Source organism: Nocardioides sp. YIM 152588, from assembly GCF_040191335.1.
Classification (GTDB): domain Bacteria; phylum Actinomycetota; class Actinomycetes; order Propionibacteriales; family Nocardioidaceae; genus Nocardioides.
Window position 1 is genome coordinate 1 of sequence record NZ_JBEGDJ010000010.1, and the last position, 56,335, is coordinate 56,335.

The 56,335-nt window shown below is 73.6% G+C and carries 53 protein-coding genes (1 of these 53 cut by a window edge); 24 read left to right on the plus strand and 29 right to left on the minus strand.

Annotation, left to right across the window (positions count from 1 at the left end; all coding sequences use genetic code 11):
• Positions 1-100: 100 nt before the first annotated feature.
• Together ABLM29_RS07235 and ssd are read right to left on the minus strand one after the other, a co-directional pair.
• Complete coding sequence (locus tag ABLM29_RS07235; protein WP_349713357.1) at positions 101-1,312, minus strand: TadA family conjugal transfer-associated ATPase; 1,212 nt, start codon at positions 1,310-1,312, stop codon at positions 101-103.
• Positions 1,309-2,484: a septum site-determining protein Ssd gene (gene ssd, locus ABLM29_RS07240; protein WP_349713359.1), complete on the minus strand. Its 1,176-nt coding sequence runs from the start codon at positions 2,482-2,484 to the stop codon at positions 1,309-1,311. Before ssd ends, ABLM29_RS07235 begins: the two co-directional genes overlap by 4 nt.
• A 106-nt stretch (positions 2,485-2,590) precedes the next feature.
• On the opposite strand from ssd, the gene ABLM29_RS07245 reads away from it, so the two are divergent.
• On the plus strand, positions 2,591-3,400 hold the full coding sequence (locus ABLM29_RS07245) for an HAD family hydrolase (protein WP_349713360.1): 810 nt from the start codon (positions 2,591-2,593) through the stop codon (positions 3,398-3,400).
• Between the two features lie 465 nt (positions 3,401-3,865).
• Here ABLM29_RS07245 and ABLM29_RS07250 read toward each other — a convergent pair whose 3' ends face one another.
• Positions 3,866-4,594, minus strand: coding sequence for a Fic family protein (locus ABLM29_RS07250; RefSeq protein WP_349713361.1), 729 nt, complete (start codon positions 4,592-4,594; stop codon positions 3,866-3,868).
• A 108-nt stretch (positions 4,595-4,702) separates the two neighbouring features.
• Here ABLM29_RS07250 and ABLM29_RS07255 point away from each other — a divergent pair, with 108 nt between their 5' ends.
• From ABLM29_RS07255 to ABLM29_RS07290, 8 genes are all read left to right on the plus strand, one after another.
• Positions 4,703-5,683: a class I SAM-dependent methyltransferase gene (locus tag ABLM29_RS07255; RefSeq protein ID WP_349713363.1), complete on the plus strand. Its 981-nt coding sequence runs from the start codon at positions 4,703-4,705 to the stop codon at positions 5,681-5,683.
• A 16-nt stretch (positions 5,684-5,699) separates the two neighbouring features.
• Entirely contained in the window at positions 5,700-6,833 is a 1,134-nt protein-coding gene (locus ABLM29_RS07260) for a sensor histidine kinase (protein ID WP_349713364.1), read from the plus strand.
• Positions 6,830-7,600: a LytR/AlgR family response regulator transcription factor gene (locus ABLM29_RS07265; protein ID WP_349713366.1), complete on the plus strand. Its 771-nt coding sequence runs from the start codon at positions 6,830-6,832 to the stop codon at positions 7,598-7,600. The genes ABLM29_RS07260 and ABLM29_RS07265 overlap by 4 nt, the downstream gene beginning before the upstream one ends.
• A 50-nt stretch (positions 7,601-7,650) precedes the next feature.
• On the plus strand, positions 7,651-8,025 hold the full coding sequence (locus tag ABLM29_RS07270; protein WP_349713367.1) for a hypothetical protein: 375 nt from the start codon (positions 7,651-7,653) through the stop codon (positions 8,023-8,025).
• Positions 8,022-9,536: a sodium/solute symporter gene (locus ABLM29_RS07275; RefSeq protein ID WP_349713368.1), complete on the plus strand. Its 1,515-nt coding sequence runs from the start codon at positions 8,022-8,024 to the stop codon at positions 9,534-9,536. Before ABLM29_RS07270 ends, ABLM29_RS07275 begins: the two co-directional genes overlap by 4 nt.
• A gap of 427 nt (positions 9,537-9,963) precedes the next feature.
• Complete coding sequence (locus tag ABLM29_RS07280; RefSeq protein WP_349713370.1) at positions 9,964-11,820, plus strand: multicopper oxidase family protein; 1,857 nt, start codon at positions 9,964-9,966, stop codon at positions 11,818-11,820.
• Positions 11,817-13,100 (plus strand): oxygenase MpaB family protein, encoded by a 1,284-nt coding sequence (locus ABLM29_RS07285; RefSeq protein ID WP_349713371.1) that lies wholly within the window; start codon positions 11,817-11,819, stop codon positions 13,098-13,100. The genes ABLM29_RS07280 and ABLM29_RS07285 overlap by 4 nt, the downstream gene beginning before the upstream one ends.
• Before the next feature lie 27 nt (positions 13,101-13,127).
• On the plus strand, positions 13,128-14,243 hold the full coding sequence (locus ABLM29_RS07290) for a lipocalin-like domain-containing protein (protein WP_349713373.1): 1,116 nt from the start codon (positions 13,128-13,130) through the stop codon (positions 14,241-14,243).
• A 134-nt stretch (positions 14,244-14,377) separates the two neighbouring features.
• Here the strand turns inward: ABLM29_RS07290 and ABLM29_RS07295 are convergent, their stop codons facing one another.
• The 3 genes from ABLM29_RS07295 to ABLM29_RS07305 all read right to left on the minus strand — a co-directional run bounded on the left by ABLM29_RS07295 (position 14,378) and on the right by ABLM29_RS07305 (position 19,387).
• The gene (locus ABLM29_RS07295; protein WP_349713374.1) at positions 14,378-15,526 is read right to left on the minus strand and encodes a zinc-binding dehydrogenase; all 1,149 of its coding nucleotides are present in this window, start codon (positions 15,524-15,526) and stop codon (positions 14,378-14,380) included.
• A 200-nt stretch (positions 15,527-15,726) separates the two neighbouring features.
• The gene (locus ABLM29_RS07300) at positions 15,727-17,550 is read right to left on the minus strand and encodes a phosphoenolpyruvate carboxykinase (GTP) (RefSeq protein WP_349713375.1); all 1,824 of its coding nucleotides are present in this window, start codon (positions 17,548-17,550) and stop codon (positions 15,727-15,729) included.
• Positions 17,551-17,941: 391 nt separating this feature from the next.
• Positions 17,942-19,387 (minus strand): gamma-aminobutyraldehyde dehydrogenase, encoded by a 1,446-nt coding sequence (locus ABLM29_RS07305; protein ID WP_349713376.1) that lies wholly within the window; start codon positions 19,385-19,387, stop codon positions 17,942-17,944.
• 142 nt (positions 19,388-19,529) lie between these two features.
• Here ABLM29_RS07305 and ABLM29_RS07310 point away from each other — a divergent pair, with 142 nt between their 5' ends.
• The gene (locus ABLM29_RS07310) at positions 19,530-20,900 is read left to right on the plus strand and encodes an aspartate aminotransferase family protein (RefSeq protein WP_349713377.1); all 1,371 of its coding nucleotides are present in this window, start codon (positions 19,530-19,532) and stop codon (positions 20,898-20,900) included.
• A gap of 339 nt (positions 20,901-21,239) precedes the next feature.
• On the opposite strand, the gene ABLM29_RS07315 is transcribed toward ABLM29_RS07310, so the two are convergent.
• Positions 21,240-21,896 carry an SDR family oxidoreductase gene (locus ABLM29_RS07315; RefSeq protein WP_349713378.1) on the minus strand — a complete coding sequence of 219 codons (657 nt, stop codon included), beginning with the start codon at positions 21,894-21,896 and terminating at the stop codon, positions 21,240-21,242.
• 60 nt (positions 21,897-21,956) lie between these two features.
• Here ABLM29_RS07315 and ABLM29_RS07320 point away from each other — a divergent pair, with 60 nt between their 5' ends.
• The 3 genes from ABLM29_RS07320 to ABLM29_RS07330 all read left to right on the plus strand — a co-directional run bounded on the left by ABLM29_RS07320 (position 21,957) and on the right by ABLM29_RS07330 (position 24,374).
• Positions 21,957-22,958, plus strand: coding sequence for a patatin-like phospholipase family protein (locus ABLM29_RS07320; RefSeq protein WP_349713379.1), 1,002 nt, complete (start codon positions 21,957-21,959; stop codon positions 22,956-22,958).
• 400 nt (positions 22,959-23,358) lie between these two features.
• Complete coding sequence (locus ABLM29_RS07325) at positions 23,359-23,697, plus strand: Rdx family protein (protein ID WP_349713380.1); 339 nt, start codon at positions 23,359-23,361, stop codon at positions 23,695-23,697.
• Between the two features lie 131 nt (positions 23,698-23,828).
• Positions 23,829-24,374, plus strand: coding sequence for a gamma carbonic anhydrase family protein (locus tag ABLM29_RS07330; RefSeq protein ID WP_349713381.1), 546 nt, complete (start codon positions 23,829-23,831; stop codon positions 24,372-24,374).
• Between the two features lie 12 nt (positions 24,375-24,386).
• Here the strand turns inward: ABLM29_RS07330 and ABLM29_RS07335 are convergent, their stop codons facing one another.
• A complete protein-coding gene (locus tag ABLM29_RS07335; RefSeq protein ID WP_349713382.1) occupies positions 24,387-24,803 on the minus strand; it encodes a VOC family protein in 417 nt (138 codons plus the stop codon).
• Between the two features lie 73 nt (positions 24,804-24,876).
• Positions 24,877-26,103, minus strand: coding sequence for an NADH:flavin oxidoreductase (locus tag ABLM29_RS07340; RefSeq protein WP_349713383.1), 1,227 nt, complete (start codon positions 26,101-26,103; stop codon positions 24,877-24,879).
• Positions 26,104-26,326: 223 nt separating this feature from the next.
• Here ABLM29_RS07340 and ABLM29_RS07345 point away from each other — a divergent pair, with 223 nt between their 5' ends.
• On the plus strand, positions 26,327-27,967 hold the full coding sequence (locus tag ABLM29_RS07345) for an ABC transporter substrate-binding protein (protein WP_349713384.1): 1,641 nt from the start codon (positions 26,327-26,329) through the stop codon (positions 27,965-27,967).
• Between the two features lie 231 nt (positions 27,968-28,198).
• Here the strand turns inward: ABLM29_RS07345 and ABLM29_RS07350 are convergent, their stop codons facing one another.
• From ABLM29_RS07350 to ABLM29_RS07375, 6 genes are all read right to left on the minus strand, one after another.
• Positions 28,199-29,596 carry an amidase gene (locus ABLM29_RS07350; RefSeq protein WP_349713385.1) on the minus strand — a complete coding sequence of 466 codons (1,398 nt, stop codon included), beginning with the start codon at positions 29,594-29,596 and terminating at the stop codon, positions 28,199-28,201.
• The gene (locus ABLM29_RS07355) at positions 29,593-30,606 is read right to left on the minus strand and encodes an ABC transporter ATP-binding protein (RefSeq protein ID WP_349713386.1); all 1,014 of its coding nucleotides are present in this window, start codon (positions 30,604-30,606) and stop codon (positions 29,593-29,595) included. The genes ABLM29_RS07350 and ABLM29_RS07355 overlap by 4 nt, the downstream gene beginning before the upstream one ends.
• Complete coding sequence (locus ABLM29_RS07360) at positions 30,603-31,643, minus strand: ABC transporter ATP-binding protein (protein ID WP_349713387.1); 1,041 nt, start codon at positions 31,641-31,643, stop codon at positions 30,603-30,605. The genes ABLM29_RS07355 and ABLM29_RS07360 overlap by 4 nt, the downstream gene beginning before the upstream one ends.
• Entirely contained in the window at positions 31,640-32,686 is a 1,047-nt protein-coding gene (locus tag ABLM29_RS07365) for an ABC transporter permease (RefSeq protein ID WP_349713388.1), read from the minus strand. Before ABLM29_RS07365 ends, ABLM29_RS07360 begins: the two co-directional genes overlap by 4 nt.
• On the minus strand, positions 32,673-33,623 hold the full coding sequence (locus tag ABLM29_RS07370; protein WP_349713389.1) for an ABC transporter permease: 951 nt from the start codon (positions 33,621-33,623) through the stop codon (positions 32,673-32,675). The genes ABLM29_RS07365 and ABLM29_RS07370 overlap by 14 nt, the downstream gene beginning before the upstream one ends.
• Positions 33,624-33,868: 245 nt before the next feature.
• Positions 33,869-35,200 carry an MBL fold metallo-hydrolase gene (locus tag ABLM29_RS07375; RefSeq protein ID WP_349713391.1) on the minus strand — a complete coding sequence of 444 codons (1,332 nt, stop codon included), beginning with the start codon at positions 35,198-35,200 and terminating at the stop codon, positions 33,869-33,871.
• A gap of 68 nt (positions 35,201-35,268) precedes the next feature.
• Here ABLM29_RS07375 and ABLM29_RS07380 point away from each other — a divergent pair, with 68 nt between their 5' ends.
• Positions 35,269-35,946 (plus strand): TetR/AcrR family transcriptional regulator, encoded by a 678-nt coding sequence (locus ABLM29_RS07380; RefSeq protein ID WP_349713392.1) that lies wholly within the window; start codon positions 35,269-35,271, stop codon positions 35,944-35,946.
• A 112-nt stretch (positions 35,947-36,058) separates the two neighbouring features.
• On the opposite strand, the gene ABLM29_RS07385 is transcribed toward ABLM29_RS07380, so the two are convergent.
• The gene (locus tag ABLM29_RS07385; RefSeq protein ID WP_349713393.1) at positions 36,059-36,835 is read right to left on the minus strand and encodes an SDR family NAD(P)-dependent oxidoreductase; all 777 of its coding nucleotides are present in this window, start codon (positions 36,833-36,835) and stop codon (positions 36,059-36,061) included.
• Between the two features lie 206 nt (positions 36,836-37,041).
• Here ABLM29_RS07385 and casG point away from each other — a divergent pair, with 206 nt between their 5' ends.
• Positions 37,042-38,700, plus strand: coding sequence for a steroid-24-oyl-CoA synthetase (gene casG / locus ABLM29_RS07390; protein WP_349713395.1), 1,659 nt, complete (start codon positions 37,042-37,044; stop codon positions 38,698-38,700).
• Positions 38,701-38,823: 123 nt separating this feature from the next.
• Here the strand turns inward: casG and ABLM29_RS07395 are convergent, their stop codons facing one another.
• The 3 genes from ABLM29_RS07395 to ABLM29_RS07405 all read right to left on the minus strand — a co-directional run bounded on the left by ABLM29_RS07395 (position 38,824) and on the right by ABLM29_RS07405 (position 40,983).
• A complete protein-coding gene (locus tag ABLM29_RS07395; RefSeq protein ID WP_349713396.1) occupies positions 38,824-39,468 on the minus strand; it encodes a PaaI family thioesterase in 645 nt (214 codons plus the stop codon).
• 8 nt (positions 39,469-39,476) lie between these two features.
• Complete coding sequence (locus ABLM29_RS07400) at positions 39,477-40,256, minus strand: SDR family oxidoreductase (protein ID WP_349713397.1); 780 nt, start codon at positions 40,254-40,256, stop codon at positions 39,477-39,479.
• 109 nt (positions 40,257-40,365) lie between these two features.
• A complete protein-coding gene (locus ABLM29_RS07405; protein WP_349713398.1) occupies positions 40,366-40,983 on the minus strand; it encodes a TetR/AcrR family transcriptional regulator in 618 nt (205 codons plus the stop codon).
• 269 nt (positions 40,984-41,252) lie between these two features.
• Between ABLM29_RS07405 and ABLM29_RS07410 the strand changes: the two genes are divergently transcribed.
• From ABLM29_RS07410 to ABLM29_RS07420, 3 genes are read left to right on the plus strand one after another with little or no spacing between them, the layout of a single operon-like run.
• Positions 41,253-42,419 (plus strand): 3-ketosteroid-9-alpha-monooxygenase, oxygenase component, encoded by a 1,167-nt coding sequence (locus ABLM29_RS07410; protein WP_349713399.1) that lies wholly within the window; start codon positions 41,253-41,255, stop codon positions 42,417-42,419.
• 52 nt (positions 42,420-42,471) lie between these two features.
• Positions 42,472-42,744, plus strand: a complete 273-nt coding sequence (locus ABLM29_RS07415) for a hypothetical protein (RefSeq protein ID WP_349713400.1) — start codon at positions 42,472-42,474, stop codon at positions 42,742-42,744.
• A complete protein-coding gene (locus tag ABLM29_RS07420) occupies positions 42,741-43,580 on the plus strand; it encodes an SDR family NAD(P)-dependent oxidoreductase (protein WP_349713401.1) in 840 nt (279 codons plus the stop codon). Before ABLM29_RS07415 ends, ABLM29_RS07420 begins: the two co-directional genes overlap by 4 nt.
• A 103-nt stretch (positions 43,581-43,683) precedes the next feature.
• On the opposite strand, the gene ABLM29_RS07425 is transcribed toward ABLM29_RS07420, so the two are convergent.
• Positions 43,684-44,100, minus strand: a complete 417-nt coding sequence (locus tag ABLM29_RS07425) for a hypothetical protein (protein ID WP_349713402.1) — start codon at positions 44,098-44,100, stop codon at positions 43,684-43,686.
• Between the two features lie 117 nt (positions 44,101-44,217).
• Positions 44,218-45,084 (minus strand): IclR family transcriptional regulator, encoded by an 867-nt coding sequence (locus tag ABLM29_RS07430; RefSeq protein ID WP_349713404.1) that lies wholly within the window; start codon positions 45,082-45,084, stop codon positions 44,218-44,220.
• A gap of 152 nt (positions 45,085-45,236) precedes the next feature.
• On the opposite strand from ABLM29_RS07430, the gene ABLM29_RS07435 reads away from it, so the two are divergent.
• The 4 genes from ABLM29_RS07435 (at position 45,237) to ABLM29_RS07450 (ending at position 48,593) form a co-directional block, all read left to right on the plus strand.
• Positions 45,237-46,136 carry an LLM class F420-dependent oxidoreductase gene (locus ABLM29_RS07435; RefSeq protein WP_349713406.1) on the plus strand — a complete coding sequence of 300 codons (900 nt, stop codon included), beginning with the start codon at positions 45,237-45,239 and terminating at the stop codon, positions 46,134-46,136.
• Positions 46,137-46,180: 44 nt separating this feature from the next.
• Positions 46,181-46,696 (plus strand): gamma carbonic anhydrase family protein, encoded by a 516-nt coding sequence (locus tag ABLM29_RS07440; protein ID WP_349713407.1) that lies wholly within the window; start codon positions 46,181-46,183, stop codon positions 46,694-46,696.
• A 148-nt stretch (positions 46,697-46,844) separates the two neighbouring features.
• Entirely contained in the window at positions 46,845-48,233 is a 1,389-nt protein-coding gene (locus ABLM29_RS07445) for a pyridine nucleotide-disulfide oxidoreductase (protein WP_349713409.1), read from the plus strand.
• Positions 48,234-48,275: 42 nt separating this feature from the next.
• The gene (locus tag ABLM29_RS07450; protein WP_349713410.1) at positions 48,276-48,593 is read left to right on the plus strand and encodes a putative quinol monooxygenase; all 318 of its coding nucleotides are present in this window, start codon (positions 48,276-48,278) and stop codon (positions 48,591-48,593) included.
• 76 nt (positions 48,594-48,669) lie between these two features.
• Here the strand turns inward: ABLM29_RS07450 and ABLM29_RS07455 are convergent, their stop codons facing one another.
• The 3 genes from ABLM29_RS07455 to ABLM29_RS07465 all read right to left on the minus strand — a co-directional run bounded on the left by ABLM29_RS07455 (position 48,670) and on the right by ABLM29_RS07465 (position 50,555).
• Positions 48,670-49,452 carry an SDR family NAD(P)-dependent oxidoreductase gene (locus ABLM29_RS07455; protein ID WP_349713412.1) on the minus strand — a complete coding sequence of 261 codons (783 nt, stop codon included), beginning with the start codon at positions 49,450-49,452 and terminating at the stop codon, positions 48,670-48,672.
• 73 nt (positions 49,453-49,525) lie between these two features.
• Entirely contained in the window at positions 49,526-50,029 is a 504-nt protein-coding gene (locus ABLM29_RS07460) for a TspO/MBR family protein (RefSeq protein WP_349713414.1), read from the minus strand.
• A 46-nt stretch (positions 50,030-50,075) separates the two neighbouring features.
• Positions 50,076-50,555 carry a MarR family winged helix-turn-helix transcriptional regulator gene (locus ABLM29_RS07465; RefSeq protein ID WP_349713416.1) on the minus strand — a complete coding sequence of 160 codons (480 nt, stop codon included), beginning with the start codon at positions 50,553-50,555 and terminating at the stop codon, positions 50,076-50,078.
• Positions 50,556-50,615: 60 nt separating this feature from the next.
• Between ABLM29_RS07465 and ABLM29_RS07470 the strand changes: the two genes are divergently transcribed.
• Positions 50,616-52,100 carry an MFS transporter gene (locus ABLM29_RS07470; protein WP_349713417.1) on the plus strand — a complete coding sequence of 495 codons (1,485 nt, stop codon included), beginning with the start codon at positions 50,616-50,618 and terminating at the stop codon, positions 52,098-52,100.
• A gap of 249 nt (positions 52,101-52,349) precedes the next feature.
• Here the strand turns inward: ABLM29_RS07470 and ABLM29_RS07475 are convergent, their stop codons facing one another.
• The 5 genes in view from ABLM29_RS07475 to ABLM29_RS07495 are tightly spaced (at most 4 nt apart) and all read right to left on the minus strand, a layout consistent with a single transcriptional unit that may run on beyond the window.
• Positions 52,350-53,138 (minus strand): ABC transporter ATP-binding protein, encoded by a 789-nt coding sequence (locus ABLM29_RS07475; RefSeq protein ID WP_349713419.1) that lies wholly within the window; start codon positions 53,136-53,138, stop codon positions 52,350-52,352.
• The gene (locus tag ABLM29_RS07480; RefSeq protein WP_349713421.1) at positions 53,135-53,983 is read right to left on the minus strand and encodes an ATP-binding cassette domain-containing protein; all 849 of its coding nucleotides are present in this window, start codon (positions 53,981-53,983) and stop codon (positions 53,135-53,137) included. The genes ABLM29_RS07475 and ABLM29_RS07480 overlap by 4 nt, the downstream gene beginning before the upstream one ends.
• Positions 53,980-54,888, minus strand: coding sequence for an ABC transporter permease (locus ABLM29_RS07485; protein ID WP_349713423.1), 909 nt, complete (start codon positions 54,886-54,888; stop codon positions 53,980-53,982). Before ABLM29_RS07485 ends, ABLM29_RS07480 begins: the two co-directional genes overlap by 4 nt.
• On the minus strand, positions 54,885-55,901 hold the full coding sequence (locus ABLM29_RS07490) for an ABC transporter permease (RefSeq protein ID WP_349713424.1): 1,017 nt from the start codon (positions 55,899-55,901) through the stop codon (positions 54,885-54,887). Before ABLM29_RS07490 ends, ABLM29_RS07485 begins: the two co-directional genes overlap by 4 nt.
• A 4-nt stretch (positions 55,902-55,905) precedes the next feature.
• Positions 55,906-56,335, minus strand: partial view of an ABC transporter substrate-binding protein gene (locus ABLM29_RS07495; protein WP_349713425.1) — the 3' portion only. Its footprint extends 1,154 nt past the window's final position; only the last 430 of its 1,584 coding nucleotides appear in the window; its start codon lies off the right edge, out of view; it ends in the stop codon at positions 55,906-55,908.

Sequence of the window (56,335 nt, forward strand, 5' to 3'; positions counted from 1 at the left end):
GCGGCCGGCGCGACCCGGAGCCGCGGGGCCGGCGCCACCAACAGTCCGGCGGCGCCGGCGGCGGCCAGTACCGCGACCACGGCGAGCACCGCGGGCGCCCTCACCCCGCGCTCCCGGTGCCGCCAGGACTTCCGCCCACGCCGTCCGGCCCGCCGTCGAGCAGGCGCAGCAGCTCGTCGGCGCCGGGCCCGGCCGCGGAGGTCCCGTCCGGTGCGAACCGGACCGCAGTGACCGCCCGCGCCCACCCGTCCCGGTCGCGGCGCAGCAGCGCGACCTCCGCCAGCCGACGGCGCCCGGACCGGTCGCGCTCCAGGTGCAGCACCACCCGGACGGCCGCGGCGAGCTGGCTGTGCACGGCCGCGCGGTCCAGCCCGCCGCTCATCGCCAGGGCCTCCACGCGCGCCGGCACGTCCGCGGCGGAGTTGGCGTGCAGCGTGCCGCAGCCACCCTCGTGTCCGGTGTTCAGTGCGGCCAGCAGGTCGACCACCGAGGCGTCGCGGACCTCCCCCACCACGAGCCGGTCCGGCCGCATCCGCAGCGCCTGCCGCACGAGGTCCCGCAGCCCGACGGCGCCGGCCCCCTCCAGGTTCGGCGGCCGGGCCTCCAGCCCCACGACGCCCGGGTGCGCGGGACGCAGCTCTGCGGCGTCCTCGACCACCACGATCCGCTCGCCGGCGGGGATCCCGGCGAGCAGCGCGGCCAGCAGCGTGGTCTTGCCCGATCCGGTGCCGCCGCTGACCAGGAACGCGAGCCGGCGGGCGACCACGGCGCCCACCAGGTCCAGGCCGGCCGCGGTGAGCGCGCCGCGCCCGGCGAGCTCGGCCAGCGTGAAGCCGCCGCGACGCGGCACCCGCAGCGAGAGGGCGGTGCCGGGGCTGGCCAGCGGCGCCAGCACGGCGTGGCACCGGGTGCCGTCGGGCAGCCGTACGTCGGCCCAGGGGGCGGCGTCGTCGAGGCGGCGCCCGCCGGCGGCGACCAGGCGCTGCGCGAGCCGTCGTACCGCCTCCTCGTCGCGGAGCCGCACGTCGGTCTCCTCCAGCCCGCGCCCGCGGTCGACCAGCACGGGTCCGGGCCCGTTGACCAGCACGTCGGTGACGCCCGGCAGGCGCAGCAGCGGCTCCAGGGGCCCCGCCCCCAGCACGTCGCGGCGCAGCGCCTCGTACACGGCCAGCACCGTGGTGTCGCCGACGGGGCGTCCGGCGGCGCGCAGGGCGTCCGCGACCCGGTGGGGCGAGATCGGGCCCGGGGCGTCGGAGAGCCGGCGCCGCACCGCCTCGACGAGGTCGGTCGGCGCCTCTGCCGTGGCGCTCACCCGTGCACCGCCTCGAGGACGGTCGCCGCCGCGCGGGCGAGCGGGCCGCGGGCGTGGCGCAGCGGACCGAGGCCGAGGTCGAGGGCCTCGGCGAGGCCGGGCTGGTCGCGCATCTGGGCCAGCACCGGCAGCTTCACGACGCGGGCCACGTCGCGGGCCGGCAATTCCTCGCCGCGGACCACCAGCCGGGCGCCGGGGTGGTCGGCGAACCGGGCGCGCAGTCGCGCGGTGGAGGCGACCCCGGGCACGGTCGCCGGGGCCAGCAGCACCAGCAGGTCGCAGCGAGCGGCGACCTCGTCGATGAGGGGCCCGGCGGCGCGCGGCAGGTCGACGACCACGGTCCGGTGGCCGCGGCGGGCGGCGGAGAGCGCCTCGCGGACCGCGAACGCCTGGAGGCTCTGCGGCTCGGCGCCCGCGTACCAGGAGAGCACGCCGAGCCGGTCGCGCCGGGGCAGCGCCTCGCGCAGCGCGCGGGCCGAGAGGCGGCCGGTGGTGTGGCACAGGGCGTCCCAGCGGAAGCCCTCGCTGCGCTCGAGTCCGAGGATCCGGTCCAGCCCGGGGCCCTGCGGGTCGCAGTCGATGATGGCGGTCTCGCCCGGTCCGGTCCCGGCGGCGCCGGGCCGCTCGGCGGCGTACCGGGCCGCGTACTGCCCCAGCGCGCACGCCAGCGTGGTGGCGCCGGCGCCGCCCGCCCCGCCGATCACGCCGACCACCCGGCCGCGGCTGCGGTGGCCCTCGGTCAGGTCGGTCAGCAGCTCCACCAGCCAGCCCGCCGAGACCGGCAGCTCGACGACCTGGCGCGCGCCGATCGCGAGCGCGTGCCGGAACGCCTGGTCGGGCACCCGCGCGCGGCCGACGACGTGGACCTCGGGGCGCCCGTCGGGCGCGATCCGGGCGAGGTCGCCGGCGAGGTCGGTGCCGACCAGTACGACGGGGGCGCGCGTCCACAGGGCGAGGGCGTCCTCGACCGCGCGCACCACGGTCGGGGCGACGTCGGCCGCGGCCGCCAGCGGCAGCAGCTCGGCCAGCAGGCTGTCGTCGGCGGTGATCAGGAGCGGCGCGGTCGGGTCGAGCACCGCCGTCGCGTCGGTGGCGGGACCGGGCCGGAGGCGGGCGGCGGCGGTGGGGCGGGCACGGGTGTCGAGGTCGAGGTCCATGGGGATGTTCTCCACCCCGAACGACGGTTTCGGGCCGCGGTGGTCGAGACCTGTGGAGGACCTTTGGCCCGACTCTCGGCTGTGAGCGGGAACCGGCCCACCGCGTGGCTACCATGGCGGCATGCCTCCGGCGGCGGACCGTTCGGCCGCGTTCTTCGACCTCGACAAGACGATCATCGCCAAGTCGAGCGTGCTCGCCTTCAGCAAGCCCTTCCAGGCGGGCGGCCTGATCTCGCGGCGCGCCGTGCTGCGCTCGGCGTACGCGCAGTTCGTCTTCATGGTGGGTGGCGCCGACCACGACCAGGTCGAGCGGATGCGCCAGTTCATGTCGAGCCTGTGCGCCGGCTGGGACGTGGCGACGGTGCGCGAGATCGTCGCCGAGACGCTGCACAACGTCGTCGACCCGATCGTGTACGACGAGGCGGTCGAGCTGATCGCCGAGCACCGCGCCGCGGGGCGCGACGTCGTCATCGTCTCCACCTCCGGCAGCGAGGTCGTCGAGCCGATCGGCGCCCTCCTGGGCGCCAACGAGGTCGTCGCCACCCGGCTGGAGATCGAGGACGGGCGCTACACCGGCGGGATCGAGTACTACGCGTTCGCCGAGGAGAAGGCGACCGCGATCCGCGCGCTGGCGGAGCGGCGCGGGTACGACCTCGAGGCCAGCTACGGCTACAGCGACTCGGTGACCGACGTACCGATGCTCGAGGCCGTCGGGCACCCGCACGCGGTCAACCCGGACAAGGAGCTCCGCAAGGTCGCCGAGGGCAACGAGTGGCCGGTGCTCGACTTCAACAAGCCGGTCGCGCTGCGCAGTCGGGTGCCGCTCCCGCCGCCCAAGCCGACCCTGGCCGCGCTCGCGGTGGGCGGGGTGTTCGCGGTCGGCGCGGCCGTCTGGGCAGGCGTGCGCCGCAACCGCTCACTCGGCGCCTGACCTGCGCAAACGCGAGAAACGGGGGCCGTCGTGACGGCCGCCCGCAACCACTAAGACTCCGCTGCGGCGGCCGAAAAGACAAGTCTTGAAGGTGGCGGCCGGTCGGCGTAGAAAGGACGGGGAGAACTACAGAACAACACGCGGACACCGGTACCCACGCGGCGATCCACCCTTCTGAATTGGGCGCTGACCTTGCGGGAACCTCCCCGGGTAGCAATTGATGATGCACGCCTGGTAGCCGGCCGCTCCGCGTGTAGCGGTGGCATCCGAGCGGCACACGATCCTCGGGTGCCACCTGCATGTCCGGGTGGTTGCGCGGCGCCGGGCGGCTCGGTCGTGTACCTCACACGCCTCAGCCGTCCCACTTGACAGGGAGTTCAGTCGCTTGACGGCCATTGCAACGCCTGTCAAGCGCGGGAATCACCGGTCGACCGGTGATTCCGCCCCCTCACCGATTCCGCACCCTCACTCAGCCGCCCGCCGCAACGGACTCGCCTCGGCAGCCGCACTGAACGCCTCGGCGGCGTACAGCAGCCAGGCGTGCCGGCCCGCCTGCGACCCGCTCGCCCAGCCCCGCAGGTTCGACTCGTACTCGGCCCGCAGCGCCAGGTGGCCCGCCTCGGGGACCACCAGCGACTTCTCGTCGACCCCGCGGGCCGCCAGCAGCAGCCGCTCGGCGGCGCGGGCGACGATGCCGTTGTGGGAGCCGAAGGGCGCGGACGTGGCCAGGTCGGCGTGGACGATCGCGGCCACGGCCAGCGCGGGGGCGTCGGTGCGGGCGGTGACCAGGGCCGCCAGCGCCCGCAGCGTGGTCGCCGCCTCGGCGTCGCGGGGTCGGCCCAGCAGGTCGGCGGGCAGCGAGCCCTGGGCGGCCACCGCGTGCAGCCGGGCCAGCGCCTGGAGCGGCTGGGTGCGGATCACCGGCATCAGGGCGAGCAGCTCGGTGGAGACGCGGACCGCGTCGCGCGCGATCTCGTCCGCGGTCCCGTCCCGGACCTCGGCCAGCGAGGAGGCCGACCCCTCCAGCACCGCCGAGGCGTGGGCGCCGCGCAGCAGCGACTCCGCCGTCGTCTCCGGGGAGGTACGCCGCAGGCCCCGGTCGCGCAGCACCACGTCGATGCCGTCGCGGGCCGAGGCGAAGGCCGAGGGGACCCCCTCGAGCGAGAGCAGCCAGGCCAACGGGTCCGCGTTCACGGCCCCGACCCTACGACCGGGCCGCCGAGGGCACGAACGCGGACCGCGCGAACACGGCCCGCGCGCTACCCGGCAACCGCCCGGGGAGCGACTACGGTGGTTCCTACGATGTCCGACGCACCGCACGAGCCCGCCCCGCACGCCGACGCTGCCGACGCCCCCGACCCGGCCCGGTCCTTCGGTGGGGTCGTGGATGCCTACGAGCGGGCGCGCCCGGGCTACCCGGTGGACGCGGTGCGGTGGCTGACCGGCGACGAGCCGCTGACGATCCTCGAGCTCGGCGCCGGCACCGGCAAGCTCACCCAGGCGCTGGTCGACCTCGGCCACGACGTGCACGCCACCGACCCGGACCCGGCGATGCTGGACCGGCTGGCCCGCAGCGTCTCGGTGACCCGGCTCTCGCAGACCTCGGCGGAGGAGATCCCGGCCGCGGACGCCACCTACGACCTGGTGATCGCGGCGCAGGCCTACCACTGGTTCGACAAGGAGAAGGCCCTCCCGGAGATCGCCCGGGTGCTCAAGCGCGGCGGCCAGCTGGCGCTGGTCTGGAACGTCCGCGACGAGCGGATCCCGTGGGTGAAGCGCCTCGGCCGGCTGATCGGCCGCCAGGACGTCACCGGCTCCGGCCCCGACCAGGCGCTGGAGGACTCGCCGTACTTCGGCCCCGTCGAGGAGGCGACCTTCAAGCACTGGCAGGTCGTGGACCGGGTCAGCATCCAGGACCTGGTCCTCTCCCGCTCCAACGTCGCCGTGCTGCCCGCCGCGGAGCGGGACGCGCTGGTCGCCGAGGTGGTCGCGTTCTACGACGACTTCGGCCGGGGCATGGACGGGATGCAGCTGCCGTACCTGACCCGGTGCTACCGCGCCGTCGTCGGCATCCGGCCGCGGACGGCGAAGCCGGAGCCGGAGCTGACGCAGCCCCTCACGGGCCCCGCGGCCGAGCACGACGAGGGGTACGACGAGCGCGACGCGACCGCGGAGCGGTCCGCGGTCGAGGACACCGGGAGCCACGCGGCCACGCAGATCCCGGGGATCACCGAGCCGCCCACGGACGACGACTCCGGCATGCTCCTGATCGACTTCCGCTGAGCGCGGGCGGACGCCGGTGCGGTTCTGGGGTCGCAGGCGCGGCCACCTCGGCTCGGAGGCCGAACGCGCCGCGTTCCGGGCGCTGCACCAGGCCTCGCTCGCCTCGCCGGCGCTGCGCGCGGGGCTGACCGTCGACAGCGCGGAGCGCTCGATCAAGCACCTGCGCGCCCTGCTCGGTACGCCGGCGCTGGCCCTGACCGACACCGCCGGCGTTCTGGCGTGGGACGGCCAGGGCGCCTCGCGCCACAGCGCGCACGCCGCGGCGGCCGCGGTGACCGCCGCCGAGCGCGGCACCACCCGCACGCTGGACCGGACGCAGGTCGGCTGCGACCAGCCGGGCTGCCCGCTGCGCGCGGCGGTGGTCAGCCCGCTCGTGGTCGAGGACCGGGTGCTGGGCACCGTCCAGGCGTTCGCGCCGAGCACGTCGGCGGGCCTGCTGCGCGCCACCGAGGAGGTGGCGCAGTGGGTCTCGGGCCAGCTGGAGCTGGCCGAGCTCGACGCGCACCGGAACCGGATGATCGAGGCCGAGGTGCGCGCGCTGCGGGCGCAGATCAGCCCCCACTTCATCTACAACTCCCTCGGCGCGATCGCCAGCTTCGTGCGCACCGACCCGGACCGGGCCCGGGACCTGCTGCTGGAGTTCGCCGACTTCACCCGCTACTCCTTCCGCCGGCACGGCGAGTACACGACGCTGGCCGAGGAGCTGCGGTCGATCGAGCGCTACCTGCTGCTCGAGCAGGCCCGGTTCGGCGACCGCCTCGAGGTCACCCTCAACATCGCGCCGGAGGTGCTCACCGTGGTGGTGCCGTTCCTCTGCATCCAGCCGCTGGTGGAGAACGCCGTCCGGCACGGCCTGGAGCGCGCCGAGGGGGTGGGCCACCTGCGGATCGTGGCCCACGACCGCGGCCCGGAGGCGGTGCTGGAGGTGGAGGACGACGGCGCCGGCGAGGACCCGGAGAAGGTACGACGCGCGCTGGCCGGCGACGCCACGCTGGACTCGGTCGGGCTGGGCAACGTGGACGCTCGGCTGCGGGCGACCTTCGGTGACGAGTACGGTCTGGTCGTCGAGACGGCGCCGGGCGCCGGCACCAAGGTGATCGTGCGGGTGCCGAAGTTCGCGCCCGGGGTCAGCGTGGGAGGTGCGCGGTGAGCGAGCCGAGCCTGAGCACGTCGGCCGTGGGCGCGGGCGGCCCGCGTCTGCGGGTCCTGGTCGTCGACGACGAGCGCCCCGCGCTGGACGAGCTGACCTACCTGCTGGAGAACGACCCGCGGGTGGCCGCGGTGGCCGGCTTCGGCTCGGCCACCGAGGGCCTGCGCTACCTGCGCGAGAGCGAGGTGGACTGCGTCTTCCTCGACATCCAGATGCCGGGGCTGTCGGGCCTGGAGCTGGCCGAGGTGCTGGGCCGGTTCAAGCAGCCGCCGCCGGTGGTCTTCGTGACCGCCCACGAGCAGCACGCGGTGGAGGCGTTCGACCTGCACGCGATCGACTACGTGCTCAAGCCGGTGCGTCCCGAGCGGCTGGCCGAGGCGGTCCGCCGGGTGCTGTCGGGCCGGGAGCGGCGACCCGCGCCGGAGGACACCCAGATCGCGGTGGAGCGGGGCGGGGTGACCCGGTTCGTGGAGCGCGGCGACATCACCCACGTCGAGGCGCAGGGCGACTACGCACGGCTGCACACCCGCGCCGGCGAGAGCCACCTGGTCCGCGTGCCCCTCTCCACGCTGGAGGAGGAGTGGGCGGCCGCCGGGTTCCTGCGGATCCACCGCTCGCTGCTGGTGGCGCTCGCGCACGTGGACGAGGTCCGCCAGGAGGCGGGCCGGTGCACGGTGCTGGTCGCCGGCGCCGAGCTGCCGGTGAGCCGGCGCCACACCCGCGCGCTGCGCGACGTCCTGGTCCGCCGGGCTGCGGGCGGGGCGTGAGCGAGGACCGCGCGCGGACACCCCCGCGGACCCCACCGGCACGGGTTCGCGTGACGGGGCCGCCCCGGCACGTCGTGGCACGCCCCCGCACGCGGCTGGGCGAGGTCCACGACCAGACGCCGCTGGGCGACCTCTACCTGCGCTCGCTGCTGCGGGAGCAGTTCGGCCTCGCCGCCCGCACGCTCGCGGCCGTCGCGCTGGCGCTGGGCACCCTGCCGCTGCTGTTCCTGCTGGCGCCCGACCTCGCCGAGCGGGAGATCGCCGGGATCGGGCTCGCCTGGATCCTGCTCGGCGGCGTCGCCTACCCGTTCCTGCTCCTGCTCGGCTGGCGGTACGTGCGCCGGGTGGAGCGCAACGAGCGGGTCTTCGTCGACCTGGTGCTCTCGGGGCGCGGCGAGCGCCAGGACCCGGAGGACGAGGGGTGAGCGGCGCCCAGGTGTCGGCCCTGGCGGTCGTCCTGGTCTCCCTGGTGACGCTCGGGATCGGCACCTGGGGGCTCCGCTTCTCCCGCACCACCAGCGACTTCTTCGTCGCCTCCCGGACGGTGCGCCCCCGGCTCAACGCCTCCGCGATCGGCGGGGAGTACCTCTCGGCCGCCTCGTTCCTCGGCATCGCCGGGCTGCTGCTGGTCGGCGGCGCGGAGATGCTCTGGTACCCGGTCGGCTGGACCGCCGGCTACCTGGTGCTGCTGGTCCTGGTCGCGGCACCGCTGCGCCGCTCCGGCGCCTACACGCTGCCCGACTTCGCCGAGGTCCGCCTCGGCTCCCGCGGCGTCCGAGCGGCGTGCTCGCTGCTGGTGGTCGCGGTCGGCTGGCTCTACCTGCTGCCGCAGTTCGAGGGCGCCGGCCTCACCCTGGCCGCCGCGATCGGCGCGCCCCAGTGGGTGGGGCCGCTGGTGGTCGGCGCGGTGGTGCTGGCCAACGTCTCCTCCGGCGGGATGCGGTCGATCACCTTCGTCCAGGCCTTCCAGTACTGGCTGAAGCTGACCGCGATCCTGCTCCCCGCGGTGGTGCTGGTGATCGTCTGGTGGGGCGACGGCCACCCGAGCCCGGGCACGGCGGTCCCCGGCGGCTGGTCGTCGCCGGTCGCCGACGGCGGCGGGATCGGCCTCTACACGACGTACTCCCTCATCATGGCCCTGTTCCTCGGCACGATGGGGCTGCCGCACGTGGTGGTCCGCTTCTACACCAACCCCGACGGCCGCGCGGCCCGGCGGACCACGGTCGTGGTGCTCGCGCTGCTCGGCCTCTTCTACCTCTGGCCCCCGGTGTACGCCGGCCTGGGTCGCGTCTACGGCGACCGGCTCGTGGCGGAGGGCCGGTCGAACGTCCTGGTGCTGGAGCTGCCGCGGGTGATGATGGACGGCCTGCCGGGCGAGCTGCTGACCGCGCTGGTCACCGCGGGCGCGTTCGCCGCGTTCCTGTCCACCTCCTCGGGGCTCGCGATCGCGGTGTCGGGAGTGATCACCCAGGACGTCACCGGTCGCCTGGTCGGCGAGCGGCGGCGCGGCGGGGTGACGGCGTTCCGGCTGGCCGCGGTGGTGGCGGTCGCGGTGCCGCTGCTGGCGGCGCTGGCGCTGGAGAACGTCGGCATCGCCCGGTCGGTCGGGCTGGCCTTCGCGGTGGCGGCCTCGACGTTCTGCCCGCTGCTGGTGCTCGGCATCTGGTGGCGCGGCCTGACCACCCCCGGCGCGCTGGCCGGGTTGGCGGCGGGCGGCGCGGGCGCGGGCGGGGCGGCGGTGCTCGCGATCGCCGGCGTCGAGGGCAGCGGGTGGAGCGGCGCGCTCCTGGACCAGCCGGCGGCGTGGAGCGTGCCGCTGGCCTTCGCGACGATGGCGGTGGTCTCCCGGCTGACGGCGGACCGGGCGCCGGCGCACGCGCGCCGCTTCCTGGTCCGGCTGCACACCCCGGAGTCGCTGGAGCTCGACCTCTCCTGAGCCGCCGGTGGTCGAGGTGCGAGGCGCCCGGTGGTCGAGGTGCGATGCGCCCGGTGGTCGAGGTGCGAGGCGCCCGGTGGTCGAGGTGCGATGCGCCCGGTGGTCGAGGTGCGAGGCGCCCGGTGGTCGAGGTGCGAGGCGCCCGGTGGTCGAGGTGCGAGGCGCCCGGTGGTCGAGGTGCGAGGCGCCCGGTGGTTGAGGTGCGAGCGAAGCGAGCCTCGAAACCACCACCGCTGTCAGAGCTGGTGGTTTCGAGGCTCGGCGCTGGGGCGCCTCGCACCTCAACCACCGAGGTCAAACTGACAGGATGCCCTGTCAGAATGTGAGACCCCGGGCGGAAACCAAGCAACTGCTCGGCCGACGTGACTACGCTCACGCGGGACCAGCGCCGCTCATGGGGGCGGCGCGGGCTCTGTGAGGGGACGACATGGGGGTCTTCACCAGACGGGCCGCGCTGGCGGCCGGCGGCGCCGTGGGCGCCGCGTGGATGCTGAACGCGGCCGACGCCGCGCCCGCGCGCGGCCGGATCCGGTCGCCGCTGCTCTACTACTCTCCCGAGGCGGAGCCGTTCCGCGACCGGATGCCGGTGCCGCCGCTGATCGACAGCACCGACGTCACGCTGGCCGCGCGCACCACCAGCCACCGGTTCCACGCCGACTGGGACGAGTCGCCGGCGTTCGGCTACGGCGACCAGACCTACCTCGGTCCCACGCTCGTCAGCCACCGTGGCCAGCCGTGGCGGCTGCGGACCCGGAACCGGCTCGGGGAGCACCCGTTCGCCGCCGACGTCGACCACTCCCTGCACGGGGTGAGCGCCGACTTCGGCACCCGGCCGCGCACCACCACGCACCTGCACGGCGGGGTCACCCCGCCGCGCCACGACGGCCACCCGCTGGACTTCGCGGCGCCCGGGGAGGACCTCGCCTACCGGTACCCGACCCGGCAGGAGGCGACCCACCTCTGGTACCACGACCACTCCCTCGGCACCACGCGCCTCAACGTGTACGCCGGCCTGGCGGGGATGAACCTGGTCCGCGACCGCTTCGACACCGGCCGCGCCGACAACCCGCTCGGGCTGCCGGCCGGCGACTTCGAGATCCCGCTGATCCTGCAGGAGAAGACCTTCAGGGACGGCGGCGTGCAGAGCATGCGCTCCACGCCCGTGGTCCCCGAGGGCTCGTGGGAGGGCGGCGCCGTCGGCGACGTGGGGCTGGTCAACGGGAAGGTCTGGCCCGAGCTGCCGGTGGCCCGCGGCCTCTACCGGTTCCGCGTCATCAACGCCGCCTCGCTCAGCGTCTGGCGGCTCTTCTTCTCCGACTCGATGCGGTTCTGGGTGATCGGGAACGACGGCGGGCTGCTGGACGCACCGGTCCGGACCCGCAGCCTCACGCTGGGCCCGGCCGAGCGGGTGGACCTGCTCGTCGACTTCTCCGCGCTGGCCCCGGGCGAGACCGTCGAGCTGCGCAACGACCTGGCGCCGCCGCTCCAGGCGCAGGCCATCGGGTCGGTGGCGATGCCGCTGTTCTGCCGGTTCCGGGCCACCGCCGGCCGCGGCTTCCGCGGTCCGGTGCCCACCCGGCTGCGCGGGGGCGCCGGCCTCCCGCGGCGGCTGCCCCGCGTGGAGCGCCCCCGCCGTACCCGCACCCTGACGATCATCCAGGACGTCGAGGCGCGGCTGCCTCCCGCGCTGATGAGCCTCAACAACCTGGGCTTCACGACCTCGGACGTCGAGAAGCCGGTGGAGGGCTCCACCGAGGTCTGGGACCTGGTCAACGTCACCCTGGACCCGCACAACATCCACCTGCACCTGATCCACTTCCGGGTGCTCGAGCGCCAGCCGCTCGACCTCTCCCGCTACCTGACCGCGCACCCCAAGCCGCCGAACGGCACGCGCTGGACGCCCCGGGCCGGGCGGTTCACCGACGGGCCGGCGGTGCCGCGGGCGGCGTGGGAGTCCGGGCCCAAGGACACCGTCCGCGCCGACGGCCTGTCGATCACCCGGATCCTGGTGCGCTGGCCGACCGCCGAGGAGCTCGGTTTCCAGCCGGACCGCCCCTACCTCCCCCAGACCCCGACCGCCCGGGCGGAGCTCGCCGCCGCGATGACCGGCGAGACGACCGGCGAGACGGATGGCGGGCACGGCGACGGTGCCGCGCACGCGATGGAGCCCGGCGGCGCCGCCACCCGCGGCGGCAAGGTCCGCGGGTACCTGTGGCACTGCCACATGATCGATCACGAGGACCACGACATGATGCTGCCGCTGCGGGTGGTGCGCCCGCGATGACCGCCACCGAACCCCTGACCGCGGTGCCCGGCGGCCCCGCCGCCGGTGCCTGCCCGACCCGGTTCAAGTACTGGGAGCGCAAGGACCTGCCCCACTGGCAGCGCCGCCGCCGCGCCTTCCGGCGGCTGACCGGCCACGACCTGTTCCCCACCGACGAGCAGGCCCGGATGCTGTGCGAGGACCAGTTCGCCGGCGACCCCGTCGCGGAGCGGTTCGTCGCCGACGTCTTCTTCGGCGAGATCGGCCACCGCCGCGGCCGGCAGCTGCTCGACCGGGCGCTGGACCACGGCGTCGACGCCGTGCCCGAGGCGCCGGAGTCGATGCGGGCGCTCTTCGCCGAGCTGGAGACCGTGCCGGACTGGGTCGACCGCGACCTGGTCGAGGCGGGCGCCGCGGTCTGGCGCCGCTGGGGCACGATGCTGTTCAGCGTCGCCGGCGCGATCACGCTGGAGATCTACACCGAGGGCGCCGTCGCGATGCCGCTCTCGCTGGCCGGCGGGTACGCCGGGGACAACGCGCTGCGGCGCTTCCTGGAGACCTCGAAGTTCTGGATCGACGTCTCCGAGCCGGGCCAGCTGTTCGAGCCCCGGTCGCAGGCGCGCAAGACCGCGATGCAGGTGCGGGTCATGCACGTGGCGGTCCGCAAGCGGGTCGGCGACCACCCCGAGTGGGACCACGACGCGTGGGGGCTGCCGATCAGCCAGACCTACGAGCAGATGACGCAGATCGGCGGCGCGGTGGCGCCCGCGCTGATGCTCTGGCTGGCCGGCGTGCAGACGACGCCCAAGGAGATGCGGGCGCTGATCCACTTCAACCGCTACATGGGCCACCTGCTCGGGGTGAAGCCGCGGTGGGCGCCGACCACGATCGTCGAGCAGCTCCAGGTGCTGGCGATGAGCACCGCCGCGCGCAGCTACGACTCCGGCCCGGCCGGCAAGGAGCTGATCGAGTCCTTCCCGGCGGCGTTCGCGCCGCGGGAGGGCCAGCGCGGGCTGAAGCGCCTGCGGGCGGCGTACAACCACCGGATCTACTCCGCCTACTGCGCGCTGTGGATGGCGCCGTCGACCCGGCGCCTGTACGACATGCCGCCGGCGTTCCCGTGGATCCTCATCATCGCCGCCCGCTGGCCGCTGATGACCGCCGTCGAGCTGGTCCGCCGCGTCCCCGGCCTCGGCGGCGTGCACGCCGCGGCGATGGATCGGCACCGGCGCGGCTGGCACGCCGCTCAGATGGACGGCCGCGAGGCCGAATTCGACGCCAGCAGCGCACTGCGGCGCTGACCACTCCCTCCGCTCCCGAGGAGACCCATGAGCATCGAGATCGTCGACGGCTGGAACGGCCCCGGCGCCAAGGACGGCAAGGCCACGCTGGTCCGCCCCGCGGACAACGCGCTGCACCCGTCCGAGGACCGCTGGGCGTTCGAGCACTGGTACTTCGACGCCCGCCTGGAGTCCGGCCACACCGTGGTCGCCTTCCTGCAGAAGCGCCGGCCCGAGGAGCCGCCGGGCAGCAGGCCCGTGGTGGAGGTCGTGGTCTACTTCCCCGACGGCACCCGCCGGCAGGTGATCCGGCACTACCCGCACATGGCGTTCGAGGCCGCCACCGACCGGTGCCGGGCCCGGGTCGCGCACAACACCGCCGAGCTGGTCTCGCCGGCGGCGGACGTCGACCGGCCGGGCGCGCTGCCGGTGCACCGGCTGCGGGTGAACGAGGGCGGCGTCGAGCTGGACCTCACGTTCACCGCGACCGTGCCGTCGTGGATGCCCGGCCAGGGCTGGACCCGGTACGGCGATCGCGACTTCTTCGGCTGGGTGGTCCCCGCGCCGCGGGCCACCGTCACCGGGGCGGTGACGATCGACGGCTGGCGGGTCGAGGCCCGCGGCACCGGCTACCACGACCACAACTGGGGCGTCGGCAACATGCCCCGGATCATCGAGCGGTGGCACTGGGGCCGCCTCTACACCGACGACCTCTCCCTGATCTACGCGACCGTGCGCACCCAGCGCCGGTTCGACCACCACGAGTCCCGCCCGCTGATGCTCGCCGTCGGCGACCGGGTCGTGCTCAGCACCGGCGAGGTCGCCCTGACCGAGGGACCGACGGCGTACGACGCCGACGCCCGCCGCGAGTACCCGACCTGGCTGCGGCTGGAGAGCGAGGCCAGCGGGGACGGCGTCACCGACGCGCGGGTCGACCTGCGCCTCGACGTACGGGAGGTGATCCACGGGCACGACCTGCTCGACGACGTCCCCGTCGTGGGGACGCGGGTCGGCGGCGCGCTGCTGAAGCCCCTGATCCACCGGCTGGTCGGACACCCCGGCTACTTCCGGTTCCTCTCGGACTTCGAGCTGCGGGTGACCATGAACGGGACGACCAGGGTGGAGACCGGCTCGACGTTGCACGAGCTGGTGGCGCTGGCGTGAGGACGTCGGAATCACCGGTCGACCGGTGATTCGGTCGCTTGACAGGCATTGCAACGCCCGTCAAGCGACCGAAGTGCCTGTCCGCTGTGACGCACGGGGCGGACGAGACCGGCGCGGCTTCGCCCCCGACCCACTCAGACGCGCGGGTCGACCAGGATCTTCGCGTGCCGCTCGGGGTCGGCGAGGTCGGCGAACGCCCCGGCCACGCCGTCGAGCCCGACGGTGCCGGTGACGAACGGGGAGACGTCGACCTTGCCCGAGGCGATCCAGCGCAGCGTCTGGTGGAACTCGCTGGGGTCGTAGGCGAAGGCGAACCGCAGCTCGATCTCCTTGTTGATCGCTATCGACGGGCGGAAGCTGTCCGCGCCCATGCAGACGCCGACCACGACCACGCGGCTGAGCAGCGGGGTCGAGGAGATGATGTGCTCGATCACGCCGGGCATCCCCACGCACTCGAAGACCACCGGGCCGCGCGGCGAGGCGCCGGCCTTCTCCGCCGCCCGGATCACGTGCCACCAGGGCAGCAGCGGGACCCGGCGCAGCTTCTCCAGCGCCTCCAGCCCGGTCTCCATCAGGGCGGCCGGGTCGGTCAGGTAGCGCGACTCCGCGAAGCCCGACCACGGTGACTCGGTGGCCGGGTCGACCACCACGTCCGCCCCGCACCGCTCGGCCAGCGCGCGGCGGCCCGGCGAGTAGTCGCTGGCGACGACGTGCCGCACGCCGCTGGCCTTGAGCATCGCGATCACCGCCAGCCCGATCGGCCCGCAGCCGATCACCACCGCGGTGTCCCGCGCCCCGACCTCGCCCTTCCGTACGGCGTGCAGCGCCACCGCCAGCGGCTCGGTCAGCGCCGCGGCGTCGGCGTCGAGCCCGTCCGGCACCGGCATCGTCATCGCCTCGGTGACCAGCACCCGCTCGGCGTACCCGCCGGGCGCCTTCTCGCTGAGCCCGGTGAGCTGGACGCCGTCCGACGCGGTCGCCAGCACCGGCAGCGAGACGACGCGGGCGCCGACCGGCCACGGCCTGCGCGAGCCGGGACCGTAGTCCAGCACGGTGCCGACGAACTCGTGCCCCATCACGACCCGCTGGTCGGAGCGCATGAAGTCGTCGTACCCGAGCTCGGCGACGTCCGCGGCGGTCTCGTCGCAGGAGGTGCGGGCGTGCAGGTCTGAGCCGCAGATGCCGCAGCGCTCGACCTCGACCAGGACCTGGCCCCGCTCCGGACCCCGGTCCGGGACGTCCTCGACGGTGAGCTCGGCCCGGTGACACACGACGGCGCGCATGCCTCGGACTCTAGGCATGCCGAGCCGGCAGGAACTGACGAACCGAGTGCCGAGTCGGCAGAAAGTTTCTGCCGACTCGCGCGAAAACGGCCGAGCCGGCAGGAGCTCCGTGGAGCAACTGCCGGCTCGGCCGTGCGCAAGTGCCGGTTCGACGGGGCCTGAGCCCCTGTTCGGTGGGGCCTGAGCCCCGGTTCGGCGGATCAGGCCTTGTTGAGGTCGTCCTCGACGCGGCGGTGGGCCTCCCAGATCGCCTCGGGCAGGCCGTCGAACTGGGCCAGGTGCTTCTCGCGGTGACCCATCTCCTGCTGCCAGCGCTCGACGTCGATGGTGAGCACCGTGTCGAGGTCGGCCAGGGCCTGCTCGTCCAGGCCCTCGAGGTTGAGCTCCTCGCGGGCCGGGATGACGCCGACGGGGGTCTCCACGCCGGTGACCTCGCCGTTCTTGTACTGCATCAGCCAGACCAGCGGGCGCAGGTTCTCGCGGTAGCCAGGCCACAGGAAGCGGCCGTCGTCGCCGCGCTGGAACCAGTTGACGTGGGCGAAGATCGGCTTGGTCGTGGCCCGGCCGATCACCTCCAGCCAGTGGGCGGCGTAGTCGGCCTCGGAGTAGGACATGAACGGCCGCATCGACATGGGGTCGTAACGGAGCACGCCCTCGAGGCCGTCGGCGGCCGCGGTCGCCTCCGCACCCAGGGTGAGGCCGTCGTACACGCCCTCGGCGACGTCGTTGATCGCGCGCACCAGCGGCTCGCGGTCGCGGGTGCGGCCACCGAAGATGATGCCGTGGATCTCGACGCCGGCCGGGTCCTCGAAGTCGTCGGCGACGTTCGGGACGTTGGCCAGGGTGGTGGTGAACCGGCTGTTCGGGTGGGCCCAGGGGGCGTCCACCTCGTCGCCGGTCCGGTCGGCGATGACGTCGCCCTTCCAGTCGGTCCAGCCGTCGAGGTCGGTCGGCTTGTCGCCGCGACCCTCCCACCAGACATCCTGGGTCTTGGTGTTGTAGGCGACGTTGGTGAAGATCGCGCCGGTGCCCGGGACGATCGAGTCGATCGCGGTCGGGTTGGTCTTCTCGTTGGTGTCCTTGGCGACACCGAAGACGCCGTACTCCGGGTTCATCCCGTAGAGCTTGCCGTCCTCGCCGACCCACAGCCACGCGATGTCGTCGCCGTAGAACTCGACGTAGTACCGGTCGCCGAGCGCGTCGGGGGCCAGCGTCATCGCGAGGTTGGTCTTGCCCGAGGCGCTCGGGAAGCCGCCGCAGATGTTGTACTTCGCGCCGGTCTCCTTGTCGGTGATGCCGAGCAGCATGAACTGCTCCACCAGGAAGCCGTTCTTCCAGCCGTCGTAGGCACCCTGGCGCAGACCGTGGGCGATCTTGCCGAGTAGCGCGTTGCCGCCGTAGGAGGAGCCGAAGTGCAGGATCGTGCGCTCGTCGGCGACGGTCACGAAGTAGCGCTTGTCGTCCGGGGTGCCCTGGCCGAGGTTCTCCAGGTCGCCGGTGACGTGCACGGCGCGGACGAACGAGTCGCCCAGGTCGTTGATGAACTCCACGCCGACCCGCGCCATGCGGATCATCTGGAGCACGACGTTGCGGTTGTCGGTCAGCTCGACACCGGCCGCGAACTTCTCCATCGGCGAGCCCTGCGGCGCCATCAGGTAGGGGATCACGTACATCGTCTTGCCCTCGGAGGCGCCGGTCATCAGCTCGACGAGCTTCGGCTTCATCTCCGCGGCGGGCTTCCAGTTGTTGTAGATGCCCTTGTCCGCCTCGTCGCTGGTCGCGACGATCGTGCGCTCCTCAGCGCGCGCCGTGTCCTTGTAGAAGGACCGCGAGTAGTAGCGACCCTCACCGGCCGGCAGCAGCTCGCCGTCGTCCAGGGCCTCCGCGATGAGGCGAGCGTCGTCGGCGGCCGATACGACCTCGACCCGCGCCGCTCCGGTCACCCCCGCCCAGTGCGCCACGTATTCCCGGACACTGGGGTTCGTCAGCCCCGACTCGTCCAGAACCCGCTCCAGATCCACCATGCCTGTCAGCCTTTCGATCAGTTCGGAGGTGGGGGCAAACTACCTCACGCCGGAGGTGTCGGCCGCCCGCGCCAGCACTCACGTCTGCACGTCGGACGCCGTCGTCCAGGGGGTTCACCATGGCACCCCCCGCGCGGCGTTGGCACATCCCCAGGGAACCGAAATGGGCCTATGTGACCCATGCCACAGTTGGATCGATCAAGTGCTCGGGAGTTCGGTTTTCGAGGTGCAAAACCCCCGTTCCCAAGGCACCGAACTCCCAGGTCAGAGGCCGTCCCACTCTCCGGACGCACGACCGCCCGGGGCCAGAACGGCCCCGGGCGGTCGGTGAGGGAAATGACTGCGAACAGTCGACGAACGGTCGGCGAACCGGCGTCCGCCGGCCCTCGGATCACTCCCCGATGTAGCTCATCACGTGCTTGATCCGGGTGTAGTCCTCCATGCCGTAGAGGGAGAGGTCCTTGCCGTAGCCGGAGTGCTTGAAGCCGCCGTGCGGCATCTCCGCGACGATCGGGATGTGGGTGTTGATCCACACCGCACCGAAGTTCAGGCGCTTGGACATCCGCATCGCCCGGCCGTGGTCCTTGGTCCACACGCTGGACGAGAGGCCGTACTTGACGTCGTTGGCCCAGCGCAGCGCCTCGGCCTCGTCGGAGAACCGCTGCACGGTGATCACCGGACCGAAGATCTCGTCCTGCACGTGCTCGTCGTCCTGGCGCAGGCCGGAGAGCACGGTCGGCTCGTAGAAGAAGCCGCCCTCGCCGCCGGCGACGACCGGCTTGGCGCCACCGGCCTCGACCCGCGCGTGGTCCGGCAGCCGGTCCACGAAGCCGGCCACCCGGGCCAGCTGGTCGGGGTTGTTGAGCGGGCCGTAGAGGACGTCCTCGTCGGCGGGCATGCCGGTGGAGACCTTGCGGGCCTCCTCCGCGAGCGCGGCCACGAAGTCGTCGTACACGCCCGGACCGGCGAGCACCCGGGTCGCGGCGGTGCAGTCCTGCCCGGCGTTGAAGTAGCCGGCGCCCGCGATGCCCTCGGCGGCCGCGGCGATGTCGGCGTCGTCGAAGACGATCACCGGCGCCTTGCCGCCGAGCTCGAGGTGGACCCGCTTGAGGTCGGGGGCCGCCGACGCGGCGACCTGGCTGCCGGCGCGCACCGAGCCGGTGATGGCGACCATCTGCGGCGTCGGGTGCTCGACCACGGCGCGGCCGGTGCCCCGGTCGCCGGTGACCACGTTGAGCACGCCCGGCGGCAGGAACTCCTGGCAGAGCTCGGCGAGCATCACCGAGGTCGCCGGGGTGGTGTCGCTCGGCTTGAGCACGATCGTGTTGCCGGCCGCGAGCGCCGGCGCGATCTTCCAGACCATCATCATCAGCGGGTAGTTCCAGGGGGTCACCTGGCCCACCACGCCCACCGGCTCGCGCCGGATCATCGACGTGTGGTCCTTCATGTACTCCCCGGCGGAGCGACCCTCGAGGACCCGGGCGGCGCCGGCGAAGAAGCGGATCTGGTCGATCGCGGGCGGCAGCTCGTCGGTGGTGGTGAAGCCGAGCGGCTTGCCGGTGTCGCGGGACTCGGCGACGACGAAGTCGGCCGCGCGCTCCTCGAGCTTGTCGGCGATCTTGAGCAACGCGAGCTGGCGCTCGGCCGGGGTCGTCTCGCCCCAGGTCTCGAACGCGGTCGAGGCGGCGGCGTACGCGCGCTCGACGTCCTCGGCGCCCGACATCTGCGCCCGGGCGTACACCTCCCCGGTGGAGGGGTCGAGGACGTCGTAGGTCTCGCCGCCGGCCGCGTCGACCAGCTCGCCGTTGATGACATTGCGGAAGGTTTGGTCAGACACAGCACGACACTAGCCCCCGTGCGATGGATTTGGGCGGGTTCATCGGCCTGTTACGTACTGATTCCGCACCAGAAACGTCCATCAGCGACTGATTTAGTCGATTGGGCTTGCTCTTGGTCGCCCGATCCCGCACCATGGGCGCATGTACGACGACGCCCGGCTGCAGCAGGCCGCCAAGGACCACCTGTGGATGCACTTCACCCGGCACGGCCAGTACGGCGCCGGGGCCGACGTACCGATCATGGTGCGCGGCGAGGGCGTCTACCTCTACGACAACCAGGGCCGGCGCTACCTCGACGCGCTCGCCGGCCTCTTCGTCTCCCAGCTCGGCCACGGCCGCACCGAGCTCGCCGAGACCGCCGCCAAGCAGGCCGAGCAGCTGGCCTTCATGCCGCTGTGGTCCTACGCCCACCCCTCGGCGATCGAGCTCGCCGACAAGGTGGCGTCCTACGCGCCGGGCGACCTGAACCGGGTCTTCTTCACCTCCGGCGGCGGCGAGGCCGTCGAGACCGCCTGGAAGCTGGCCAAGAACTACTTCAAGCTCGTCGGCAAGCCGATGAAGCACAAGGTGATCAGCCGGGCCATCGCCTACCACGGCACCACCCAGGGCGCGCTCTCCATCACCGGCCTGCCGGGCCTCAAGCAGCAGTTCGAGCCGCTCGTCCCCTCGACCTTCCGGGCCCCGAACACCAACATCTACCGCGCGCCGCTGTTCGGCGACGACCCGGTCGCCTTCGGCCGCTGGGCCGCCGACCAGATCGAGGTCGCGATCCTCAACGAGGGCGCCGACACCGTCGCCGCGGTCTTCCTCGAGCCGGTCCAGAACGCCGGCGGCTGCTTCCCGCCCCCGCCCGGCTACTTCGAGCGGGTCCGCGAGATCTGCGACCGCCACGACGTGCTGCTCGTCTCCGACGAGGTGATCTGCGCGTTCGGCCGCCTCGGCACGATGTTCGGCGCCGAGAAGTTCGGCTACCAGCCCGACATCATCACCTGCGCCAAGGGCATCACGTCGGGCTACGCCCCGCTCGGCGCGATGATCGCCTCCGACAAGCTGATGGAGCCGTTCCTCCAGGGCTCCAACATGTTCGCCCACGGCTACACGTTCGGCGGCCACCCGGTCTCCACCGCGGTCGGCCTGCGCAACCTCGAGCTCTTCGAGGAGGAGGGCGTGCTGGAGCACGTGCAGACCAACGCGCCGGCCTTCCGCGCCACGCTGGAGCGGCTGCTGGACCTGCCGATCGTCGGCGACGTCCGCGGCGAGGGCTTCTTCTACGGCATCGAGCTGGTCAAGGACAAGGCGACCAAGGAGAGCTTCAGCGACGAGGAGTGCGAGCGGATCCTCTACGGCTTCGTCTCCAAGGAGCTGTACAACGCCGGCCTCTACTGCCGCGCCGACGACCGCGGCGACCCGGTCATCCAGCTCTCCCCGCCGCTGGTCTCCACCCAGGAGCACTTCGACGAGATGGAGCAGATCCTGCGCGCCGTGCTGGAGAAGGCGTCCGCGCTGCTCTGACGGCCCCGCAGCAGTCACCCGGAGCGCCCCCGCGAGACCGTCGCGGGGGCGCTTCGGCGTTCCCGGGCCAGTCGCCGCGCGGTCCCGGAAAAAATCTTCGAGAGAATTCCCCGATTCTGATGACATGTCACCTGGCGCGTGGCAAAGTTCTTCTCAGCCGCCGCAGGTGACCCGAGACGCCTGCGGCGGCTCTTAGTTTTTTCGGAAGATTCTCCGGCCGTCGCCCCGTGACGCAGGATGAGTCTCCGGACACGGGTCGTGTGCCTGAGAGCCCTCCATGCGGGGGTGTGGGGCACACGACCGCCGGCCGTGCAGGCTCGCGCGGGCTCGCGCGGGGTCTCAGCCCGCGTAGTCGACGGCCGACTGCCAGGACTCCTCGTCCTGGTGCGCGGCGCCCCAGATCGCCTCGGCCACCCGGTCGGGCGTGAAGGGCCCCTCCGTGGCGAGCGCGCCCCGCACCGTCACCGAGACCGCCCGGATCCCCTCCGGCTTCAGGGTCCGGTCGAGGCTGCCCACCAGGTTGCGCAGGCCCGCCTTCTGGACGCCGAGGGAGGCGGCACGGTGCCACGGCTTGTCCGCGGCCATGCTGCCGGTCGCCGTCACCCGGCCGCCGGGCTGGAGGAACGGCCGCGCCGCCTGCACGGCCGTCAGCAGCGCGCCGACGCCGAGCGCCACGTCCTCGAGCAGCCCGGCGACGGTCAGCTCCAGCGGGTCCGCCTCGCGGAACGCGCTCGGGTTGAAGTGGACGACGTCGATCCGCCCCAGGCGCTGGCCGATCCGGGTGATCGCGCTCCGGGTCGCGGCCTCGTCGGTGATGTCGACCGCCGCCTGCACCGACGTCGCGCCGGTCTCCTCGACCTCGGCGGCCAGCGCCTGCAGCGGGTCGGGGTCCAGCCCGACCAGGCCGACGTCGTACCCCTCACGGGCGAAGCGGAGGGCGACGGAGCGGCTGACGCCGGGGCCGGCGCCCACGACGAGGATCACAGGACGGGTCACGGACCCAGATTAGGTCCCCGCTCCGCCTCCACCACGCGCCGCCGCCTGGATAATGGGGCCATGGCTCGGGTCGCGCTCGTCCTCGGCTCCGGCGGCGCCCGCGGCTACGCGCACCTGGGGGCGGTCGCGGAGCTCCGCGAGCGCGGGCACGAGGTGGTCGCCGTCTCCGGTACGTCGATGGGCGCCGTCGTCGGCGCGCTGATCGCGGCGGGCGTCGAGGAGCGGTTCGCCGAGTGGGCCCGCTCCCTCACCGGCCCCCGCGTGCTGCGGCTCGTCGACCCCACCCGCTCCCCCGGCGGCGCGGTCGGCGCCGACCGGGTGATGGGCGAGCTGGAGGAGCTGGTCGGCGACATCGACATCGAGGACCTGCCGATCCCGTTCACCGCCGTCGCCACCGACCTGCTGGCCCGGCGCGAGGTGTGGTTCCAGCGGGGACCGCTGATCCCCGCGATCCGGGCCTCGGTCGCGATCCCCGGGCTTTTCACGCCGTCCGTCATCGGCGGGCGGCTGCTCGTCGACGGCGGCCTGCTCAACCCGCTGCCGCTGGAGCCGACCGCGGCCGTGGCCGCGGACTTCACCCTCGCGGTCTCCCTGCAGGGCCCGCGCGCACCCGGCGAGCCCCTGGCGCCCGCCCGCAACTTCTCCGTCCGGCGCGCCGAGTGGGCCTCCGAGCTGCGGCGCCGTTTCCGGCGGGGCGACGGCGCCGACGACGGAGTGCCGGGCGACGGCGTCCAGGGCGACGGCGAGGCCGGCGACGGGTCGCGCCCCGGCGGCCCCCTCGCGGAGGCGGTCGAGGCCGCGGAGCTCACCGACGGCACCGGCGTACCGGCCGAGGTCGCCGCGCCGCGGCCCGGGGACGTGCGGACGGGCGAGGTGGTCGCGCTCTCCTTCGACGCGATGCAGAGCCTGATCGCGCGCTACCGGCTCGCCGCGCTACCGCCGGACGTGCTGGTCACGGTGCCGATCAGCGCGGCGCGCACCCTGGAGTTCCACCGGGCCGGCGAGCTGATCGACCTCGGACGCAGCCTCACCGCGGCCGCGCTGGACGACGCCGGCCGCTGAGCCTGCCGCGCCGCGTCACATGGATTCTGGTCACTCCTGACGCCCAGACCCGACCAGGTTCCATGTGACGCGGGGCGCTCAGAGTTGCGTCAGTGGGTGACGAGGCTCCGCGAGGCCGGCTGGCAGTCGCAGGTGTCGGAGCAGGCCAGGTAGGTGTGCATGGCGTGGCCACACACCGGGCACGGGCGGTCGTGGGAGAGGTGGCTTCCGGGAAGTTCGTCCACGGTGTCGTACATGGTGGTCCCTCGAACAGGAGAAGAGCGCCGGGTGTGCGCTGCCTCTACAGAATCGGCCGCCGGGACCCCCGAATTGAGCAGAATCGCCGGGGGTGATCAGAACGTGACAACCGCGGCCCCGCCGACCGGCCGCGCCGGGCGCCCGCGAGTGCGATGCTGCGGGCATGAGCGAGGCCACCCCGACCGCACCGGGCACCGGCCCGGTGGTGACGATCCGCTACTGCGTCGACTGCAAGTGGCTGCTGCGCGCGCAGTGGTACGCCGGCGAGCTGCTGCAGACCTTCTCCGCCGAGCTCGGCGGGGTGCTGCTCGTGCCCGCGCACGGCGCGATGTTCCGGATCGACGTCGACGCGCCCGCCGGCGACGACGCCGCGATCGGCGCGACGACGGTGTGGAACCGCAAGACCGACGGCGGGTTCCCCGAGATCGCCGACCTCAAGCGGCGGGTGCGCGACCTGGTCGCGCCGGGGCGGGCGCTGGGGCACGTCGACGCCAAGGGCTGACCCCGGTCGGTGGGGCGGCGGCCGGGTCGTGTGCCCGAGCCCCCTCCCCCGGTGGGTCTCAGGCACACGACCCACCACCGGCGCCTGAGCAGATGGGTCCGGAGCCTCGGCCGGCGCGCTAGCGTGCCCGGGTGTTCTGCTTCGAGTTCGAGGGCAAGCGGCCCCAGGTCCACCCGGAGGCGTTCGTCGCCCCGACCGCCACGCTGATCGGCGACGTGCGGGTCGAGCGCGGCGCCAGCGTCTGGTACGGCGCCGTGCTGCGCGCCGACATCTGCACGATCCTGGTCCGCGAGGGCGCGAACGTGCAGGACAACTCGGTGATCCACGGCGCCCCGGACGCGGTCGTCGAGATCGGGCCCGGCGCCACCGTCGCGCACCTGTGCGTCGTGCACGGGTCGACGCTGGGCGCCCAGGCGCTGCTCGGCAACTCCTCCACGATCCTGGACGACGCGCGCCTCGGCTCGGGGTCGATGGTCGCCGCGGGCTCGCTGGTCAGCCCCGGCACCGACCTGCCGGACGGCGTGCTCGCCGCCGGCACGCCCGCCCAGGTCAAGCGGCCGATCGAGGGCACCGGGGCACAGTTCTGGGTGGAGGCGAACCCGCCGTACTACGCCGAGCTGGCCCAGCGGCACCGCGCCGGCGTCGGCCCGGTGGAGCCGGACGAGCCCGGCGCCTGAGGGCGGCCGCCCTCACCCCTGGGGGCTGGCGATGTTGACCATCCAGCTGATGCCGAACCGGTCGACGAGCTGGCCGTAGACGTCGCCCCACACCTGCTTCTCCAGGGGCATGGTGACCTTCGCGCCGTCGGCGAGCCCGTCCCAGTAGCCGCGCAGCTCGGCCTCGTCGTCGCCCGAGAGGCTGACGGTGATCTGCGAGCCGGCGTCGAACTCGGTCATGCCGGGAGGGGCGTCGGCGGCCATCAGGGTGAAGCCCGCGGGCGTCTCCAGGCGGGCGTGCATGACCAGCTCGGCGAACGGGGCGTCGGCGTTGCCGAACTCGGCGAACGTGTGCACCTCCAGCTCGCCGCCGAGCACCTCGCGGTAGAACTCCATCGCGGGGCGGGCGGTGTCGCGGAAGCTGAGGTAGGGGTTGAGCTGGGAGGCCATCGCGGGCTCCTTCGGTCGGGGTCGGGGTCGATCCGGCCACGCTAGGACCGGCCACCGACACCCTCGGCCGCGCTCAGCCGACGTAGCTCTCCGGCTTTCCCCAGCCCTGGGTGCGGGTGGTGCTCCGGTCCACCAGGACACACCGGGTGCCGGTGAAGTTGGTCGGCATGCACTTGTTGCAGTGGATGCACAGCGACGGCGTCGCCGGCTCGTCGGCGATCCGGTTCACCAGGTCGGGCTCGCGCAGCAGCGCGCGACCCATCGCGACGTACTCGAAGCCCTCGCGCATCGCCAGGTCCATCGAGGCGCGGTCGGTGATGCCGCCGAGCAGGATCATCGGCATCCGCACCGCTGCGCGGATCTGGCGGGCGTCCTCGAGGAGGAAGGCGTCGCGGTACGGGTACTCGCGGATGAACCGCTTCCCGACCAGCTTCACCCCGGTCTTGATCGGCTGGGGCATCACAGCGGCGAACTCGTCGATCGGGGCGTCGCCCTTGAACAGGTACATCGGGTTGAGCAGCGACGAGCCGGCGGTCATCTCCAGGGCGTCGGCGGTGCCGTCCGCCTCGATCCACTGCGCCACCGGGATCGCCTCGTCGAGCCAGAAGCCGCCGGGGACGCCGTCGTCCATGTTCATCTTCACGACGATCGCGATCCGGTCGCCGACCGCGTCCCGGACGGCGCGCAGCGTGTCGCGCGCGAACCGGGCCCGGTTGGCCAGGCTGCCGCCGTACTCGTCCGTGCGCTTGTTGATCTTCGGGCTGAGGAACGAGCTGATCAGGTAGTTGTGCCCGAGGTGCACCTCGATCGCGTCGAAGCCGGTGTCGATCGCGCGGCGCGCGGCCTCGGCGTGGGCCTCGGCGACCCGGGCGATGCCGGCGTGGTCGATCTCCTGGGCGACGCTCATCGACTGCTTGTTGCGGTACCGGCTCGGCGACAGCGCCGGCGCCTTGTTGCCGCGCGGTTCGGCGACCGGGCCGCCGTGGCCGATCTGGGCCGAGATCGCCGCGCCCTCGGCGTGCACGGCCTCGGTCAGCGCCCGCATCCCCGGGAGCGACTCGTCGGTCCAGTGGAGCTGGTGCCGGTCGGTACGGCCCTCGCGGGAGACGGCGCAGTAGGCGACCGTGGTCATCCCCACCCCGCCCTTGGCGTAGCCGACGTGGAAGTCGACGAGGTCCTGGGTGACCCGCGCGCGGTGGCTCAGGCCCTCGTACGTCGCCGCCTTGATCACGCGGTTGCGCAGCGTCACGGGGCCGAGCCGGACCGGGCTCAGGGGGTCGGGGGCTGGGGAGGTCGTCACCCTGGCAACGTAGGAGCGCGGATCCGGTCGAGGATGGTCGCCTCCCGGTCAGCGGAAGCCGCCGGCGGCCCGACGCGTGGAGGGCTCCCCGCCCCGCCTCCCGGTGAGTGGGACGCGGGCGATGCCGAGCAGGCACTTCCACCCACTGTGACGGCGAACACATAGGCATCGGTGGTCAGGACTCGGCCGGCTCGGTGCCCTCACCCGCACCGTGGAGGAAGCAGTGAAGTCATCTCTCTCGCGCCGATCGCGGCTGACGGCGGCGCTCCTGGTGGGCTCGCTGGCGGTCGCCGGATGCGCCACCTCGTCGCCGTCGTCGGAGAAGAACGACGACGCCATCAAGGACAGCTCGGCCGGAGGCCTCAGCAAGACCGAGATCTACACCACCGGCCTCGTCGGCGACGACACCGGCGGGGAGCCTCAGGACGGCGGCACGCTGACCGTCGCCGAGTACGGCGAGGCCCGCAGCCTCGACCCGACGGTGACCTACGCCAACGGCGCCGTCGGCGGCAGCGCGATGGCGGCGGTCTACGACACCCTGATGCGCTACGACTTCGACTCGGGGGAGTACGTCCCGCAGCTGGCCGAGTCGCTGACCAGCGACGACAACGTCACCTGGACCCTCACGCTGCGCGACGGGGTGGAGTTCACCGACGGCACACCGCTCGACGCGGACGCCGTGGTCGGCAGCTGGGGCTACTACATGGCCAACTACGGCTACCAGGCCACGCTGCTGCTGATGAATGTGGCGGACGTCAAGAAGATCGACGACCTGACCGTCTCCTACGAGCTCCGGTTCCCGTGGACGACCTTCCCGAACATGCTGTCCGGTGGCCCCGGCATGGTGCTGGCCCCGGCCTCGTACCAGAACCCCGACAAGTTCGACCCGATCGGCGCCGGACCGTTCGTCTTCGACAAGTACGCCCCGGGCGAGGAGCTGGTCCTCACCGCCAACGAGGACTACTGGAACGGCGCGCCCCACCTCGACGCGCTGCGCTTCATCTGGCTCGGCGCCGCGGACGACCAGGTCAAGCTGGACGCGCTGGAGAGCGGCGACGCGGACACCGCGTACGTCCGCAACGCGAGGGTCGTCGAGGAGGCCCGGGACGCCGGGTTCGCCGGGATGATGAACGCCACCGGGCTCGGTGACACGCTCTTCATCAACAACCGGGAGGGCCGCCCCGGCGACGACGTCCGGGTCCGCCAGGCGATCAACTACGCCTTCGACCCGGTGGCCTACGCCGAGCGCGTCAAGGACGGCGCCGGCATGCCGGGCAAGGCCCTGTTCCCCGACTCCTCGCCGTGGTTCACCAACCTGGTGCCGCCGGCGTACGACACGGAGCGCGCCGAGAAGCTGCTCGCCGACGCGATGGCCGACGGGTACGACGGCAAGATCTCGTACTCGCACGCCGCCGACGCCGCCTCGCAGGCCGGTGCCGTGATGATCAAGGCCATGCTGGAGGCCGTCGGCTTCGAGGTGACGCTGGACCCGATCCGCTCCATCGCCGACCAGGTCCAGAAGCTCTACATCGACCACGACTACGACCTCGGCGTGGCCGCGATGAACATCCCGGACATGGACCCGTTCTCGCGCCTGGCGGGCAACCTGGGCAGCACCTCCCTGTCCAACACCACCGGCTACGCCAGCGAGCAGATGGACGGCCTGCTGCTGCGGCTCCAGGGAGCGACCGACCAGGCCGATGCCCTGAACGCGATCAAGGGGATCGAGTCGCTGTGGGACAAGGAGGTGCCCGGCGTGGGCATCGCCGCGGGCGGCACGTTCCAGGCGTGGAACGACGACGTGCACGGCATCACGCCGACCACCGAGACGATGTTCCTCTACGACCAGGCGTGGAAGGAGTGACCCGCTGAGCGGTCGCTCGCCTCGCTGAGCCGAACACACAGCCGCCCCGGGCCGAGAGGTCCGGGGCGGCTGTGTGTTTTCGCGAGTTGGGGGAAAACGACCTCCGAGTTGGGGGAAGGCGACGTGCGAGTTGGGGGAAGGCGACACCGGACGGTCGCGAACCCCCAACTCGCACGTCGCGAACCCCCAACTCGCACGTCGCGAACCCCCAACTCGCGGATGGGGGGTGGGTCAGCACCAGGGGCTGGCGGCCTCGATCTGCGCGGCCAGGGAGATCAGCAGCTCCTCGCGGCCGAGGTCGGCGGCGAACTGGACGCCGACCGGCATCCCGTCGGGGGCCTGGCCGAGCGGCAGGGAGATCGCCGGCATGCCGGTGACGTTGAGGACGCTGGTCCAGGCCGAGTAGGTGCTGCCGTGCTGCCACATCACCTCCGGGCGCGAGGTGTCGAGCAGACCCAGCGGCGGGGTCGGCGCGGTCAGGGTCGGGGTGAGCAGCACGTCGTACCGGCGCAGGTGCGCCCCGAGCCGCCAGCCGATGTCCTGGGCTGCGCGCAGCGCCCGGTGGACCTGGGTGCCGGTGAGCGTGGAGAAGTACCCGTAGAGCATCTCGGTGAAGGGCTCGACGTCGCCGGGCCCGAGGTTCTCGCGGCCCAGCTCGGCCAGGCGGTCCTCGATGATGACGACCAGGTCGGCGCCCATCAGCACGCTGGAGGAGGCGGCGACCTCGGCCGGGTCGAAACCGGCGGTCGTCTCCTCGACGTGGTGGCCCAGCGCCTCGCAGAGCTTCGCCGCGGCGAGGACCGCATCGCGGCACGCGGGGTCGACGTCGAAGCCGTTGACCTCCGTGGCGACGCCGACCCGGAGCCGCCCGGGCTCGCGGGAGGCGGCGTCCAGGAACGTGGTCAGCGGCGCCGGCGCGGAGAACGCCTCGCCGGGCAGCGGCCCGGCGATCACGTCGAGCAGGGCGGCGCTGTCGCGGACGCTGGTGGTCACCGCGTGCGGGACCGAGACCGGGCCGGCCAGGGTGCCCGTGTCGGGGTGGCCGGTGGTGCGGCCGCGGCTCGGCTTGAGCCCGACCAGGCCGCAGGCCGCCGCCGGGATCCGGATCGAGCCGCCGCCGTCGGTGGCGTGGGCGGCGGGCACCATCCCGGCCGCCACCGCCGCGGCGGAGCCGCCGCTGGAGCCGCCCGTCGACCGCGAGTGGTCGTGCGGGTTGCGGGCCGGGCCGTGGAGCAGCGGCTCGGTGCTCGCGTTGAGCCCGAACTCGGGGCTGTTCGTGGTGCCGAGCACCACCAGGCCCGCCGCCTTGTAGCGACGCACGATCTCGGAGTCCGCGGCCGGCACGTGGTCCGCGAACAACCGGCTGCCCGAGGTGCTGGGCACGCCCGCGACCTCGGTTCCGAGGTCCTTGACCAGGAACGGTACGCCGGACAGCGGCCCCGCGGGCAGGCCGGCGTCGACGTCGGCCAGCGCGGCGTCGTACCGCCTGCCGACCACGGCGTTGAGCTCGGGGTTGCGCTCCTCGATCCGCGCGATCGACTCCTCGACGACCTCCCGGGCGGTGACCTCCCCCGCGCGGATCGATGCGGCGATGGCCAGGGCGTCGGGCTGGGTCGACGGGTGCGTCACGGGTGGGGCTCCTCCGGGGTCGGTCTGGTGTCGGGCTCGACGTGGTGGCAGGCGAGGAAGTGGTCGGGCGCGATCTCGCGCAGCGGCGGCTCCTCGGCCGCGCAGCGGTCGGTGGCCAGCGGGCAGCGGGTGCGGAACCGGCAGCCGGACGGCGGGTTCAGGGGCGAGGGCAGCTCGGTGGTGGTCGGCACGATCGCGCCGGACTCCGGGGCGCCGCCCTCGGCGCCGGGCACCGAGGCCAGCAGCAGCCGGGTGTAGGGGTGCCGCGCCTCGACCTCGAGGCCGTCCGACGGCAGCACCTCGCAGGTCCTGCCCAGGTAGAGCACCATCACCCGGTCGCTGATGTTCTTCACCACGGCGACGTCGTGGGCGATGAAGACCATGCTCAGCCCGTAGCGCTCCTTGGTGCGCTCGAGGAGGTTGAGGATCTGGGCCTGGACGGAGACGTCGAGGCTGGAGACCGGCTCGTCGCAGATCAGCACGGTGGGGTCCATCAGCAGCGCCCGGGCGATGCAGACGCGCTGGCACTGCCCACCCGACAGCTCGTGCGGGCGGCGGTCCCAGACCACGTCCGGGTCCAGCCCGACGGCGCCCAGCGTCTCGCGCAGGAGGCCCTCGCGGTCGTCCCCGTCGTAGCCCCAGACCTCGAGGCCCTCGGCGACCAGGTCCTTGACCTTGCGCCGCGGGTTCAGCGACGAGATCGGGTCCTGCAGGATCATCTGCATCCGCGCCCGCGCCCGGCGCACCTCACGGGGCTTGAGCCCGGTCAGGTCGGTGCCGTCGAGCACCACGGAGCCGGAGGTCGGCGCCGGCAGCTGCATGATCGCCCGCCCGGCGCTGGACTTGCCGCAGCCGGACTCGCCGAGGATGCCCAGGGTCTCGCCGGCGCGCAGCTCGAGGCTGATCCCCGAGACCGCGTGCACCACCTGGCGACGCCCGACCGGGAACTCGACGACGAGGTCGCGGACGCTGAGCACGGAGTCGCGGGTGGGCTCCTGGACGGCGGTCATCGGGCGGCCTCCTGCACGGGTACGGCGGCGGGTCCGTCGACCGGGAAGTGGCAGGCGACGGTGCGGTCGATGGCGGTCTCGGCCAGCACCGGCGGCTCGGTGCGACACCGGTCCTCGGCCCGCCCGCAGCGGGGCGCGAAACGGCACCCGTCCGGCGGGTTCGCCATGTCCGGCGGCGTGCCGTCGATGGCACGGAGGACGGTGTGCGGCGCCGCGGACAGCGCCGGGACCGAGCCGATCAACGCCTCGGCGTACGGGTGGTGCGGCGCGGCGAAGAGGTCCTTGGTCGGCGCCTTCTCGACGATGCGGCCGGCGTACATGACCGCGACGCGGTCGGTGCGCCCCTCGACCGCGCCGAGGTCGTGGCTGATCAGGATCGTCGCCATCCGGCGCTCGGCGGCGATCCCGGCGAGCAGGTCGAGGATCTGCTTCTGCACGGTGACGTCGAGCGCGGTGGTCGGCTCGTCGGCGACCAGGACCGAGGGGTCGCAGCTGAGCGCGACGGCGATCATCACCCGCTGGCGCATGCCGCCGGAGAGCTCGTGCGGGTACTGGTCCAGGCGCCGCCTCGGCTCCGGGATCCCGACCCGGTCGAGCAGCTCCGCGGCACGCTCCCGGGCCTCGCGCCGGCCCAGCCCGAGGTGCAGCCGCAGCGGGTCGGTGAGGTGGACGCCGATCCTCCGGACCGGGTTGAGCGAGGTCATCGGGTCCTGGAAGACCATCGCGATCTCCGGGCCCCACAGGCGGCGCCGCTGCTTCGCCGTGAGCTCGTGGACGGCCTGCCCGCCGATCCGGACCGTGCCGGTGACCTCGGTGGTCGGCCCGCCGGCGATCAGGCCCATCAGGGTGCGCCCCAGGACGGACTTGCCCGACCCGGACTCGCCGACCAGGCCGAGGGTCTCGCCCGGCGCGAGGCTCAGGGAGACGCCGTCGACGGCGCGGACCACGCCGCGCGGGGTGGTGAAGCGGGTGTGCAGGTCCTCGACCTCGAGCACCGGGGCGCCGTCCCCGTCGAATCGGTCGCGTGCGGTCGTCACAGCTTGGCCCCCCTCGGGTCCCACCGCTGCTGGGCGCGCTCGCCGAGCAGGTTGAAGGAGAAGACGGTCAGGAAGAGCACCACTCCGGGCACCAGCAGGATGGACGGGTGCTGGGTCATGGTGTCGCCGGCCTCGGCCTCGAGGATCATGTTGCCCCAGGTCGGCTGCGGCGGCTGGATGCCGAGCCCCAGGAAGCTGAGCGAGGCCTCGGCGACGATCAGGCTGGAGATGACCACCACGGCCATCGACAGCATCGGCGGCACGACGTTGGGCACCAGCTCGCGCGCCATGACCCGCAGCCGGGTGGCGCCCAGCGCCCGCGCGGCCAGCACGAACTCGCGCTGGCTGTAGGCGATCGTGTTGGCCCGCGCCAGCCGGACCATGGTCGGGATGGTGAGCAGCGACAGCGCGATCGCCATGTTGCGGACCTTCGGGTCCAGCACGGTGGCGAGCACGATCAGCAGGATCAGCGGCGGGACCGCGAGCAGCGCGTTGGTGAGGATCCCGATCACCCCGTCGACGCGGCGGCGGTAGTAGCCGGCCACGACGCCGACGGCGCCGCCGACGACCAGCCCGATGCTGACCGCCATCAGCGAGATGGTGAGCGAGGCGCGGGCGCCGTAGATGACCCGCGCCAGCATGTCCAGGCCGTAGCCGTTGGTGCCGAGCGGGTGGTCGAGGTACTGGAACGGCGGGAGGTACGTCGGCTCCAGGATCGTCGACGCCACGTCCTCGTGCTCGCCCAGCGGCAGCACCGGCGCGAGCAGCGCGGCGGCCGCGAGCAGCACCAGCCAGCCGGCGGCGAGGCCGAGCAGCAGGTCGGTGCGACGGCGGCGCGCGGCCCAGATGAGGCGGTCGCTGCCGGCGTACAGGAGGACGAGGCCGGCGATCACCAGCACCGGGTTCACCACGGCGACCAGCAGGCCGGAGAGGCCGAGCGCGAGCAGCACCACGCCGGCGAGCGCCATCGCGGCGCCGCGGAGGGCGAGCGCGCGGCGGGTGAGCAGGGTGCCGCGGACGGCGCGGGGGTCAGAGAGCAACACGGCGGGTCCTCGGGTCCAGGTAGCCGTACACGGCGTCGATTCCGGTGTTGATGACCACGTAGAGGGCGGCGATCACCAGCGTCGCGCCCTGCACGATCGGGAAGTCGCCCTGGCTGGCCGCGGTCACGACCAGCGACCCCATGCCGGGCAGCGAGAAGAGGCTCTCGACGATCACCGTGCTGCCGATCAGCGTGCCGAGCGCGATGCCGAGGACGGTGACCAGCGAGAACGAGGAGGGGCGCAGCGCCTCGGTCACGAGCACCCGGGCCGGCGGCATCCCCTTGGCCTTGGCCGCCAGCACGAAGTCCTCGCGCAGGGTCCGCACCAGGTCGTTGCGCAGCACCCGGGTGAACAGCGCGGCCTCGGGGAGGGCGATCACGATGGCGGGGAGGATGGCGTGGCTCAGGTTGCCGGAGACGCTCTCCGAGAGGCGCACCCACTGCGCGCGGGGCAGCAGGCCGAGCTCGTCGACCAGCAGCATGATCAGCAGCAGGCCCATCAGGAACGACGGCACCGAGAGCACCGCGAAGACGCCGCCGCTGATCAGCCGGTCGGCCAGGCCGCCCTCACGGTAGGCGGAGACCAGCGCCAGCGGGATCGCGATCAGCAGGCCGATGCCGAGGCCGAGGACGGCCAGCTCGAGGCTGACCGGCAGCGCGGCGGTGATCCGGTCGAGGACGTCGGTGTAGGGCGGGACGGTCGAGGAGCCCAGGTCGCCGGTGAGGGCGCCGCCGAGCCAGTCGAGGTACCGCTGGACGAGCGGCTGGTCGAGGCCGAGCTCGGCGTGCAGCTTCGCGTACTCCTCCGGGGGGCGACCGGGGCCGAGGATGGCCGCTGCCGGGTCGCCGGGGAGCAGCGCGACCAGCGCGAAGACGCCGAAGCTGACCAGCGCCAGCACGGCGACCAGCTGGCCGAGACGACGGAGCACTGCGCGCACGTGAGGTCCTTCCTGGGCGGCCGGAGAGCGGCGCCAACGCTAGGTGGCGTGACGCCCGCCACATCCGGGCGTGTCCCGGTGAGCGGGAGGGTGGCGGGGGCGGTCGGCGGCGCTCCGCGCGGGGGTGGGCGGTGGGATGGGCGCGGGTCCGGTCGCCGGGGCGGGTCGTGTGCCTGAGACCCGCCTATGGGGAGGTCTCAGGCACACGACCGCGGGCCCGCGGCTGGCTAAGCCCGCTCGGCTCGCTAAGCCCGCTGAGCCCGCTCGGCTCGCTCGGCGTCGCGGACCCACTGGGCGCTGGTCCGCAGGTTCAGCTGCGCCATCAGCCCGAGCTGTCCGCGGGCCGCCTGCTCCAGCACGTCCCGGTACGCCGCCCGGGCGCCCGCGTCGCTGCGGTCGGCGAGGAACGCCCACTCCGCCAGGTGGCACGCGAGGCGCAGGTCCGCGGCGGTCCCGGTGCCCGCGGCGACGCCGGCGGCCAGCGCGCGGGCGCGCTCCACCAGCACGTCGACGCCGCCGGCGAGCTCGGCGACCTCGGCGGCCTGCACGTGCTGCGGCGCGGGCAGCAGGTGCGAGGGGTAGCCGTCCCACCAGCCGCCGTACCGGCGGATCACGTTGCGGCAGATGAACTCGGGCTGGTCGTAGAGGGGCGCGAGGCGCGGGTGCTCGCGCAGCTCCGTGGGGATCTCGAGGGTGTCCACGATCGTGTCGGGCAGCACGCCCGCGTTCAGGCCCGCGAGGGCGTGGTCGACGATGATCCGCAGGTAGCGCGACATCGCGCCGAGCTCGTCGAGGATGGCGTCGGCGTCGGTGACCGGGTCGCCGTGCCCGGGGATGACCACGGCCGGCCGGAGCTCGGCCATCTGGTCCGCGGCGTCGGCCCACTCCTCGGCGTACCGCTGCACCTTGCGGGGGTTGCCCGCGTTGGGCAGGTAGCCGGTGACGAGGTCGCCGGCGGCGATGACGCGTCGCTCGGGCGCCCAGACCCAGGCGGCGTCGTCGGTCTCGCCCTTGCCGTGGCGGACCACGAACCGCTCGCCGCCGATCTCGAGCTCGAGGGTGTCGCCGAAGAGCCGGGTCGGCCACACGACGGCGTCCTCGCTCTCGAACCAGCGGGTGCCGTCGGCGGCCGCGATCTGTCCGTTGATGCGGGCGTTGTAGCCCGGGGTGCGCAGGTAGCGGCGCAGGTGCGCGGGGAGGTTGGCGTGGGCGACCACCTCGGGCGTCTCGCCGGCCTCGACGAAGGACCAGAGCCCGAAGGCGTGGTCGCAGTGGGCGTGGGTGTAGACGACGGTGTGCAGCGGCTTGTCGCTGAGGCGGCGCACGGTGTCCAGCAGCGCGGGCCCGTCGCCCGCGCAGCCGCAGTCGACCAGCAGCAGGCCCTCGTCGGTCTCGAAGAGCGCGACGTTGACCATGCCGGGCTGGATCCACCAGGTCCGCGGCGCGACCTCGATGACGCCCGGCTCGTGGCCGGAGCCGACGGTGCGGTCGAAGATGCGCAGCGCCTGGTCGGGGCTGAAGCGGCCGAACGCGGCGGCGCCGCTGGCGCGCTGCTGCTCGGGGAAGGCGACGGTCATCGGGGTCTCCTCGTTTAAGACGACTGGCGTAGAACATGTTCTAAGTCAGATGGCTTAAACTGTCAACCGTGACCCTCACCCCTCGCACCGAGCGCACCCGCGCGGCCCTGATCGACCGGGCGGAGCGGATGATCGCCGAGCGCGGAACCGGCGTCTCCCTGCGCGAGATCAGCGCCGCGGCCGGTCAGCGCAACCACTCCGCTGCGCAGTACCACTTCGGCTCCCGCGAGGGGCTGATCGAGGCGGTCGTCGCCACTCGCTCGGCCGAGATCGACCGGCGCCGCGGCGCGCTGCTCGCCGATCTCGACGGCGCCGTCGGCGCCGCCGGCACCGTCGGCGCCACCGTCGGCGCCACCGTCGAGGAGCTGGTCGCGGCGCTGGTGGATCCGTGGGTCGAGCTGCTCGGCGCCGAGGAGCCGTCGTACTCGCTCCGGTTCCTGGCCCAGGTCCTCGACGACCCGGACCTGGAGCGCGCCCTCGCCGACTCCGACGACCCGCCCGCCGGGCTGCGCACGATCAACCGCGGGCTGGCCCGGCGCCTGCAGCACCTGGGGTCCGGCGACCTGACCCGCCGGCTGACCTGGACGCACGCCGTCGCGCTGCGCGTCCTGGCCCACGAGGAGCGCCTCGGGACGCGCCCCGGGCCCGGGCTGGCGGCGGTGCGCGACGACCTGGTCGGGATGCTCGCCGCGCTGCTGCGGGCGCCGGCGCCGGCGACGGGTCGTGTGCCCGAGACCCCCGCATAGGCGGGCCTGAGGCACACGACCCCGCCCGGGCTCCGCGAGTCGGCAGAAAGTTCCTGCCGACTCGCGGTGGTTTCGAGGCTCGCTTCGCTCGCACCTCAACCACCGGTACCGCTCAGCCGAAGAACGCCTGCCCGCCGTCGAGCGGGATGGTCGCACCGGTCAGGTACCGCATGTCCGAGCCGACCAGCGCCACCACGGCGCGGCCGATGTCGCCCTCGCAGTCGCCGATCCGGCGCATCGGGATGGAGGCGATGAACTCGTCGGCCTCCTCCGGGTTGTTCTCGGTCCACCACTTCAGGCCCGGCGAGAGCGCGTGCGGCGCGATCGAGTTCACCCGGATGCCGTCCGGCGCCCACTCGACGGCGGCGGTCCGGGTCAGGGAGCGGAGCGCGACCTTCGAGGCCGCGTAGGCGCCGTACGTCGTCGGGTCCCAGCGGACCATCGCCGAGGTGACCAGGTTGACGATCGAGCCGTCACCGGTCGCCTTGAGGTGCGGGTGCGCGGCCTTCATGAAGGCGAACGTGGCGAACGGGCCCGTCTCGAAACCCTTGCGGAACGCACGGTCGCTCAGGCTCAGCAGCGGGCCCATCGCGCCCGCCCACGCGTTGTTGACCAGGATGTCGAGGCGGCCGAACCGCCCGACGACGGCCTCCACCACGCCCGGCACGGCCTCGGTGTCGGCGACGTCGCAGGCGAACGGCTCCGCGTCGACGCCGCGCTCCTTCAGCAGCCGGCACGTCTCCTCGAGCTTGGTCACGGTCCGGCCGACGACCGCGACCGAGACCCCTTCGGAGGCCAGCGCGAGCGCGATCCCCTGCCCGACCCCCTGCCCCGCGCCGGTCACCAGCGCCACCCTGCCGGCCAGCCCCTCGGGCTGCACTGCACCCATCTCCACGTCTCCCTCTCCTCGACCACGGGCCCACGGCGTCGACCCGCTCGCCACCTTCGGACGACGCCGCTACCAGGTCGCACGGCAGTCCCGGTCAGCGGTACCCGCCCGCGGGGCCACTCCCCGGCCACGCGACACTTCCCCCGCAGGCGCGACGTGACCGCCGCCACACTTCGACCGAGACCCGACCCGAGCCGAGGAGCAGCATGACCACGACCGAGGACCAGGCCACCGACCCGCGAGCGGCGGCCGCCGCCCTGATCGGGGGGCTCGTCGGGCCCGGCGGCCCGTTCGCGATGGAGCCCGCGGAGGTGCTGGGCGCGACCATCCCGGTCTTCGCGAACCGGCGCCTCTCCCTGGGCGCCCTCCTCGCCGAGTCGCTGGCCCACGGCGACCGCACCTACCTCGCCACCGCCGAGCGCCGGATCTCCTACGCCGAGCACGCGGCGATGGTCGCCTCGCTGGCCGAGCGCCTCCGCACCGAGTACGGCGTCAGGCCCGGCGACCGGGTCGCGATCAACGCCGCCAACAGCGCGGAGTGGATCCTCACCTTCTGGGCGACCGTCTCCCTCGGCGCGATCTGCGTCGCGTTCAACGCCTGGTGGTCGCCGGCCGAGGTCGCCTACGGGCTGGAGCACTCCGAGCCGACGCTGCTCGTCGTGGACGCCAAGCGCGCCGCCGCGCTGCCCGCGGGCGTCGGCGTGCCGGTGCTGACCACCGAGGGCGACATCCCACGGCTCGCCGCCGCCGTACCGGACGCGGCGCTGCCGGAGGTCGCGGTCGCCGAGGACGACCCGGCGGTGATCATCTACACCTCCGGCACCTCCGGCCGCCCCAAGGGCGCGGTGCACAGCCACCGCAACGTGCTGGCGGTCGTCGAGTACCACCGGATGAACGACGCGATGGCGGCCGCCTTCGGCGACCCGACCGACCCGCGCGACAAGACGTACCTGATGGTGATGCCGCTCTTCCACGTCGGCAGCCTGCACAACCTGGTGGTGCCGCGCCTGGCCACCGGCTCGAAGGTCGTCATCCACGAGGGCGGCTTCGACGTCGACCGCCTGCTGGCGCTGGTCGAGCAGGAGCGGGTCACCCACTGGGCGGTCGTGCCGACGATGGCGCGACGCCTGCTCGAGCACCCCGACCTGGGCAGGTACGACACCTCGTCGCTGGTCGCGTTCTCGCTCGCCTCCGCGCCCTCCACCCCGGAGTTCCACGCCAAGCTGCGGGCGGGGCTGCCATTCGCCGCCGGCCTGGCCAACTCCTACGGGCTCACCGAGTCCTCGACCGCCGTCGCCGTCGCCACGCCGATGGACCTCGCCGAGAAGCCGGACACCCTGGGCCGCCCGATCATCGGCGTCCAGGTCGAGATCCGCGACGCGTCGGGTGCGCCGGTGCCGAACGGCACCGAGGGCGAGATCTGCGTGCGCAGCACCTACGCGATGGTCGGCTACTGGAACGACCCCGCCGCGACCGCGGGCGCGATCCGCGAGGGACGCTGGCTGCACACCGGCGACATCGGCATGCTCGACGAGCAGGGCCGGGTCTCGCTGAGCACCCGCCGCTCCGACCTCATCATCCGCGGCGGTGAGAACGTCTACCCCGCCGAGGTCGAGGGCGTGCTGATCGAGCACCCCGCCGTCGCCGAGGCGATGGTCCTGGGCGTCCCGGACGAGGACCTCGGCCAGGTGGTCGCCGCCGTCGTCGTGCCGCGCCCGGGTGCGTCCCTGGCCGAGGACGAGCTGGCGGCGTACGTCGCCGAGCGGCTCGCCTACTTCAAGGTGCCGAGCCGCTGGCGGTTCCAGGCCGAGCCGCTGCCGCGCAACGCCACCGGCAAGGTGAAGCGGGCCGAGGTCCGCGCCTGAGCGACCGTCTGACGAACCGCTGAGGGGGGTAGTCCCTGACGAAAAGCACCCGGAATCGCAAGATCCGGGTGCTTTTCGTCAGGGACTACCCCCCTCGCCGTCTACACGGACCGCCCCTCGGCGTCAGCGCGACCCCGACAGGTCAACGTCGATGAACAGCCCGTCGGCCTCGACGCACACCTCGCCGCCCGCGCTGATGGTCCCGACGGTGCGGATCTTGCGCCCGCTGAACGACTCCTGGCGCGCCGCGACGGTGAGCTCCTCGAAGAGCGGGGTGCGGCGCCGGTAGCGCAGGGTCAGGGTGCCGGTGACCCCGGTGGGGCCGTCGCCCCAGGCGTTCGCCGCCCCCAGCACGTGGTCGAGGATCAGCGCCGAGACGCCGCCGTGCACGCACCCCGGCGGGCCCTGGTACGGCAGGCCGAGCGTCACCTTCCCGGCGACCGACCCGTCGGGCAGGCCGTAGACGTGCAGCGGCGGGGCGATGGCGTTCTCCGGGCCCGTGACCGGGTCGTGCCGGGTCACGCCGCCGCCGGCCCACATGTCCACGAGCCGCTCGTCGCGGTCGGGGGCGTGGTCCTCGAGGTGCTCGGCGATCGCGTCCAGGCGCTCCGCGACGCCGTTCATCTCCGCGGCGCTGTTGCCGCCGGCGTGCAGCAGCGCCGCGATCACTCGCCGCGCTGCCGACACCGCGGCGTCGACGCCGTCGTTCTCCGGCGTCGCGGTGATCATCTCGCCGACGGCCGCCGGCTCCGCCCCCGCGTCGGTCACGACCCTGCTCAGATCCGCGACGCCGGTCGCAGCGTCGCCTCGGCCCCACCGTCGACGTACAGCACCTGGCCGGTGACGTGGGTGGTGGCGGCGTCGGCGAGGAAGCAGATCACGCGGGCGACGTCGTCGGCGGCGGCGTACCCGTGCAGCGGCATCGGCACCGCGGCGTCCATCAGCTCCTTCATCGCGACGTCCTCGAACAGCTCGGACGACATCGGCGTCAGCACGACGCCGGGGGCGACGACGTTGACCGGGATGCCGGCGTCGGCCCAGCCCTCGGCGACGGCGGTACGGCGGGCCCACTGCATGACGGCCGACTTCGAGGCCGGGTAGAGCTCGTAGCCGCGGTTCGCCGCGACCGCCTCGCCCGCGGCGGCCACGGCCGCGGCCTCGTCCCCGGCCAGGCAGGCCTCGATCACGGCGGCGTCGGCCGGGTGCGCGCCGCCCGCGATCGAGCCGATCAGGACGACCCTCGGCGCGGGCGCCGCGGCCAGCAGCGGCCGGAGACCCTCGACGAGCACGGTGGTGCCGAAGTAGTTGACCTTCACCGTGACCTCGCTCGGCGCCGAGAGTCCGGCACACGTGACCAGGCCGTCGAGCACCCCGTCGCAGGCCTCGGCGATCGCGGCGATCGCGCCGGAGCGCCCGGCGGGCGTGGCGAGGTCGGCCTCGATGTCGGCGCCGCGCAGGTCCACGCCGATCACCCGGTCACCCTGCTTGGTGAGGCGCTCGCGGACGGCCGCGCCGATCCCCGATCCGGCTCCGGTGACGACGATGGTGCGGGACATGGGGCCTCCTGGACGACGGGGTGGGGGCGGCGCCGGTCGGCGCCGTTGCGAGGCTAGGTCGCCGCCCCCGGGCCCGCCAGGGGCCTCCCGACCATCGGGAGGGTCGCCGTCAGCCCTCCGCGGACGTCCGACCGAGGTCGCCGAGCAGCAGCCGACAGGCGAGGCGGATGTCGCCCTCGGCCTCGGCCGCGGTGACGTGGCCGTTCAGCTCGGAGGTGAGCACGCCGTACCAGGTCTGCTCGATCAGCCGGACCAGGCGCAGGTCGTGCCGGCTCGGGCGGTCGATGCCCGCGGCCTTGAGGATCACGTCGCCGAACGCCGCGTCCACGGCCAGCGAGGGTGTGTCGCCCGCGACCGTCGCGTTGTTGGAGTGCAGCATCGCGTGCGCCAGCAGCGGGCGCTGCATCATCCGTCGGCCCGTCTCCACCAGCAGCGCGGCGATCGCCTCGGACGGCTCCCCGCCCGGCGCGACGGGGCGCACCGCGAGGTCCATCCGCTCGACGAGGCCCCGCAGCACCTGGGTGAACAGGATCGTCTTGGAGGGGAAGTAGCGGTACATCGTGGCGAGGGCGACCCCGGCGTCCTTGGCCACGTCGACCATCTGGATGCCGTCCAGGCCGTGCTCGGCCCCGTGCTCCGCGGCGGCGCGCAGGATCCGCTCGTACCGGTCCTTCTGCCCCTCCGAGCTCGGCAGCGCCGGTGCACGGCTCTCGGCGACTCGCGGCACGCTTCCTCCTACGGCTGACGGCTCACTGGACGGGTGTCCAGATTGTGGCGTGAGTCACGATCTTGCGCCAGGGGTCGGTACGACGGCGACGGCGCCGTCCGGTCAGCGGGACACCTCGATTCTCCACCACCGGCGGCTTCCGATGAGTGGGATCGCGCCGAGCCTCGTGCGGCGACCCCGCGCAGACTCGATCGCGACCCGGCGGAGGGCCGATCGGCACCGGCCCGGCCCTCGGCGGGAGCAGTCGCAGAGAAGACGAGGAGCCCACGATGAGCGCCGACCAGGTCCGGATGATCGAGGCTGACGCCGCACCCACCCGCTACGCCCGCGGCTGGCACTGCCTGGGCCTGGCCCGCGACTTCGCCGACGGGAAACCGCACCAGGTGATGGCGTTCGGCACCAAGCTGGTGGTCTGGTCCGACACCCAGGGCGACCTCAAGGTCCTGGACGGGTACTGCCGGCACATGGGCGGCGACCTGACCCAGGGCACCGTCAAGGGCGACCACATCGCGTGCCCGTTCCACGACTGGCGGTGGGGCGGCGACGGCCGCTGCAAGGAGATCCCGTACGCCCGGCGGGTGCCGCTGCGCGCCCGCACCGCGACGTGGCCGACGATGGTCCAGGACGGGATGCTCTTCGTCTGGAACGACCCCGAGGGCAACCGGCCGCCGGCCGACGTGACGATCCCCCGGATCGAGGCCTACGAGAGCGACCGGTACACCGACTGGCTCTGGTACACGACCGTCATCGAGGGCTCGAACTGCCGCGAGATCGTAGACAACGTCGTGGACATGGCGCACTTCTTCTACGTGCACTACTCGTTCCCGACGTACTTCAAGAACATCTTCGAGGGCCACACCGCCACCCAGATCATGAACGGCGAGGGCCGTGAGGACGTGCGCCCCACCAAGCCGGGCGCCGGTCCGGTCGCCCTCGGCCAGTCGTCGGTCGCGGCGTACCACGGCCCGTCGTTCATGATCGACGACCTCACGTACCACTACGAGGACGGCGACGTGCACACCATCCTCATCAACTGCCACTACCCGATCGACGCGAACTCGTTCGTGCTCCAGTACGGGATCATGGTCGAGAAGGCCGACCACCTCGAGGACCCGGACCTCACGGCACGCAAGCTGGGCGCGTTCACCAAGTTCGGCTTCGAGCAGGACGTGGCGATCTGGAAGAACAAGGCGACGATCGACAACCCGCTGCTGTGCGAGGAGGACGGGCCGGTCTACCAGCTGCGCCGGTGGTACCAGCAGTTCTACGTCGACGCCGCTGACGTGACGGACGAGATGACCGAGCGCTTCGAGTTCGAGATCGACACCACCAAGCCGAACGAGGCATGGCGGCGCGAGGTCGCGGAGATCATGGCGGCCCGGGCGGCGTACGCCGAGGCGAAGGCGGCCGGCGCCGCGTCCACCGCGGGCGCCTGACGTGGGCGCGCGGCCGGTCGTCCGACCCGACGTCCGTCTCGACGACGGACCGATGACCCCGGTCGACTGCACCACCTGCGGCGCGCGGGTCGAGGTCCGCAAGTCCAGCTGGGACCAGACGTCGATCCAGTGGGACGCCGCGTCGCGGGAGTCCTGCTTGGAGCGCCGGGCGGCCTCACCACGCCCGGGCCCCAACGGCGCCGCCTTCCGCGGGTGCGCCGCGCTGCGCGCCGCGGTGCGCGAGGCGGCCGTCGCCGGTGCGCTGCCGGTCCAGGACACCGACGACCTCCGGACGAACCCGGCCCCGCAGGAGGCGCACCCGTGACCGGCACCTCGACCGACACCTCGCTCGACACCTCGATCGGCACCTCGATTGACGCGGAGCGGTACGGCCCCTGGGCCGTCATCGCCGGCGGCTCCGAGGGGGTCGGCGCGTCGTTCGCCCACCGGCTCGCGGAGGCGGGGGTGAACCTGGTGCTGGTGGCCCGCAAGCCCGGGCCGCTCGAGTCGACGGCCGCGTCGGTCCGGGCGCTCGGGGTCGAGGTGCGCACGCTGTCGCTCGACCTCACCGACGCCGCGTCGGTCGACCGGCTGGCGGACGCCACCGCCGACCTCGAGGTCGGCCTGCTGATCTACAACGCCGGCGCCAACTCCTACGGGAAGCGGTTCCTGGACGGCGAGCTGGACGGCTTCCGGGGCGTCATCGACCTCAACGTGACCACGCCGCTGGCCCTGGTGCACCACTACGGCCGCCTGATGCGGACGCGCGGGCGCGGCGGGATCGTGCTGGTCGGCTCGCTGGCCGGCTACCTGGGCACGGCCCGCGAGGGCGTGTACGGCGCCGCCAAGGCGTTCGGCCGGATCTTCGCCGAGGGGCTGTGGCTGGAGCTGCGCGACCACGGCGTCGACGTGCTGGAGCTGGTGCTCGGCGTGACCCGCACGCCGGCCATGGAGCGGGCCGGGCTCGACTTCGACCTGCCCGGCCTCGTCGTCGGCGAGCCGGACGCGATCGCCCGCGAGGGGCTGGCCGAGCTCGGCGACGGCCCGGTGCACGTGATCTCCGGCAACGAGAGGATCGTCGCGCTGCGCAGCGACCTCGACCGCGCGAAGCTGGTGCTCGGCGCGCACGAGGCGATGAGGCGCCTCATGCCCGAGGACTGAGGCGCGGCGCGACCCGGCCGGACCGTGACCGGGTCGTGTGCCTGAGACCTACGCATGGGGAGGCGTCAGGCACACGACCCGGCCCTCGCGCCGGCACCCCGACTCAGACCCAGGCCCAGCGGACCTTCACGCTGCGGTCGTGGTTGACGTCCCGGATGCGGCGCACCGCGCGCAGGATGCTGCGGTACCGCTCCACCATCTCCTCGCCCGTGATCCGGTCGACGATCAGCACGGTCCACGGGATCAGGCCGAGGAAGCGCGCCGCGACGACCAGCACGGCGAGCGCCAGGAGCAGGGGCAGCTCGACGGAGAAGAGCGCGACGGCCAGCACGACCACGAGCAGGGGCGCCAGCACCAGCACGGCGATCCAGGCGGCCAGGCCGAACAGGATGCCGGCGAGGTCGTCCCCGTCGAGCGGTCCGGCCAGCGTGGCGTGCTCACGCAGCGTGTCCGGCTTCATCACGCGCGCCCGCGGGCGCCACGGCAGCGCGCGGACGTCCAGCATGGCGGTCTCGATCACGGTTCTCCCCCAGGCGGCACGGCGGCGGTACGGCGGCGCGCAGGCGCCGCCCGCGGAGACTAACCCGCGGGTGCGGCCGGTCCCGAGCCCGACGCGCTCAGGCGCGCTCGTGCGCGCTCAGACGCGGGCGAGCGCCTGCGGCGCGCGCGCCACGCGGCTGCGTCGCCCGCCGACCGGCTCGAAGGTCGGGAAGAGCGCGCGGGTGACCTGGCGGGCGGCGTCCAGCACGAGCGGCGCGATCCGCTCCAGCGGCGTGCCGGTGTCGCCGACCAGCGAGATCGCGGCGACCGGCCCGTCGGGGCCGCGGACGGCCGCGGCGGCGCAGGCGATGTCGCTGAAGCACTCGCCGCGCTCGAACGCGAGGCCGTGGCGGTCGCGGATCCGGATGAGCTCCCGGTGCAGGGTGGCGATGTCGCAGATCGTGCGGTCGGTCTTCGGGCCCAGCGCGGGCTGGATCTGCACGTCGACGTCCTCGGCCGGCAGCCAGGCGAGCATCGCCTTGCCGAGCGCGGTGGAGTGGGCGGGCGCCGTACCGCCCACGCGGGAGGGGATGCCGCCGGCGAACCGGCCGCCCATCTTGTCCAGGTACCGGATCTCGGAGCCCTCCAGCACCGCGAGGTGGACGACCAGGCCGGTCCGGACCAGCAGCTCGTGGAGCGGTGCGGCCGCGGCCTCGCGCAGCTCCAGGTGGTTGCCGCCGGTGCCGCCCAGGCCCAGCGACCGGGCTCCGAGGCCGTAGCCGACCGAGGAGTGCGAGAGCCAGTGCAGCCGGACCAGCTGGTCGAGGATCCGGTGCGCGGTGGACCGCGGCAGGTGGGTGGCCCGGGAGACCTGCTCGAGGGTCAGCCGGGTGCTCGGCGTGGCGAACGCGTCGAGGATCAGCGTCATCCGCTCCACCATCGACGGCGGCAGCGCCCGCTCGTCCCCGACCCGGGACGCCCCAGCACCCGTCGTCCGCTTACCCTCGACCGCCAGCACCGACATCGGAGGCCCTCCACTTCCCTAAAACTGAAATCGTTTCTGGTTTTGAAGTTACCACGGTCACACGTGGATCCGTCAACGAACTCCCCCGAAGTCGCCTCCCGACCACCGGGAGAGGGCCTCCACCCAGCGCCCGCGCCGGGTACGAAGGACGCATGAGGATCGGGATCGTCAGCCCCGTCACCACCCGGATCCCGGGCGTGGCCAACGCCTGGGAGGCGTCCGCCGGCATCGCCGACCTGGCCCGGATCGCCGCGCGGGCCGACCGGCTCGGCTTCGACCACCTGACGTGCAGCGAGCACGTCGCCGTGCCGACCGCCGTCGCAGAGACCCGCGGCGCGACGTACTGGGACCCGCTGGCCACGTTCGGCTACCTCGCCGCGCACACGACCCGGATCCGGCTCGCCACCCAGGTGCTGGTGCTCGGCTACCACCACCCGCTCGCGATCGCGAAGCGCTACGGCACCCTCGACGCGATCAGCGGCGGCCGGCTCGTGCTCGGCGTCGGCGTCGGGTCGCTGCGCGAGGAGTTCGACCTGCTGGGGGCCGCGTGGGACGGCCGGGGCGGGCGCGCCGACGACGCCATGCGGGCGCTGCGGGCGGCGCTCGGGCAGCGGACCCCGTCGTACGACGGCCCGCACTACGCCTTCGACGACCTGGTCGTCGAGCCGCACGCCGTACAGCCGTCGGTGCCGCTGTGGGTCGGCGGCCAGGGCGCGCGCTCGCTGCGTCGCGCGATCGAGCTGGGCGACGGCTGGGTGCCGTTCGGCCGGCTGGCCGACCTGGCCGCGCTGCTCGCCGACGAGGACCTGCCCGACGGGTTCGAGGTGGTGCTCGGCGCCGGCCGGCCGCTCGATCCGACCGGCGAGCCCGGCGCCACCCAGGAGCGCCTCGGCCGCGTGGCCGAGGCCGGCGCGACGGTCGTCAGCGTCACCGTGCGGGCCGCCTCGCCGGAGCACTACTGCGAGCAGCTCGCGGCGCTCGCCGGCCTGGCCGGGCTGGACCGGTCCACCGGCGCGGCCGGCCTCGCGGGGGCGGCGCCCTCGGCGCGGTGACCCCGGTCACCCGGAACGGGGCTCGGCGGCCGTAGGGTCGGCCCATGCTGCTCGCGCTCGGAGACCGCCGCCCCGCCATCGACCCGGCCGCCTGGATCGCCCCCAATGCGACCGTCGCCGGCGACGTCACGATCGCCGCCGAGGCCTCGCTCTGGTACGGCGTCGTGGCCCGCGCCGACATGGAGTCGATCGAGATCGGCGCCCGCAGCAACCTCCAGGACGGCTGCATGATGCACGCCGACCCGGGCTTCCCGCTGCGCGTCGGCGCCGGCGTCTCGGTCGGCCACGGCGCGATCCTGCACGGCGCGACCATCGAGGACGACGTGCTGATCGGGATGGGCGCGATCGTGATGAACGGCGCCGTGATCGGCGCCGGCAGCGTGGTCGGCGCCGGCGCGTGCGTCGCCGAGGGCACCGTGGTGCCGCCGCGCTCGCTGGTGGTCGGCGTGCCGGCCAAGGTGGTCAAGGAGACCAGCGACGAGCACGTGGCCGGCATCCGGCTCAACGCCGACGCCTACGTCGACCTCGCCGTGCAGCACCGGGGCGCCACGCCGGCCTGACGCCGCCCCGGGGGCGGGTCGTGTGCCTGAGACCCGCCCATGAGTCGTTCTCAGGCACACGACCCCTCCCCGGCGCGGTCACACCGGGCCGGACCGGGCGCCGCGGATCCCGTGGACGCCCGCCCGTGCGCGTGCTTGTCTGGTCGGCGTGAACGGGATCGTCGAGGCCGACTACCTCGTCGTCGGCGCGGGCGCCGCCGGGATGGCGTTCGTCGACGGCGTCCTCGCGCACGGCGACCGGGACGTCCGGGTCGCCCTCGTCGACCGCCGGCACGCCCCCGGCGGGCACTGGCTGGCGGCGTACCCGTTCGTCCGGCTGCACCAGGCCTCCGCCTTCTACGGCGTCGCATCCACCCTCCTCGGCGGCGGCCGGATCCAGCAGCACGGGCCGGAGAAGGGGCTCCACGAGCGCGCCGACCAGCCGACCATCTGCGCCTACTACGCCGACCTGCTGGACGGCTGGCGCGCCTCGGGCGAGGTCGAGTTCTTCGGCGGCAGCGAGTACCTGGGGGACCGCACGTTCCGGTCCCGGCTGACGGGGCGGGTGACCGGCGTTCCGGAGCACTGCCGCGTCGTCGACGCCACCTACCTGGCGCCCGACATCCCGTCCGAGGCGCCGAGCAGGTTCGCGTCCGCGGAGGGCGCCCGGGTGGTGCCGGTCAACGCCCTGGCCGGCGTCGAGGACGCGCCCAGCCAGTACGTGGTCGTCGGCTCGGGCAAGACCGCGACGGACGCCTGCGTGTGGCTGCTCGGCAACGGCGTCGACCCCGACGCGATCTGCTGGGTCCGCCCCCGCGACCCCTGGATGCTCAACCGCGCGGTGGTCCAGCCCGACCCGGCCGTCTTCCTCTCCATGGCCGCCACCACGATGGAGCGCGCCGGCGGGGCCGCCTCGGTCTCCGAGTTCTTCCTCAGCCTCGAGGGCGACGGCGTCCTCCACCGCATCGACCGCTCCGTCGACCCCACGATGGCGCGGGTGCCGACGCTGGCGGCGTGGGAGCTCGACCTGCTCCGCAGCATCGAGAACGTGGCCCGCCTCGGCCACATCACCACCGTGCACCGCGGCCGGCTCGAGCTCGAGGGCGGTTCGGTCGCGCTCGCCGACAACGCGCTGGTCGTCGACTGCGCCGCCGAGGGGCTGCGGATGCCGCCGATGGTCCCGATCTGGCAACCCGACGTGGTCACGCCCCAGCTGGTCCGCGCCGGGTTCCCGTGCTTCGGCGCGGCGCTGTGCGGGTACGTCGAGGCGACCCGCCCCGCGGGCCCCGACGGCGACGCGGAGAAGAATCGGGTGTGCCGGCCGTCGCCGTACGCGAGCAGCCGCGAGGAGTGGATCCGCGCCAACGTGATCGGCACCCGCAACGCGGCCGCGTTCGGCGCCGAGCCGGACATCGCCGAGTGGGCGGCCCGGGTCCCGCTCAACCCGGCCCGGATCGCGCCCGGCACCGAGCACACGCCCGCGCTCGACGACGCCCTGGAGCGGCTGGCGCGCTTCACCCCGACCGGGCTGGCCCGGCTCGCCGAGCTGATCGCCTGAAGCCACTCGCCTCCCGGGCGGCGCGCTGGCAGAGTCGGGCCCATGATCCTGATCTGCGTGAAGTGGAAGGTGAAGCCCGAGCACGCCGAGGCGTGGCCGGAGATCACCCGCGAGTTCACCGAGGCCACCCGGGCCGAGCCGGGCAACCGGTTCTTCGAGTGGTCGCGCAGCATCGACGACCCGACCGAGTACGTCCTGATCGAGGGGTTCGACGACGACGCGGCCGTCCCGCACGTCACCTCGGACCACTTCAAGAAGGCGACCGCGGAGCTGCCGCAGTACGTCGCGGAGACCCCGCTGATCCGCAACCTGCAGGGGCAGCCGGAGGAGTGGGACGAGCTCGCGGAGTTCAAGGCCTGACCGGCCCCCCACGGGCGCCTCGGTTTCGAGGCTCGGCGCCGGGGCGCCTCGCACCTCAACCAGCGGCGGTACGCCGTCAGGCGTGCGTGCCGCCGTCCACCCGCACCTCGGTGCCGGTCACGAACGCGGCGTCCGCGCTGGCCAGCATCGCCACCACCGACGCCACCGTCTCCGGCCCCGCGAACCCGCCGCCGATCGCCGGCAACAGCTTGCCGAACAGCCCGTAGTCGGCGTCGTCGGGCAGCCCGGGGCCGATGCTCTGGCCGCTGCGGCCGCTGCCGTCGGTCATCCCGGAGGAGATCGAGCCGGGCTGCACCGCGTTGAACCGGACGCCCCGGCCCGCGTACTCCACCGCCAGCGCGTGCGTCATCGCCTGCACGCCGCCCTTGCTGGCCGAGTACGCGGCCATGTACGGGTGCCCGAACGCGGCCGAGGTGGAGCTGAAGTTCACCACCGCCGGACCGTCGCCCTCGAGCAGCGCGGGGATCGCCTCGCGGACCACCAGGAACGTGCCGACCAGGTTGACCCGCAGCACCCGCTCGAAGTCGGCCAGCGACGTCTCGTGGGTGTGCGAGGAGCGCAGGATCCCCGCGGCGTTGACCAGCGCGTCCAGACCGCCGAGCGTCGCGACCGCCGACGCGACCCCGGTCACCACCGACGACTCGTCGGCCACGTCCAGCACCAGCGTCGTCAGCCGCTCGGTGTCGCCCGCCAGCTCCGCGGTGTGCGCCAGCCCGTCGCCGCTGACGTCGGCGGCCACGACGACGCCGCCCTCGGCCAGCAGGCGCAGCACCGTCGCCTGCCCGATCCCCGACCCGGCTCCGGTGACCAGCACCCGCCTGCCGTCGTACCGCTGCATCGTTGCCCCCTCGCTCGCGACCACGGCCATCCTGGACGTCATTGTGGCCGCGAGCCCGCCGGGGCGCAGCCGGTCAGTTGAGGACGACGATGCCGGCGTTGAGCGCGGTCGCGAAGCTGACCCAGGCCAGGTACGGCACCATCAGCCACCCGGCCACCCGGTCACGGCGCCAGAAGAGCACCAGCGTGACCGCCAGCGCGCACCAGAGGACGACGATCTCGGCCAGCGCCACGGCGTACCGGTCCGCGGAGAAGAAGAGCGGCGTCCACGCCAGGTTCAGCAGGAGCTGTACGCCGTAGGCGAGCTGCGCGCGGTCGAGGCCGGCGACCCGCCAGGTCCGCCACGCGGCAACGGCCATCAGCACGTACAGCACCGTCCAGGCGGGACCGAAGAGCCACGACGGCGGCGCGTAGGGCGGCAGGTCGAGCGCCGCGTAGGTGTCCTGCGCCGAGGACGCGGCGAGCCCGCCGAGCGCCGCGACGACCGCGACCGCGACGAGGTGGCCGAGCAGCACCAGCGCGCTGGCGCCCGACCCGGCCCGATGGGAGGTGTGACGGCTCTCGGCGTGCGTGGTCATGCCGTCCAGCCTTCCCCGACTCGGGGGCTCACAACCCCGACCGGTGTCAGGGGCGGGGCCAGGGGCGGCCGTCGCGCTCCTCGATGGAGGCGTTGAAGCGGCGCAGCAGGTCGGCGAGCTCCGCCACGTCGTCGGCCGGCCAGCCGCTCAGCACCTCGCTGAGGCCGGCCAGCTTCACCCGCCGGTCGTGGTCGAAGTGCTCGACCCCCAGCTCGGTCACCTCGAACTTCCGCGCCATCCCGCCATCCGGGTCGGGGATCCGGCGCAGGAGCCCGAGCTTCACCATCCGCGCGGTCTGCCGGTTGAGCGTGGAGGCATCCAGCCCGAACGCCTCGGAGAGCTGGCCGATCGACATCGGGCCCTCGAGCCGGAGCCGGCTCAGCAGCGTGTAGGCGGACTTGTCGAGGTGCAGGCCGTGGCCGCCGCCCATGGGTGAGAGGTGCCGGCCCAGGACCATGGCCTCGAACTCGATACCCCCGACGTCGCCGACGCGGGCGTCGCGCGTCGTTGCGTCCGTGCCGTTCATGGCCGGAACTGTAGCAACCACAAGTCGTGCATCGTGCAATCAATGTGTACGATGCACATCGTGACCCAGACCCTCCCCTCGAACGCAGAGCACACCGCTCCGAGCGTGTCCCCCGGGCGGATCGTCCTGGTGCTGGCGTTCGCTGGCATCACGGCCGCGATCACCCAGACGCTCGTGATCCCGATCGTCGGCGACCTCCCGCGCCTGCTCGACACCAGCGCCTCGAACGCGTCCTGGGTCGTCACCGCGACCCTGTTGACCGCCGCCGTCGCCACGCCCGTCAGCGGCCGGCTCGGCGACCTCTACGGGAAGCGCCGGATGATGCTCGTCTGCGCGCTGGTCCTGGTCGCCGGATCGGTGGTCGCCGCGACCGCCGGCGGCGTCACCGGGATGATCGTCGGCCGCGGCATGCAGGGCGTCGGCATGGGCCTGATCCCGCTCGGCATCAGCGCGATGCGCGACCTGATCCCCGCAGAGAGGCTGGGCACCTCGATCGCGCTGATGAGCGCCTCGATGGGCGTCGGCGGCGCGCTCGGCCTGCCGCTGGCGGCCACCATCGCCGAGCACGCCGACTGGCAGGCGCTGTTCTGGGTCGCCACCGCGATGGCCGCCATCGTCGCCGCCCTCATCTTCTTCCTGATCCCGGCCACGCCGGTCACCACCACGGGGCGCTTCGACCCGGTCGGCGCGATCGGCCTCGGCGCCGGTCTCGTCCTGCTGCTGCTCGGCGTCTCGAAGGGCGCCGACTGGGGCTGGACCAGCGGCGCGACGCTCGGCTGCCTGATCTCGGCCGTCGTCGTGCTCCTCGCCTGGGGCGCCTTCGAGCTGCGCATCGCCGACCCGCTGGTCGACCTGCGGGTGACGGCTCGCCCGGTCGTGCTGCTCACCAACGCGGCGTCGCTGGTGATCGGCTTCTCGATGTACGCCGCCGCCCTGATCGTCCCGCAGCTGATGCAGCTGCCCGCCGAGACCGGCTTCGGCCTCGGCCAGAGCATGGTCGAGATGGGCCTGTGGATGCTGCCCGGCGGCTTCATGATGATGTTCGTCGCCCCCTTCGGCGCGAGGATCTCCCACGCCCGCGGCCCCCGGGTCACCCTCGCGCTCGGCGCCACGGTGATCGCCATCGGCTACGCCAGCAGCGTCGCGCTGATGGGCACCGCCGGGGGCCTGCTGATCGCGGTCTGCGTGATCAACGGCGGCGTCGGCCTCGCCTACGGCGCCATGCCCGCCCTGATCATGGGCAGCGTGCCGCTCTCGGAGACGGCCTCGGCCAACAGCTTCAACACCCTGATGCGCTCGCTCGGCACCACCTTCGCCGGCGCCGTCGTGGGCGTCGTGCTCTCCCAGATGACGATGGAGCTGGGCCCCTACACGTTGCCGAGCGAGGCCGGCTTCCGCACCGGCCTGTGGATCGGCGCCGGCGTCGCGGTCGTCGCCGCGCTGATCGCGATCAGCATCCCCGCCTCCGCCAGCAGGAAGGCCGAGGAGAGCATCGAGCACGACCTCGACGAGGTCGAGGAGGTCGAGGCCCCCGGGCCGCACTGAGCGCGAACAGGGGCTCCGGGCAGGCCGAACAGGGGCTCAGGGCAGGCCGAACAGGGGCTCCGGGCGCGCCGAACCGGGGCTCCGGGCGCGCCGAACGGGGGCTCCGGGCGTACCCAACCGGGGCTCAGGGCAGCGTCCGACCAGGCCGGCGGCTCGCGCTGCCCCAAGCCCCGGCTCGCGCTGCCCCAAGCCCCGGCTCGCGCCGCCCCAAGCCCCGGCTCGCGCCGCCCCAAGTGCCTGTTCGCGCTGTCAGGGCAGCGGCTGCACCTCGGGGATGCCCCCGCCCAGCTCCGGCACCGCGGCGCGCAGCCGCCGCGTGTACGGGTGCTCGGGGCGGGTCAGCAGGTCGCGGGTGCGGCCCCGCTCGACGACGCGGCCGTCGTACATCACCAGGGACCGCTCGCAGAGCCGGTCCACCACCGCGAGGTCGTGGGTGATCAGCACCAGGGCCAGGCCGCGCTCGGCCCGGAGCCGGTCGAGCAGCTCGATGATCCGGGCCTGCACGGTCACGTCGAGGGCGCTGGTCGGCTCGTCGAGCACCAGCAGCCGGGGCTCGACGGCCAGCGCGCGGGCGATGCCGACCCGCTGCCGCTGACCGCCGGAGAGCTCGTGCGGGCGGCGCTGCGCGAGGCCCGGGTGGGACCGCGGGTCGAGGCCGACGTCGGCGAGCAGCTCGCGGACCCGGGCATCGCGGGCGGCGCGGCCACCGCGCAGCCCCTCGGCGATCGAGTCGCCGATGGTCATCCGCGGGTCCAGCGTCTCCACGCCGTCCTGGAAGACGGGCTGCACGCTGCGGCGGTACTCGCCCCGCTCGGCGCGGGACAGGCGGCCGAGCGGGGTGCCCGAGAAGCTCACCGTGCCGCCGCTGGGCGGGAGCAGGCCGAGGAGGGCGCGGGCCAGGGTGGACTTGCCCGAGCCGCTCTCCCCGACGATGCCGAGGGTGTCGCCGTCGCCGAGGGCGAGGTCGACGTCGTGCACGACCGTGGTCCGGCCGTAGGCCAGGGAGAGGCCGTCGGCCACCAGCCAGGGCTCGCTCATCGCGCCGCCTCCTCTTCCACGGGTCGCTCAGGCTCCGGATCGGCCGGGCGGATCACCGGCACCGCGTCGATCAGCTCACGCGTGTACGGCGACTCCGACTCGTGCAGCACGTGCTCGACGTCGCCCTCGTCGACGACCTCGCCGTCCTTCATCACCACGATCCGGTCCGCCACGGTGGAGACCAGCGCCAGGTCGTGGGAGACGAGTACGACGGCCAGCCCACGCTCCTCGCGCAGCCGCTGCAGCACGCCGATCACCTCGGCCTGGACGGTCACGTCGAGCGCGCTGGTCGGCTCGTCGGCGGCGATCACGGCGACCTCCAGCGCGACCGCGACGGCGATCGCGAACCGCTGCGCCTGGCCGCCGGAGACCTCGCTGGGGTAGCGGCGCAGGATCTCCTCGGGCAGCCGGACGCTGGCCAGGGCGCCGGCGATCCGCTCGCGCGCCTCGGCGCCGCGGACGCCGTGCCGCTTGAGCACGCGGCGGATCAGCGTGCCGAGCCGCATCGTCGGGTTGAGGGAGCCCTGCGGGCTCTGCATCACCAGCGCCACGCGGGAGCCGCGGATGTCGCGCAGCTCGCGCTCGTCGGCGAACAGCACGTCGCGGCCGTCGACGGTGACGCTGCCGGTGGTCACCGCCGGGGTGCCCGAGAGCAGCCCCAGCATGGCGCGCAGCAGCGTGGACTTGCCGGAGCCGGACTCACCGACGACGGCGACGCACTCGCCGGGTCGGACCTCGAGGCGCGGCATCGAGGAGACCTGGCGGCCGCCGTACCAGACGGTGAGGTCGCGGACCTCGACCAGCTCGGGGACCGACAGGTCGGGCAGCGGGGTGGTCGGCGTCATCGGTTGCCCCTCCTCGGGTCGAGCGCGTCGCGCAGCCCCTCGCCGAGCACGTTGAAGCAGAACGCGGTCACCAGGATCGCCAGGCCGGGGAAGGCGGCGACCCACCAGGCGGTGGAGAAGAGCGACTGGCCCTGCTGGACCATCAGGCCCCACTCGGCGGTCGGGTCCTGGGCGCCGAGGCCCAGGTAGGAGAGCGAGGCGGCGGTCAGGATCACGCCACCGGCGTCCAGCGAGAGCTGCACCAGCACCGGCGTCAGGGAGTTCGGCAGCACGTGCCGGGCCACGATCCGCCCGCGGGAGACCCCGAGGCAGCGGGCGGCGTCGACGTAGGCGCGGCCCCGGATCGTGGAGGCCATGGACGCCGACAGGCGGGTGTACCAGGGCCACCAGGTGGCCGCGATCGCGATGATCGCGGTGGTCACGCTGGGGCCGAGGATCAGCGCCAGCGCGGTGGAGAGCAGCAGCGCCGGGAAGGCGAGGAAGACGTCGGTGACGCGCATGATCACGTCGCGCAGCCAGCCGCCGGCGTACCCGGCGACGACGCCGAGGAAGACCCCGACCACCGCGGCGATCGCGAGCACCGCGGCGGCGATGGTGAGCGAGGTGCGGGCGCCGAAGAGGACCCGGCTGAGCACGTCGCGGCCGACCCGGTCGGTGCCGAACCAGTGCTCGGCGCTCGGGCCCTGGAGGGCCTCCAGCGAGTGGGTGGCGCTGCGCGCGTCGTCCGGGTACGGCGCCAGCCAGGGCGCGAGCACGGCGGCGGCGACGATCAGCAGCAGGACCACGGCGCCGACGGCGGCGAGGCGGTCGGCCCCGACGACGGCGACGACCCGGCGGGTCCAGCGGCCGCGGTAGGCCGGCTGCTCGACGTCGTGGGCGGGGTCGAGTGGGGGATGGACGCTCATGCGGCACGCACCCGGGGGTCGAGGGCGGTCTGGACGAGGTCGACGACCAGGTTGAGGAACACGTAGACCAGCGCGATCACCAGGGTGACGCCGGCGATCGCCGGGGCGTCGACGGAGCGGATCGCGTTCGCGGTGTAGGAGCCCAGCCCCGGCCAGTTGAAGATCGCCTCCACCAGGAAGCTGTTGACCAGGGAGTAGGCGAAGACCAGCGCGACCAGCGACAGCACCGGGCCGATCGCCGGGCGCAGCGAGAACCGGACCAGGACGGCGAGGCGGCCGAAGCCCATCGCCCGCTCCATCTCGGCGTGGTCCTGGTTGGACTCCTCCAGCAGCGCGGCCCGGGTCATCTGGGCCACGGCGCCGATCGGGTACGCCGCCAGCACGACCGCCGGGAGCACCAGGTGGTGCAGCGTGCTGACCAGGATCGGCCAGTTGCCGGTGATCAGCGCGTCCAGCGCGGTCAGGTTGGTGTAGACGGTCAGCGGGCTCGTCTGGTCCAGGGCCCGGTCGTACTCGCCCGCGGCGGGGAACCAGCCCAGCCGGGTGGCGAAGGTCAGCTGGATCGCCAGCGCCAGCAGGAAGACCGGCGCGGAGACCATCAGCATCGAGGAGAGCCGGACCGTGGTGTCGACCGGGCCGCGGCGGTAGCGGGCGGCGAGCACCCCGAGCGGGATGCCGACCACGACGGCGAGCAGCATCGCGGCGAGCACCAGCTCCAGGGACGCGGGCAGCGCCCGGCCGAGGTCGGAGGTGACCGCCTGCTGGGTGGTCAGGCTCTCGCCCAGGTCGCCCTGGGCGAGGGCCTGCAGGTAGTGCCAGAGCTGGACGGGGAGCGGCTGGTCCAGCCCCAGCCGCTCCCGGGCCTCGTCCAGCTGGGCCTGGCTGGCCCGCGCACCCTCCGCGGCGATCGCGGCGTCCCCGGGGACCTGACGTGCGATCAGGAAGGAGACGACGACCACGCCCAGGACCACGAGGACGGCCTGGCCGAGGCGGCGCAGAAGGTGGCGGGCCATCGGATCAGCCGGCGTTCGTCAGGTCGTGCACGAAGACGACGTTGGGGTAGGCCGGGTTGTCCACGTAGCCCTCGACCGAGTCGGCGAACGCGCGCTGGTAGTTCTGCACGAACAGCGGCTCGATCACGGCCTGCTCGGTGATCAGCTCGTCCTGCAGGTCGGCGTAGACCTGCGCGGCCTGCTCGGGGTCGGTGGCGGTGAGCACCGGCAGGCTGTCGATCTGCTCGTCGACCTGGGCGTCCTTCAGGTAGGTGAGGTTGAAGAACGGCTCGTCGGAGGAGCGGAAGATGTTCGCGAACCAGGAGTAGGCGTCGGCGTAGTCCGGGTACCAGTACATGACGAAGATGTCCTGGCGGTCGCCGGAGGTGGCCTGCTTCCACTGCGCGTTCCACTGCATCGGCTTCGCGTTGAGCTTGCCGCCGACCTCGGCCAGC

Excerpts from the sequence above, each read along its gene's own strand:
- ABLM29_RS07245 (WP_349713360.1), top strand. The coding sequence starts at position 2,591 with ATGCCTCCGGCGGCGGACCGTTCGGCCGCGTTCTTCGACCTCGACAAG.
- ABLM29_RS07255 (WP_349713363.1), top strand. The coding sequence starts at position 4,703 with ATGTCCGACGCACCGCACGAGCCCGCCCCGCACGCCGACGCTGCCGAC.
- ABLM29_RS07280 (WP_349713370.1), top strand. The coding sequence starts at position 9,964 with ATGGGGGTCTTCACCAGACGGGCCGCGCTGGCGGCCGGCGGCGCCGTG.
- ABLM29_RS07285 (WP_349713371.1), top strand. The coding sequence starts at position 11,817 with ATGACCGCCACCGAACCCCTGACCGCGGTGCCCGGCGGCCCCGCCGCC.
- ABLM29_RS07290 (WP_349713373.1), top strand. The coding sequence starts at position 13,128 with ATGAGCATCGAGATCGTCGACGGCTGGAACGGCCCCGGCGCCAAGGAC.
- ABLM29_RS07295 (WP_349713374.1), bottom strand. The coding sequence starts at position 15,526 with ATGCGCGCCGTCGTGTGTCACCGGGCCGAGCTCACCGTCGAGGACGTC.
- ABLM29_RS07300 (WP_349713375.1), bottom strand. The coding sequence starts at position 17,550 with ATGGTGGATCTGGAGCGGGTTCTGGACGAGTCGGGGCTGACGAACCCC.
- ABLM29_RS07310 (WP_349713377.1), top strand. The coding sequence starts at position 19,530 with ATGTACGACGACGCCCGGCTGCAGCAGGCCGCCAAGGACCACCTGTGG.
- ABLM29_RS07320 (WP_349713379.1), top strand. The coding sequence starts at position 21,957 with ATGGCTCGGGTCGCGCTCGTCCTCGGCTCCGGCGGCGCCCGCGGCTAC.
- ABLM29_RS07325 (WP_349713380.1), top strand. The coding sequence starts at position 23,359 with ATGAGCGAGGCCACCCCGACCGCACCGGGCACCGGCCCGGTGGTGACG.
- ABLM29_RS07335 (WP_349713382.1), bottom strand. The coding sequence starts at position 24,803 with ATGGCCTCCCAGCTCAACCCCTACCTCAGCTTCCGCGACACCGCCCGC.
- ABLM29_RS07355 (WP_349713386.1), bottom strand. The coding sequence starts at position 30,606 with ATGACCGCCGTCCAGGAGCCCACCCGCGACTCCGTGCTCAGCGTCCGC.
- ABLM29_RS07375 (WP_349713391.1), bottom strand. The coding sequence starts at position 35,200 with ATGACCGTCGCCTTCCCCGAGCAGCAGCGCGCCAGCGGCGCCGCCGCG.
- ABLM29_RS07385 (WP_349713393.1), bottom strand. The coding sequence starts at position 36,835 with ATGGGTGCAGTGCAGCCCGAGGGGCTGGCCGGCAGGGTGGCGCTGGTG.
- casG (WP_349713395.1), top strand. The coding sequence starts at position 37,042 with ATGACCACGACCGAGGACCAGGCCACCGACCCGCGAGCGGCGGCCGCC.
- ABLM29_RS07400 (WP_349713397.1), bottom strand. The coding sequence starts at position 40,256 with ATGTCCCGCACCATCGTCGTCACCGGAGCCGGATCGGGGATCGGCGCG.
- ABLM29_RS07410 (WP_349713399.1), top strand. The coding sequence starts at position 41,253 with ATGAGCGCCGACCAGGTCCGGATGATCGAGGCTGACGCCGCACCCACC.
- ABLM29_RS07415 (WP_349713400.1), top strand. The coding sequence starts at position 42,472 with ATGACCCCGGTCGACTGCACCACCTGCGGCGCGCGGGTCGAGGTCCGC.
- ABLM29_RS07430 (WP_349713404.1), bottom strand. The coding sequence starts at position 45,084 with ATGTCGGTGCTGGCGGTCGAGGGTAAGCGGACGACGGGTGCTGGGGCG.
- ABLM29_RS07435 (WP_349713406.1), top strand. The coding sequence starts at position 45,237 with ATGAGGATCGGGATCGTCAGCCCCGTCACCACCCGGATCCCGGGCGTG.
- ABLM29_RS07440 (WP_349713407.1), top strand. The coding sequence starts at position 46,181 with ATGCTGCTCGCGCTCGGAGACCGCCGCCCCGCCATCGACCCGGCCGCC.
- ABLM29_RS07450 (WP_349713410.1), top strand. The coding sequence starts at position 48,276 with ATGATCCTGATCTGCGTGAAGTGGAAGGTGAAGCCCGAGCACGCCGAG.
- ABLM29_RS07455 (WP_349713412.1), bottom strand. The coding sequence starts at position 49,452 with ATGCAGCGGTACGACGGCAGGCGGGTGCTGGTCACCGGAGCCGGGTCG.
- ABLM29_RS07460 (WP_349713414.1), bottom strand. The coding sequence starts at position 50,029 with ATGACCACGCACGCCGAGAGCCGTCACACCTCCCATCGGGCCGGGTCG.
- ABLM29_RS07465 (WP_349713416.1), bottom strand. The coding sequence starts at position 50,555 with ATGAACGGCACGGACGCAACGACGCGCGACGCCCGCGTCGGCGACGTC.
- ABLM29_RS07475 (WP_349713419.1), bottom strand. The coding sequence starts at position 53,138 with ATGAGCGAGCCCTGGCTGGTGGCCGACGGCCTCTCCCTGGCCTACGGC.
- ABLM29_RS07480 (WP_349713421.1), bottom strand. The coding sequence starts at position 53,983 with ATGACGCCGACCACCCCGCTGCCCGACCTGTCGGTCCCCGAGCTGGTC.
- ABLM29_RS07485 (WP_349713423.1), bottom strand. The coding sequence starts at position 54,888 with ATGAGCGTCCATCCCCCACTCGACCCCGCCCACGACGTCGAGCAGCCG.
- ABLM29_RS07490 (WP_349713424.1), bottom strand. The coding sequence starts at position 55,901 with ATGGCCCGCCACCTTCTGCGCCGCCTCGGCCAGGCCGTCCTCGTGGTC.